This window comes from Nostoc sp. (assembly GCF_036917155.1).
Classification (GTDB): Bacteria; Cyanobacteriota; Cyanobacteriia; order Cyanobacteriales; family Nostocaceae; genus Nostoc.
In genome coordinates, this window is the sequence record NZ_JBALDZ010000147.1 from 1 (window position 1) to 57,671 (window position 57,671).

General features: G+C 41.7%; 49 protein-coding genes and 7 pseudogenes (1 of these 56 running past the window's edge). 31 read left to right on the forward strand and 25 right to left on the reverse strand.

Features of this window, described 5'->3' with window-relative positions; translation table 11 throughout:
* Positions 1-33: 33 nt before the first annotated feature.
* Positions 34-276 carry a hypothetical protein gene (locus tag V7K67_RS19810; protein ID WP_335168029.1) on the reverse strand — a complete coding sequence of 81 codons (243 nt, stop codon included), beginning with the start codon at positions 274-276 and terminating at the stop codon, positions 34-36.
* 304 nt (positions 277-580) lie between these two features.
* Here V7K67_RS19810 and V7K67_RS19815 point away from each other — a divergent pair, with 304 nt between their 5' ends.
* The gene (locus tag V7K67_RS19815) at positions 581-1,225 is read left to right on the forward strand and encodes a glycoside hydrolase family 24 protein (RefSeq protein ID WP_335168031.1); all 645 of its coding nucleotides are present in this window, start codon (positions 581-583) and stop codon (positions 1,223-1,225) included.
* A 160-nt stretch (positions 1,226-1,385) separates the two neighbouring features.
* Here V7K67_RS19815 and menH read toward each other — a convergent pair whose 3' ends face one another.
* Positions 1,386-2,204, reverse strand: coding sequence for a 2-succinyl-6-hydroxy-2,4-cyclohexadiene-1-carboxylate synthase (gene menH, locus V7K67_RS19820; RefSeq protein ID WP_334733209.1), 819 nt, complete (start codon positions 2,202-2,204; stop codon positions 1,386-1,388).
* 142 nt (positions 2,205-2,346) lie between these two features.
* Positions 2,347-2,748 (reverse strand): metal-sensing transcriptional repressor, encoded by a 402-nt coding sequence (locus V7K67_RS19825; protein WP_179067084.1) that lies wholly within the window; start codon positions 2,746-2,748, stop codon positions 2,347-2,349.
* A gap of 447 nt (positions 2,749-3,195) precedes the next feature.
* Here V7K67_RS19825 and V7K67_RS19830 point away from each other — a divergent pair, with 447 nt between their 5' ends.
* The 5 genes and pseudogenes from V7K67_RS19830 (at position 3,196) to V7K67_RS19850 (ending at position 6,568) form a co-directional block, all read left to right on the forward strand.
* Positions 3,196-3,642 carry a DUF3598 family protein gene (locus V7K67_RS19830; RefSeq protein ID WP_334708106.1) on the forward strand — a complete coding sequence of 149 codons (447 nt, stop codon included), beginning with the start codon at positions 3,196-3,198 and terminating at the stop codon, positions 3,640-3,642.
* Between the two features lie 123 nt (positions 3,643-3,765).
* Positions 3,766-5,154: a histidine--tRNA ligase gene (gene hisS, locus V7K67_RS19835; RefSeq protein WP_335168033.1), complete on the forward strand. Its 1,389-nt coding sequence runs from the start codon at positions 3,766-3,768 to the stop codon at positions 5,152-5,154.
* A 370-nt stretch (positions 5,155-5,524) separates the two neighbouring features.
* Positions 5,525-5,773, forward strand: coding sequence for a hypothetical protein (locus V7K67_RS19840; RefSeq protein ID WP_335168035.1), 249 nt, complete (start codon positions 5,525-5,527; stop codon positions 5,771-5,773).
* Positions 5,748-5,882, forward strand: a pseudogene (locus tag V7K67_RS19845) (element excision factor XisI family protein); the annotation flags it as partial. The gene V7K67_RS19840 and the pseudogene V7K67_RS19845, both read left to right, overlap by 26 nt.
* A gap of 110 nt (positions 5,883-5,992) precedes the next feature.
* Positions 5,993-6,568, forward strand: a complete 576-nt coding sequence (locus tag V7K67_RS19850; protein WP_335168037.1) for a TMEM175 family protein — start codon at positions 5,993-5,995, stop codon at positions 6,566-6,568.
* A gap of 17 nt (positions 6,569-6,585) precedes the next feature.
* Here V7K67_RS19850 and dusB read toward each other — a convergent pair whose 3' ends face one another.
* Both dusB and V7K67_RS19860 read right to left on the reverse strand, forming a co-directional pair.
* Positions 6,586-7,641 carry a tRNA dihydrouridine synthase DusB gene (gene dusB / locus V7K67_RS19855; RefSeq protein WP_334733213.1) on the reverse strand — a complete coding sequence of 352 codons (1,056 nt, stop codon included), beginning with the start codon at positions 7,639-7,641 and terminating at the stop codon, positions 6,586-6,588.
* Between the two features lie 65 nt (positions 7,642-7,706).
* Positions 7,707-7,988, reverse strand: a pseudogene (locus V7K67_RS19860) (DUF2887 domain-containing protein); the annotation flags it as partial.
* A 47-nt stretch (positions 7,989-8,035) separates the two neighbouring features.
* Between V7K67_RS19860 and V7K67_RS19865 the strand changes: the two are divergent.
* Entirely contained in the window at positions 8,036-8,173 is a 138-nt protein-coding gene (locus V7K67_RS19865; protein WP_334733214.1) for a hypothetical protein, read from the forward strand.
* 85 nt (positions 8,174-8,258) lie between these two features.
* Here V7K67_RS19865 and V7K67_RS19870 read toward each other — a convergent pair whose 3' ends face one another.
* From V7K67_RS19870 to V7K67_RS19880, 3 genes are all read right to left on the reverse strand, one after another.
* On the reverse strand, positions 8,259-10,250 hold the full coding sequence (locus V7K67_RS19870) for a Tn3 family transposase (protein ID WP_335168039.1): 1,992 nt from the start codon (positions 10,248-10,250) through the stop codon (positions 8,259-8,261).
* A complete protein-coding gene (locus tag V7K67_RS19875) occupies positions 10,219-10,455 on the reverse strand; it encodes a DUF4158 domain-containing protein (RefSeq protein WP_335168041.1) in 237 nt (78 codons plus the stop codon). The genes V7K67_RS19870 and V7K67_RS19875 overlap by 32 nt, the downstream gene beginning before the upstream one ends.
* Positions 10,456-10,638: 183 nt before the next feature.
* The gene (locus V7K67_RS19880) at positions 10,639-11,541 is read right to left on the reverse strand and encodes a tyrosine-type recombinase/integrase (RefSeq protein WP_335168043.1); all 903 of its coding nucleotides are present in this window, start codon (positions 11,539-11,541) and stop codon (positions 10,639-10,641) included.
* A 76-nt stretch (positions 11,542-11,617) separates the two neighbouring features.
* Here V7K67_RS19880 and V7K67_RS19885 point away from each other — a divergent pair, with 76 nt between their 5' ends.
* Positions 11,618-12,067, forward strand: coding sequence for a double zinc ribbon domain-containing protein (locus V7K67_RS19885; RefSeq protein ID WP_335168045.1), 450 nt, complete (start codon positions 11,618-11,620; stop codon positions 12,065-12,067).
* Between the two features lie 124 nt (positions 12,068-12,191).
* Here V7K67_RS19885 and V7K67_RS19890 read toward each other — a convergent pair whose 3' ends face one another.
* Positions 12,192-13,238 (reverse strand): glycosyltransferase, encoded by a 1,047-nt coding sequence (locus V7K67_RS19890; RefSeq protein WP_334733215.1) that lies wholly within the window; start codon positions 13,236-13,238, stop codon positions 12,192-12,194.
* A 1,281-nt stretch (positions 13,239-14,519) separates the two neighbouring features.
* Complete coding sequence (gene bioB / locus V7K67_RS19895) at positions 14,520-15,527, reverse strand: biotin synthase BioB (RefSeq protein WP_334733233.1); 1,008 nt, start codon at positions 15,525-15,527, stop codon at positions 14,520-14,522.
* A gap of 584 nt (positions 15,528-16,111) precedes the next feature.
* On the opposite strand from bioB, the gene V7K67_RS19900 reads away from it, so the two are divergent.
* The 4 genes from V7K67_RS19900 to V7K67_RS19915 all read left to right on the forward strand — a co-directional run bounded on the left by V7K67_RS19900 (position 16,112) and on the right by V7K67_RS19915 (position 19,352).
* Positions 16,112-16,687, forward strand: coding sequence for a GNAT family N-acetyltransferase (locus V7K67_RS19900; RefSeq protein ID WP_334706825.1), 576 nt, complete (start codon positions 16,112-16,114; stop codon positions 16,685-16,687).
* Positions 16,688-17,072: 385 nt separating this feature from the next.
* Positions 17,073-17,528 (forward strand): hypothetical protein, encoded by a 456-nt coding sequence (locus V7K67_RS19905; protein WP_334733216.1) that lies wholly within the window; start codon positions 17,073-17,075, stop codon positions 17,526-17,528.
* Positions 17,529-17,798: 270 nt separating this feature from the next.
* Positions 17,799-19,031, forward strand: coding sequence for a cysteine desulfurase-like protein (locus V7K67_RS19910; RefSeq protein WP_335168048.1), 1,233 nt, complete (start codon positions 17,799-17,801; stop codon positions 19,029-19,031).
* A gap of 21 nt (positions 19,032-19,052) precedes the next feature.
* Complete coding sequence (locus V7K67_RS19915) at positions 19,053-19,352, forward strand: plasmid mobilization protein (RefSeq protein ID WP_335168051.1); 300 nt, start codon at positions 19,053-19,055, stop codon at positions 19,350-19,352.
* Here V7K67_RS19915 and V7K67_RS19920 read toward each other — a convergent pair whose 3' ends face one another.
* Positions 19,353-20,651 (reverse strand): chloride channel protein, encoded by a 1,299-nt coding sequence (locus V7K67_RS19920; RefSeq protein WP_334733219.1) that lies wholly within the window; start codon positions 20,649-20,651, stop codon positions 19,353-19,355.
* A gap of 205 nt (positions 20,652-20,856) precedes the next feature.
* Here V7K67_RS19920 and V7K67_RS19925 point away from each other — a divergent pair, with 205 nt between their 5' ends.
* The 3 genes and pseudogenes from V7K67_RS19925 (at position 20,857) to V7K67_RS19935 (ending at position 25,571) form a co-directional block, all read left to right on the forward strand.
* Positions 20,857-21,612, forward strand: a complete 756-nt coding sequence (locus V7K67_RS19925; protein ID WP_335168054.1) for a ParA family protein — start codon at positions 20,857-20,859, stop codon at positions 21,610-21,612.
* Positions 21,609-22,262 (forward strand): annotated as a pseudogene (locus V7K67_RS19930) (ParB/RepB/Spo0J family partition protein). Before V7K67_RS19925 ends, V7K67_RS19930 begins: the two are co-directional and overlap by 4 nt.
* A gap of 948 nt (positions 22,263-23,210) precedes the next feature.
* On the forward strand, positions 23,211-25,571 hold the full coding sequence (locus V7K67_RS19935) for a CBM96 family carbohydrate-binding protein (RefSeq protein WP_335168056.1): 2,361 nt from the start codon (positions 23,211-23,213) through the stop codon (positions 25,569-25,571).
* Between the two features lie 131 nt (positions 25,572-25,702).
* Here V7K67_RS19935 and V7K67_RS19940 read toward each other — a convergent pair whose 3' ends face one another.
* Complete coding sequence (locus tag V7K67_RS19940; RefSeq protein ID WP_334733222.1) at positions 25,703-25,861, reverse strand: CHAP domain-containing protein; 159 nt, start codon at positions 25,859-25,861, stop codon at positions 25,703-25,705.
* 22 nt (positions 25,862-25,883) lie between these two features.
* Here V7K67_RS19940 and V7K67_RS19945 point away from each other — a divergent pair.
* Both V7K67_RS19945 and V7K67_RS19950 read left to right on the forward strand, forming a co-directional pair.
* A pseudogene (locus tag V7K67_RS19945) lies at positions 25,884-26,234 on the forward strand (alpha/beta hydrolase); the annotation flags it as partial.
* Positions 26,235-26,458: 224 nt separating this feature from the next.
* On the forward strand, positions 26,459-27,085 hold the full coding sequence (locus tag V7K67_RS19950; protein ID WP_334706621.1) for a PadR family transcriptional regulator: 627 nt from the start codon (positions 26,459-26,461) through the stop codon (positions 27,083-27,085).
* A gap of 161 nt (positions 27,086-27,246) precedes the next feature.
* Here the strand turns inward: V7K67_RS19950 and V7K67_RS19955 are convergent.
* Positions 27,247-28,398 (reverse strand): annotated as a pseudogene (locus V7K67_RS19955) (aldo/keto reductase).
* A gap of 162 nt (positions 28,399-28,560) precedes the next feature.
* Between V7K67_RS19955 and V7K67_RS19960 the strand changes: the two are divergent.
* Positions 28,561-28,878 carry a hypothetical protein gene (locus tag V7K67_RS19960; RefSeq protein WP_334733223.1) on the forward strand — a complete coding sequence of 106 codons (318 nt, stop codon included), beginning with the start codon at positions 28,561-28,563 and terminating at the stop codon, positions 28,876-28,878.
* Here the strand turns inward: V7K67_RS19960 and V7K67_RS19965 are convergent.
* A complete protein-coding gene (locus tag V7K67_RS19965) occupies positions 28,868-29,554 on the reverse strand; it encodes an HAD family hydrolase (RefSeq protein WP_335168057.1) in 687 nt (228 codons plus the stop codon). The genes V7K67_RS19960 and V7K67_RS19965 overlap by 11 nt on opposite strands.
* Positions 29,555-29,751: 197 nt before the next feature.
* On the opposite strand from V7K67_RS19965, the pseudogene V7K67_RS19970 reads away from it, so the two are divergent.
* A pseudogene (locus V7K67_RS19970) lies at positions 29,752-29,880 on the forward strand (glucosamine-6-phosphate deaminase); the annotation flags it as partial.
* A 199-nt stretch (positions 29,881-30,079) separates the two neighbouring features.
* Here V7K67_RS19970 and V7K67_RS19975 read toward each other — a convergent pair.
* Positions 30,080-30,976, reverse strand: a complete 897-nt coding sequence (locus tag V7K67_RS19975; RefSeq protein WP_334733225.1) for an ATP adenylyltransferase family protein — start codon at positions 30,974-30,976, stop codon at positions 30,080-30,082.
* A gap of 510 nt (positions 30,977-31,486) precedes the next feature.
* On the opposite strand from V7K67_RS19975, the gene V7K67_RS19980 reads away from it, so the two are divergent.
* The 6 genes and pseudogenes from V7K67_RS19980 (at position 31,487) to cbiD (ending at position 36,043) form a co-directional block, all read left to right on the forward strand.
* On the forward strand, positions 31,487-32,749 hold the full coding sequence (locus tag V7K67_RS19980; protein ID WP_334733226.1) for an HhoA/HhoB/HtrA family serine endopeptidase: 1,263 nt from the start codon (positions 31,487-31,489) through the stop codon (positions 32,747-32,749).
* A gap of 503 nt (positions 32,750-33,252) precedes the next feature.
* Positions 33,253-33,849: a DUF3177 family protein gene (locus tag V7K67_RS19985; protein ID WP_334733227.1), complete on the forward strand. Its 597-nt coding sequence runs from the start codon at positions 33,253-33,255 to the stop codon at positions 33,847-33,849.
* Positions 33,846-34,142 carry a DUF7734 family protein gene (locus V7K67_RS19990; RefSeq protein WP_334708320.1) on the forward strand — a complete coding sequence of 99 codons (297 nt, stop codon included), beginning with the start codon at positions 33,846-33,848 and terminating at the stop codon, positions 34,140-34,142. Before V7K67_RS19985 ends, V7K67_RS19990 begins: the two co-directional genes overlap by 4 nt.
* 139 nt (positions 34,143-34,281) lie before the next feature.
* Positions 34,282-34,389 (forward strand): annotated as a pseudogene (locus V7K67_RS34465) (DUF6887 family protein); the annotation flags it as partial.
* 43 nt (positions 34,390-34,432) lie between these two features.
* Complete coding sequence (locus V7K67_RS19995) at positions 34,433-34,615, forward strand: hypothetical protein (protein WP_334733228.1); 183 nt, start codon at positions 34,433-34,435, stop codon at positions 34,613-34,615.
* A 294-nt stretch (positions 34,616-34,909) separates the two neighbouring features.
* Positions 34,910-36,043: a cobalt-precorrin-5B (C(1))-methyltransferase CbiD gene (cbiD, locus tag V7K67_RS20000; RefSeq protein WP_334733229.1), complete on the forward strand. Its 1,134-nt coding sequence runs from the start codon at positions 34,910-34,912 to the stop codon at positions 36,041-36,043.
* 65 nt (positions 36,044-36,108) lie between these two features.
* Here cbiD and V7K67_RS20005 read toward each other — a convergent pair whose 3' ends face one another.
* Positions 36,109-36,273, reverse strand: a complete 165-nt coding sequence (locus tag V7K67_RS20005) for a hypothetical protein (RefSeq protein WP_335168061.1) — start codon at positions 36,271-36,273, stop codon at positions 36,109-36,111.
* Here V7K67_RS20005 and guaA point away from each other — a divergent pair.
* Both guaA and V7K67_RS20015 read left to right on the forward strand, forming a co-directional pair.
* Positions 36,272-37,894 carry a glutamine-hydrolyzing GMP synthase gene (gene guaA / locus V7K67_RS20010; protein ID WP_334733231.1) on the forward strand — a complete coding sequence of 541 codons (1,623 nt, stop codon included), beginning with the start codon at positions 36,272-36,274 and terminating at the stop codon, positions 37,892-37,894. The two genes, V7K67_RS20005 and guaA, sit on opposite strands and share 2 nt — an antisense overlap.
* Positions 37,895-38,711: 817 nt before the next feature.
* Positions 38,712-39,116, forward strand: coding sequence for a response regulator (locus tag V7K67_RS20015; protein ID WP_334733232.1), 405 nt, complete (start codon positions 38,712-38,714; stop codon positions 39,114-39,116).
* Between the two features lie 106 nt (positions 39,117-39,222).
* Here V7K67_RS20015 and V7K67_RS20020 read toward each other — a convergent pair whose 3' ends face one another.
* Together V7K67_RS20020 and V7K67_RS20025 are read right to left on the reverse strand one after the other, a co-directional pair.
* Positions 39,223-40,125 carry a cation diffusion facilitator family transporter gene (locus tag V7K67_RS20020; RefSeq protein ID WP_334732453.1) on the reverse strand — a complete coding sequence of 301 codons (903 nt, stop codon included), beginning with the start codon at positions 40,123-40,125 and terminating at the stop codon, positions 39,223-39,225.
* Positions 40,126-40,272: 147 nt separating this feature from the next.
* Complete coding sequence (locus V7K67_RS20025) at positions 40,273-40,467, reverse strand: hypothetical protein (protein ID WP_334732454.1); 195 nt, start codon at positions 40,465-40,467, stop codon at positions 40,273-40,275.
* Positions 40,468-40,924: 457 nt separating this feature from the next.
* Here V7K67_RS20025 and V7K67_RS20030 point away from each other — a divergent pair, with 457 nt between their 5' ends.
* On the forward strand, positions 40,925-43,420 hold the full coding sequence (locus tag V7K67_RS20030) for a hypothetical protein (RefSeq protein WP_334732455.1): 2,496 nt from the start codon (positions 40,925-40,927) through the stop codon (positions 43,418-43,420).
* Positions 43,421-44,163: 743 nt separating this feature from the next.
* Here the strand turns inward: V7K67_RS20030 and V7K67_RS20040 are convergent.
* From V7K67_RS20040 to V7K67_RS20065, 6 genes are all read right to left on the reverse strand, one after another.
* Positions 44,164-44,565 (reverse strand): hypothetical protein, encoded by a 402-nt coding sequence (locus V7K67_RS20040; protein ID WP_334732456.1) that lies wholly within the window; start codon positions 44,563-44,565, stop codon positions 44,164-44,166.
* 380 nt (positions 44,566-44,945) lie between these two features.
* Positions 44,946-45,365 carry a hypothetical protein gene (locus V7K67_RS20045; RefSeq protein WP_335168065.1) on the reverse strand — a complete coding sequence of 140 codons (420 nt, stop codon included), beginning with the start codon at positions 45,363-45,365 and terminating at the stop codon, positions 44,946-44,948.
* A 90-nt stretch (positions 45,366-45,455) separates the two neighbouring features.
* Positions 45,456-45,872 (reverse strand): hypothetical protein, encoded by a 417-nt coding sequence (locus tag V7K67_RS20050; RefSeq protein WP_334732458.1) that lies wholly within the window; start codon positions 45,870-45,872, stop codon positions 45,456-45,458.
* A gap of 855 nt (positions 45,873-46,727) precedes the next feature.
* Positions 46,728-48,380 carry an adenylate/guanylate cyclase domain-containing protein gene (locus V7K67_RS20055; protein WP_334732459.1) on the reverse strand — a complete coding sequence of 551 codons (1,653 nt, stop codon included), beginning with the start codon at positions 48,378-48,380 and terminating at the stop codon, positions 46,728-46,730.
* A gap of 300 nt (positions 48,381-48,680) precedes the next feature.
* Complete coding sequence (ylqF, locus tag V7K67_RS20060) at positions 48,681-49,562, reverse strand: ribosome biogenesis GTPase YlqF (RefSeq protein WP_334709671.1); 882 nt, start codon at positions 49,560-49,562, stop codon at positions 48,681-48,683.
* A 439-nt stretch (positions 49,563-50,001) separates the two neighbouring features.
* Positions 50,002-50,511, reverse strand: coding sequence for a VOC family protein (locus tag V7K67_RS20065; protein WP_334732462.1), 510 nt, complete (start codon positions 50,509-50,511; stop codon positions 50,002-50,004).
* Positions 50,512-51,305: 794 nt separating this feature from the next.
* Between V7K67_RS20065 and V7K67_RS20070 the strand changes: the two genes are divergently transcribed.
* The 3 genes from V7K67_RS20070 (at position 51,306) to V7K67_RS20080 (ending at position 55,773) form a co-directional block, all read left to right on the forward strand.
* The gene (locus V7K67_RS20070; protein ID WP_335168070.1) at positions 51,306-53,417 is read left to right on the forward strand and encodes an O-linked N-acetylglucosamine transferase, SPINDLY family protein; all 2,112 of its coding nucleotides are present in this window, start codon (positions 51,306-51,308) and stop codon (positions 53,415-53,417) included.
* A gap of 78 nt (positions 53,418-53,495) precedes the next feature.
* Positions 53,496-54,578 (forward strand): DUF4350 domain-containing protein, encoded by a 1,083-nt coding sequence (locus V7K67_RS20075; RefSeq protein ID WP_334732464.1) that lies wholly within the window; start codon positions 53,496-53,498, stop codon positions 54,576-54,578.
* A gap of 244 nt (positions 54,579-54,822) precedes the next feature.
* Positions 54,823-55,773, forward strand: a complete 951-nt coding sequence (locus V7K67_RS20080) for an AAA family ATPase (protein WP_334732465.1) — start codon at positions 54,823-54,825, stop codon at positions 55,771-55,773.
* A gap of 156 nt (positions 55,774-55,929) precedes the next feature.
* On the opposite strand, the gene V7K67_RS20085 is transcribed toward V7K67_RS20080, so the two are convergent.
* Positions 55,930-57,671: the 3' portion of a protein kinase domain-containing protein gene (locus tag V7K67_RS20085; protein WP_334732466.1), read on the reverse strand. The gene runs 154 nt beyond the window's last position; 1,742 of the gene's 1,896 nt are visible here — the last part of the coding sequence; its start codon lies off the right edge, out of view; the stop codon is at positions 55,930-55,932.

Consider the following 57,671-nt stretch of genomic DNA (forward strand, 5'->3'; position numbering starts at 1 on the left):
TATTTTCTGGTTACTTGATTGTTCAAATTATCATCAGCGCATTTTCTGTTTATGTAGTTTATCCATGCTACTTATTGAAGTGCGGAATGTGGGATCAAAGGCTGCTCCAAAGGCAATCTGAGCATTAGTCACAAAATTAGGATTGAAAATACTTGCAGCAGTGTAAACCAATGCTTGAGTTGGGTTAGTTTGGTTTTGCCATGCGTTGATTAGCGTCTCACCTGCTAAAGGTAAAAGTTTTGGGAGTGCGACTCGAAAATCGCACGATTTGAGCAAGTAAGCGATTTCTTACCGGAAGCAGGGTGCTACAAGAAGCGATTGAGCTTATACTTCGTCGGAATTTTTGAGAGTATCTCGCTTGCTATACTTACTTATGCTCTTTTTTCCTAATTCCTAAAAAGCAGGAGCAAATCGGGAATAATAACTAACAATCAGGTGTGAACTTTGTCAGAATGAGTTCGTCGATGATTTTTGTTAGCAAAGAGAGCGAATTTGAAGGAGTCAGACTCTGAAAGGCTTTGAATTCAAAGGTGTTGAAAAACTTATTGGCCCAATAGCCGCGCTTCTCGGCTTTGTATATTTGTTGCAATGGTATATTGGAGACTTGCGATCGCCTTCCGATCCCATCTTTGAAAATAAACAGCCGCCTTTGGTTATGAAACAGGGCGATCCCTATATCCGCGCCTTAATGCGAACCATCTCGGCGAGTGAGGCTAGTGGGAACCGTCCCTATTCGCTGTTATACGGTGGACAGCAAGTCAACGACCTCAGCCGACATCCTGAGATATGCGTCACAATTGTCACAGGCCCCAACACAGGTAATTGTTCCACTGCTGCTGGCAGATATCAAATTATCAACGTTACTTGGTATCGTTTAGCCCCCCATTATCACCCAAAACCAATGCAGATGATGTTTTGGACTGCTTATAGTTTTGAAGCGGAATATCAAGATGTAGTAGTTTACCGTTGGTTGAGCGATCCTAAGGCTTGGGGAACTGATATTTCTCAACAGTTGCGTCAGGGAAAGTTAAATGATGTTTTGCGGCGACTTTCTCCCACTTGGACAAGTCTAGGATATGGCATAGAAACTAATTCTGTTAGTAGCTCTTTACATAAAATTTATCAGAAAATGTTACAAGAGGAATTAACGGCAGCAAAGCAACCAACAGCCCCAAATTTGATCCCATCTCCAACTCCTTCTAGCAAAGCAATAAAGAAGCAGTAAACCCGGATTTCTCACCAATGCTCAAAGCCTGTGCTTGTGCAGGGGAGCAGGGGAGCAGGGGAGCAGGGGAGAGTTCAATGTGCCAAGTTCAATCCCCTCCGCCCCTCTGCCCCTCTGCATTTCAAACTTGTGAGAAATGCGGGTAAAATTATCCTATTTTTTAACTTACTGTGGACAAAAACCTTTTGATACTTTCCACAAAAGCTAAGGTATTTTCAAAGTGAATATTATGTCCAGCACTACTAATTATTTTTATCTGGGCTAATTTACATAGTTTAGCCATTTCTGTATTAATAGATATAAATTTTTCATCATATTCACCAGTTAGTAAAAGCATGGGAATTGTATTATCTGGTAGCTTTTCCCATAAAGAAGGTTGGCATCCAGTACCCAGAAAGCGTAGTGATTTATCTAATTCCTGTGGATTGTTCTGCAACCGACTTTCTAACATGCGATCGTATTCTGGATGGTTTTTTATGTCACCAAAAATCGGCTGATTATACCAATTTGATAGAAAAGCTGCAAAATCGATTTTTTCAAGGCTTCTTGTTAATTTTCTCGCTATTTGCTGATCAAGCTTAATGCGTTCTAATCGTTCTGCTTCTGTTTGCAAACCTGGGGAAGCTGACTCTAAGATAACTTTATGAAAACGTTCGGGAAAATTCACGGCAAGGTATAAAGCCAATCTCCCACCCATTGAATAACCAACTAAGAAGCATTTGGCAATTTTTAACTCATCCAATAGGTTGATTAAAGCATGAGTGGTATTTGCCATTGTATAGTATTCTTCCTCACCAAAAACTTGAGTTTTACCATGTCCAGGGAGGTCAAGGGTTAAATAAGAAAATTCATTAGATAATAATTTTATGGCTTCATCAAATTCATCTATGTTACCCATGAAGCCGTGCAGAAAAATAATGAGTGGTTTGTCTGGGTTGCTAATTAAAGAATAGTAAAATTGATAATTTTCTCTGACCATAGCTAGCGAAAAACCATCGTTGTTACATAGGATATTTTCTTATGAAAGGGGTAAATATCACGATGCACTTATTGAATTTTGATGTATCGCTGTTAGTACATCATGAATTTTGGGAATGTATTTCACATTAATTTTCTAGTTCTTAAGGTAAAAATCTATCTAAAGCAGCTTTTAACTGTTTAATTTCAACGTCAATATTGCCCTCTTGTGCGGCTCTACCAATACACTCAGTTAAATGTTCATCCAAAACAATCCGCGCTACCCGATCCAATGCGCCCCGCACTGCGGCAATTTGCAGTAAAACATCAGGACAAGGTGTACTTTGCTGCACCATTGCCTTAATACCACGAACATGTCCTTCTATGCGCGATAATCGATTGACAATTCGCCGTAAAGACTCTTCGCTATGGATGTGAGGATGAGCCGACTCTCCAGTTCCATGAGTATGATCTGTATGCTCGTCGTCTGTATCGTGATGGTGGGAATGTTCTACTTGCTGGGATGTTGGCAAGGATTCCTTACCTAATCGATTTGATCCATTCATAGGTTATCAAAGGACTTGTAGTAATAAGATCCTACCCTAGTACTCGATCAAAATTTATAAGTGGGGAGTTGGGAGGATGAGGGGGATGAGGCAATACTTTTCGGTTAAGACCAAAAACAGGTAGATTGTTTATCTCCAAGCAGACCAAGTGTCTTAACTGCACGGTATCTTATACTACCTGTCGTAGACATCGCTCTCTCACTTTTCGGCACGCATCCTTCGTTTGAGAATTGCGATCGTCCATCTTCCATAGACTGGATTGAGTAGACAGATCAACCGTGGTTGGGCGATCGCTTGAATTGGGTATTCTAGTTTAGAATATCGATAACAAATAATTAGGGCCGGAATGCGGAGAATGGCTATGGTTTACCCTAAACTTAGCGGCCCTGGTTGTACAGCGACAACTTTTCCCGATTACTTTACTAGAATAATAAAAGGTGAATTGCAATGTCAAATATTCGAGAAGGAATGCCAGTACTTGCCCGTCATGAAGGAGATTGGGTAGGAACTTATACATTAATTGATACAACAGGAAAAATCCTCGACAAGTATGAATCTCACTTAACTTGTCAATTTCCAGAAAATGGCCCTCATCCCTACTACCAGATTAATCGCTACAAATGGTCTGATGGTAAACGAGAAGAATATGAATTTCCAGGAATCTATAAAGATAATAAACTTTGGTTTGACACCGATCGCATAGACGGAAAAGCCTGGGAAGCCGATGATTCGATTGTCATTTTGTGGTTTAGTTATAAGACAAACCCAGAAATGAGCTTATATGAAATGATCTACATTAGTCCTGACAATAACAATCGTGCCCGTACTTGGCATTGGTTTAAGAACAATCAAATCTTTCAACGCACCCTAATTCAAGAAGAACGGGTAAAATAGTAATTTCTCCCCTCAAAGATAAATCTCATTATTCTCCAGTCCGCGCAGGCGGACTTTGTTTGTGTAGCCACGACTTCTAGTCTTAGGCTCTCATCTCCAATCTCAACTTAGTAAGGTACACGCATGGCCAAAGGTGACAAAATAAACTTTTCTACTCCTAGCGGATTTCCAGAATTTCTCCCTAGCGAAAAGCGTCTAGAATCACATTTGCTAGATATCATCCGCAGAGTTTTTGAAAGCTATGGATTTACACCCATTGAAACACCTGCTGTAGAACGTTTAGAAGTCCTGCAAGCTAAAGGTAATCAAGGTGACAATATCATCTATGGCATTGATCCCATCCTGCCACCAAATCGACAAGCCGAGAGAGATAAATCTGGCGAGACTGGTTCAGAATCCAGAGCTTTAAAATTTGACCAAACAGTTCCTTTAGCAGCATACATTGCCCGTCACCTGAATGAGCTAATTTTTCCCTTTGCTCGTTATCAAACAGATGTAGTTTTTCGTGGTGAACGGTCGAAAGATGGGCGCTTTCGTCAGTTCCGTCAATGCGATATTGATGTAGTTGCTCGTCGTGAACTCAGCTTGCTTTATGATGCTCAGATGCCTGCAATTATCACCGAGATATTTGAAGCAATTAATATTGGTGATTTTCTAATTCGCATCAATAACCGTAAAGTTCTTACTGGTTTTTTTAAATCAGTGGGAATTGCCGAAAATCAAATTAAATCGTGTATTGGTATTGTTGACACGCTCGAAAAGATTGGTGAAATTAAAGTAAAACAAGATTTAGAAAAAGAAGAAATTTTAGAAGAACAGGCGCAAAAAATTATTGAGTTTATTAAAATTGACGGTTCCGTTAATGACGTATTAGATAAGCTCAAATACCTTGCCCAAAATCTGCCAGAAACCGAGCAATTGAGCTTAGGAATCACCGAATTAGAAACGGTAATTGCAGGAGTGCGTAATCTCGGAGTTGCCGAAAACCGTTTCTGTATTGATTTATCCATTGCCCGTGGTCTTGATTACTATACTGGCACAGTTTACGAAACAACCTTATTAGGACATGAAGCTTTAGGCAGTATTTGTTCTGGTGGTAGATATGAAGAACTAGTCGGGGTATTTTTGGGCGAAAAAATGCCTGGTGTTGGCATTTCTATTGGCTTAACTCGCTTAATTAGTCGTTTGTTAAAAGCTGGTATTCTAAATACCTTAGCTGCGACACCAGCCCAAGTGATGGTAGTGAATATGCAGGAAGATTTAATGCCTACTTATTTAAAAGTTTCTCAACGTCTGCGTCAGGCGGGAATTAATGTGATCACTAACTTTGATAAGCGTCCCTTGGGTAAACAATTTCAATTAGCAGACAAGCAAGGAATTCAATTTTGCGTAATTATTGGTTCTGAAGAAGCAGCAGCGCAAAAGTCATCGCTCAAAGATTTGAAAACAGGGGAGCAAGTAGAAGTGCTATTAGAAAATTTGGCAGAGGAAATTAAAAAAAGGCTTACTTAAAATATAAAGTAGCAACTGTCTATGACGATGCGTTACCCGGATTTCTCACCAATGCTCAAAGCCTGTGCTTGTGCAGGGGAGCAGGGGAGCAGAGGAGAGTTCAATGTGCCAAGTTCAATCCCCTCCGCCCCTCTGCCCCTCTGCCCCTCCGCCCCTCTGCCCCTCTGCATTTCAAACTTGTGAGAAATGCGGGGTTACAGCTTCCGCCTTACACACTTTACTTATTTGGAAGTTCTTTATGAGTTTGTCGGATCTCCCTAATCTCTGGGTTCCTCTAGCACTTTTAGGTTTAATTGTGATAGCTGCTGTATTTTTCAGCCGCAGCAATTGATATTTAAACGATTACACTTGAGGTGGAGGTATCAGTTCTATGTTTGCTGTTGTCACACTCGATACAATCCATTTACCCCCAGGTGCGGTAGTACGCCTACTCGGAAGTTGGCAAGACTATCAAGCATTGAATGAACAACTAGGCGATCGCTCCTCGCCTCGTATCAAGTATCGAGATGGAGAAATTCTCTTGATGGCACCGCTGCCAGAACATGGGCGTAAAGTAAGTGTAATTGCAGATGTGGTCAAAGTTTTGCTCGATCATCTGGGACAAGCGCAATATGACTGATGTAGATGTTGCGCGGGAATTAGTAGAAATTGGTGTTCCGAAAGAGGATATTATTTTAGGTTTACATCCGCCTTACAAGCGTCCGTATACAGGGTATGGAGTAGCCTAAAAAAAGTGCGCCCATAATGCAGAAAATCTTCATCAACGGCAACTACTTGGTACGATAAAGTACAGAGTGTCACAACTTAACTCTCAAGTAGATAGAAAAGGAATGCGTACATGGGAAAAGGGAGATTAGAAGCATTCAGCGATGGGGTGATTGCTATCATCATCACCATTATGGTGCTGGAAATCAAAGTGCCGCATGGGTTCGATTTAGCTGCGCTGCGTCCGCTAATCCCGGTATTTCTCAGCTATGTGCTGAGTTTTATTTATATTGGCATCTACTGGAACAATCACCATCACCTATTACAAGCAGTCCGACAGGTTAATGGGCGTATACTTTGGGCTAATCTGCATCTGCTGTTTTGGTTGTCGCTAGTCCCCTTCGTCACTGGCTGGATGGGCGAGAATCATTTTGCCGCCGTGCCAGTTGCCCTTTATGGTACGGTATTGTTGTTCGCTGCGATCGCCTACTACATTCTTAGCTGTGCCCTCGTTTCTCACCACGGTAAGGATTCAACTCTAGCGATCGCAATCGGTGAAGACTTCAAAGGGAAAGTATCAGTAGTTTTCTATGCTGTGGCAATTCCACTTGCCTTTGTGAACTCATGGTTGGCCTGTGCATTTTACGTTTTAGTTGCAATCATCTGGCTTATCCCAGATCGTCGCATTGAGAAGACTCTCACCTCCTAAACTAATTACGAATTATTTTAAAGCATTACCAAACTACCTTGTGCTTCTTCTTCAAGTTCATAACCATTAGCCAATTTTTCAATTGTTTGGTCAATCATTGCCAAACCTTGCTCTACTTTTTCAACTAAACTTAGCTGTCCTCGGAGTTCGGCAGCACCAACGAAACCCTTAGCATACCAAGTCATGTGCTTACGGGCTTGACGCACACCGCGATCGCCTTTATATTCCCACAAGGCTTGTAAATGATCTCTTGCACATTCCAAACGCTGAATCGGGGTTGGTGGCGGTAATATCTCCCCAGTTTTCAGGAAGCGATCAATTTCTCCCACCAGAAACGGATAACCCAAAGTTCCACGGGAACACATAACGCCATCAGCGCCAGTTTGTTCTAAACATTTCACCGCCGCTTCAACAGAAAAAATATCTCCATTCCCAATCACTGGAATAGAAAGCACTTCTTTTACACGAGTAATCCATTCCCAACGGGCATTACCGTTGTATCCTTGGGCGCGAGTGCGTCCATGTACTGTAATCATTTTTGCCCCGGCATCTTCCATCCGCTTGGCAAAGTCGAGAATCGTAATTTCGTTGTCATTCCAGCCAATACGAGTTTTTACTGTCACAGGAACACCAACAGCTTTCACCACTTCCCGCACAATTGCTTCTGCTACTTCTGGTTGCCGCAATAACGAAGAACCGCCACCATTTTTAGTGATTTTATTAACCGGACAACCCATATTAATATCAACAGTATCAGCACCTTCGGCAACTGCCTTGATTGCTGCTTCTGCTAAGAAATCTGGACGACAATCAAATAGTTGAACGCTAATGGGGCGTTCGTTGGGGTCTACTTCCATGATTTTGGGTAACTGCTTGACATAATGCAACCCTGTAGCATTTACCATTTCGGTATACATCATTGAATCTGGTGCATAGCGACGCACGATACGGCGAAACACCATATCTGTCACTCCAGATAAAGGCGACTGAAGAACCCGACTTTTCACCTCGAAAGAGCCAATCTTTAAGGGTTGGGAGAGTCTAGCTTGCAGAGTGGGAGAAAGCGAAATCATACAAAAAATTAAAAATTATGGGAATGGAAAATAGCAGGAATATTTAGGATTGTCTGTAATCACTGCTAATTGTAGGTTACATATCCTGACTTGGAGGCTGTTTTTGCATTTCTTGCTGAATCTCTTCTAGACTCAAACCTAACTCTTTCGCTAATTGCTGTCTCCTCTTCATCGACCACTAATTTCATCGTAGCAATTCCGACTGGCAATGATGCAGTTTCACCTAACTCATTAAGATAAATGCGACTGATACGCTGGCTAGTGAAAAATTCACTGTAATTCCTGATATCTGCTGTATCTAGACTGCGATTAAGATAGATAACTACTCCTCGCCAAGAATTTTTAGGCTTATTTTGGCGTCACAGCTAAACCTGTTTAGGAGTTTAGTCTGCTCATGCTTCAGATTTTAGACGATAAAAAACAATCGCTGCAACCACCAAAAAAAACAATCCCAGCGATCGCTAAACCTTCACCATACAGCCGTGCCAAGGCATCCCACGCCCCAGGTATAATAAAGTGTTGTAGTGACTAGCAAAAAACTCTGATTAGGATCAATATGGTATTGAGCCGAGATACGTGTAAAAACCTGCAAGATGGTCTGAAAACCGTTGCTATATCTACGTTTCAAAGATTTCTGGTGGGAGATTAATAGCAGCTTCTAATGGTTGGGGAATATTATGTAAATTCACCACATAATCACCGTATCTTTTGATATGTCTTGTGATGTATGGACTCATTGCTGCAAGGTGTCGCATGGGAATCAATTCTCCCTGTGACATTAACGTTTGGATAGCCAACGACATATCAACCGTATTCTGCAAAATAACTGCGCTTGCTACCAAATCAAGATATTTCAGCCGCTTTTCCTGTTCAATAGGATCATTTTCAGTAATCGCTCCCAGTTTACCGAAGAACACCCAGTCAAGAAAAGCATTATACATCTCCACAATATTGGTTATTGCTGTAATCTCATGCCGAAGAGCCACATTAGAAACATAGTCAAGCAAAAACATAGTCCGTACTACCTTACCCAACTCAAGAAAAGCTTGATAAAGTCGATTTTTCTTACTATAACTACCCAACTTACGTAGAAGCGTCGAAGGCATCACCTTGCCTGCCTTAATTGACAGTACTACACGTATCATGTCATACCAATGAGTCTTGATTAAATTCCAATTGACCACGCCCTTAAACAACGGTTCGATATACTTGTAGGTAACATCTGCACTGGGGCGAACAAAAGTTAAATCCTTCCAGTTACGGATACGCGGCATCAATTTGATACCGAGAAGATAGGAAATAGCAAACACAGGCCCAGATTGACCTTGAGTATCTGCGTGCAAAGTATCCGGTTGAATATCTGAGAGATTTTTCAACAGCCCATCCAAAATATAGACGGCCTCCCACACACCACAGGTGATAAAGTGGGTAAACAAAGCAATATATTTATCAGAGACATGGTGATAGGCAATACCACCATAACCGCCGTAGCGGATGTGATACTCGCTATGTAAATTATTCTCGTATATCTCAAACTTGCTTCCGTCAGCAGCAGCCTTTTTCCCTGTACCCCAACAAGACGGTAAACTAAAACGGTTGTACGTATTGATAATATCCCGAATTGCAGCTTCAATTTTGGCAGCACTAATATGGCGACGGTTTGTATAAGAAATCATGTGACTTGTCACTGCACCTTGGGAATGACGAGCCATCTGATTAGGGCCAAGATTACAGCCGTAGCTAAAGGTAGTAAAAATATAACGTTCAGCAGGATCAGATATTTTTGGTTCGCTTCCTGAAAATAGACCAAAATGCCTTGTCCAATTCAACCAATGCTCAACATTGCAAAGGATTTCTAAGATACTGCGCTCCGGCATCAAAGCCCGAATTTTTGATTCTAATTCTTCCACTTCATCCGTTTGAGCTAGCGATGGAATTCTTTTAAGTACAGGTTCTCCGTCTTTATTGATGGTGAATTGTTTATCAACCGCACAAATATTATCTACAACGAAAGCTACCTGCGCTAATTTATCTTGTAGGTGTTTAACAAAGTCATCTGGGTTAGCAGGAAATTCAAGTAAGCGACAGTATTCTTCTATCAAAGGTTCGCATTCAGCATGACTCAATAATTGTTCGCGGAAATCGGCATAACTTTCTGAACCTACAACACAAGCATCTCCTGTTTTAAATTCAGTCGCTAGATTTGAAAAGATGCAAATTTCTAATTGCTGACGAACCAAAACCTCAGTTCCATCAATTTCTTCTACAACTAGCGCACGCCAGTTACTACTAATAAAATCTAAATCAATTTCAAAAGGTAAATACTTAGCACGTTTGTGTTGATTCTCTAACACGAACTTTAATGCTTCAATTACCGACTCATCAGCAGAAGTTGAGAGAATATCTAGAGAAGCCACCAAACTAAAAAGTGCTTTCCGATTGGCAGAATAAAATCGCCACATCAACGGTAAATGGTTGTTGGTGTTGTACGCCGCAATCTCATCCAACTTTTGCAGCAACAATTCTGTACCACCATGTTCATCCAAAATTGATTGCACCTGTTCTCCAAAAACAGCATTATCCTGAGTTTCTTTGGCTTTTGTCGGCAATCGGTACTAATTCGGGGTGGGGAAAATAACCAAGCCGTTGGAAGGATTTTAGCATGACCATAAAACTAAGAAATCCTTCGTGGCTCTTAGTTTTGGACTTTGCAAACTTGATTTCTGCACTTTGTGGTGTATAAAGCTCTGCAAGCTCTTTCGGGTTGGGAAATTGTTTGAATTTAGGATATGCAGTCCGGTCAATTAAGGTCATTCAAGTGATATTCGCAACATAAAAAAATCCCAAAAATAACTAGATAACGGTTGATCCCTCACTGTTAAACCCCATAGTATTTTATATTCTTTTGGATACAGATAACTAATTGAATTAATTTCCACACTTTTTTGGTGAATAATGCTGTTTTTGGAGATAACGAATAGGCAATAAATGTTGCTTCTAACTATCTGGATTTATCAGAATACTTAAAGCATGACGTGCGGCTGATTCTGCTTTTTGTGAGGTAACTTTTTGATAACGTAAAGTGGTTTGGATACTTTCATGTCCCATGAGTGAGCGTAACTCTTCTATACTGATTAATCCTACCCGTTCGGTAGCATAAGTGTGACGTAAATCATGGATGCGTACACCGTTTAATTCGGGATATGTGCTGGTGATTTTTCGCCAATAATCGTGCAATGTGTAGTAGCTAATTCTACTGACTTTGAGGGTGACTGGATGTTGTGCTGTAAAGAGTGCGTTGATATTTTTATGGCGTGAGTACTGGAAATATTGAGCTAGGGATTCGGCGGCATCATCACTATAAAAGCACCAACGCTGTTTGTTTCCTTTTCCCAATACCTGAAATTTTTGATTTTGGATATCTAGGTCTGATAAATTCAGGGCTAAAAGCTCTCCAATTCTGCATCCTGTGCGATGCAATAAATGAATTATTGCAGACATCCTCATGTCATGTTCGGTTACTTTATAGAGTATATTTAGCTGTTCGGGTGTTAGGTATTTTATTGTATCGTCACTTTTATGTTCGCCTTTTTCTCGTTGTGGGGGACGCTGTTTTAATCCCCGAATTGGGTTGGATTTTATATACCCTTGCTCAACTGCAAAGTTAAATAGGCTTTGCAGTATTGCTTGATGCTTGTGGTGAGTTGTGTATTTTAAATGTGAAAGTGTATCTAGATACTCAACTAATGTTTGCTTACTGATAATTTCGATTGACCAACTTCCGTACTCTGCTAGTAAGTTCAAGAGAGTTATTTCGTAGGTTTTGATGGTACTGGGTGCTAACCCAGTCCGTTCTAAAAATTTGACGGCAACGGTGGCCAATGTGACAGCTTGCTTCACTGAAAAAAGTGTGTTTTTAGCAAGGTAATTTATTCATAAATTATATATCTTTAGATAAGAGCATTGACAGCATTTTATGGATACTTTTAAGACACCAAAACATGGAGAATCCCTAGCTGACTATGTTTTGCGGATCAGGAAGGGACTCAATTTAACTCAGTTTGAGTTAGCCGATGCTGCTGGCATTCATTCTCGGTCTGTGGGGAAGATTGAACGGGGACTGACGATGAAACTCAGTCATAAAACTCTTAGCGGTCTTGCCTTGGCTTTATCTGTGCCGGTTGAGTATTTGCAGGCTGTTGTTAGGGGGGAAGAGGTTGTGGCAATGCCAGCGATTAAGTTTTGCCCCCAATGTTGGAATCCTGGGGGTGCTGCTGACCCGATGTGGGGAAATGTTAGAGCTAAGTTTTGTTATCTGTGCGGTACGCAGTTGCGGGCTAGTTGTCGGAATTGTGGTGAGATGGTGGTGTCATTGAGGTATAAATTTTGTCCACTATGTGGAAAGCCTTATAAAGATGGAAGTTAAAATCGCTAAAGCCTATATATAACAAGGCTTTCCAGACCATCTTGCAGGTTTTTACACGTATCTCGGCTCAATACCAATATGCTATTAGCCAAACCATAATCGCGAGGAATAAAATCATCAATATTTACCTTTTGCGAGGAGGTTTGACACTGATATTAGGTAGCTTATATTCCCAGTAGTTTTCTTTCAAAACCCAGTGTAAAAGTTCTGGATGTTTGCGAACTGCGTTTTGATGAAACTGATAACCCCTTTCATAGGCTAGTCTAAAACGGTCTGCTAGAATTGATATTTCTAACCCTTCATTTATAGAATGTAGAATTTGTTTTTTTAAGTTTTTTAGGAAAATTTTCCAGCGAAATGTGAGATTTAGAGTTGGTTTTACTTGATTTTTAACTAAATTCCCCCCATCTTTCCTAATCTGTGTATATGAATCAGCAACTCCTTGATAGAAAAATCTTTTATTAAAATATTCGGGAGTCATTCTTGAGCGAGAAACATCATGAAATACCAGGGCTTGAGGATGATAAATTGCTTTATAGCCTAATTGTTTAGATTTTTGGGTAAGACCTGTTTCTCCATCACCTTGAAAATGTTGTAGATTTGAAGGGATACAATCTGGATGAAAGCCACCAAGTTCAAACAGTATTTTTTTACGAATAGAAAAGTTTAGTCCCCAAACGTAGTTGGGATCAATTTCCTGCACTTGATCTCCAAAGTCTAATAAGCTTAAATATCCACATAGTTTGCGGTTGTGGTCTTCACTCCAGAAATATTTTAGCCATCTTGGTGGTTCGACTTCATATTTAGGTAAATTACGTCCTCCAACAATTTGCACAGTCGGATCAATAAAAGCTTCATGAATAGCTTGTAACCAATTGACATCAGCCTCAATGTCATCATCAATAAATGTTAAAATCTCTCCCTGAGCAGCTAAAGCTCCTCGATGCCTTCCTGATAAAAGTCCCGGTTCCGGTTCATATATATAATAAATTTGATGAGATGGATACTGCTCTATAATTGTTTCTGATACAGATTTGGTTGCATCCGTAGAACCATTATCTACAATTAAGATTTCAAACTGCTCAACTGGAAAATTTTGTTTAATTAGCGACTCTATTGCTAATTGGAGTGACTGAAAACGATTGACAGTTGGTATGATTATTGAAATCATAAATTTTCTCTACTAATTTATTTGTATATTCGTAAAATTCAACAGTCTGGACTACATCATCCACCCCAATGACCAAATAATTAGCAATTCATAATTCATAAATTTTAGAATGGGTACAGATCCGCATCATGTCAATAAGCAAAGTATATTCTCAATAGAGTAAAAATAATGTCATTAACTCTTGCTTATTGCGAAAAATTTAGGCGTAGCCCGCCGAGGGATAGATCCCTACTGAGTCTTGTTCAAAAATCAAACAAGAGTCCCATAACAGTCACAGAGACTGATAGGTTGTATTTTCCAATTTGCGCGGTTCATTAATCATAATAATGACGCAACTATTACTTCTAATTAACTTGAACAAGCAAATGACCTCTTCTTGTTATTAGAATTTCTATCTTGCTTTTCTCTCTTCTTGAATGCTAAGTGAATCCTCGGTAATATACAATAAAGAAGGGATAAATATTAGTATAAGTACGTAAAGTATCCATGATTTCAATGCGAGTTAAAAGGGAACAGGGAACGGGCAACAGGCAACAGGGAAATCCCCATAATTAAAATCAGGGGATTTGTACAAGGACACATTGAAACATCGTGGCTGACGCCATCTCGTTTCAAATATTTTTATCTCTTTTCATAAATAAATTTAGGGGCTTTAAACCCTGTATTCGGGGCTAATTTTTTTTCTGTTCCCTGTTAAGAGTTCCCTGTTCCCGCCCCGAAGGGGCTTGGTAAATCTCTTGAGTCTGAAGCATAAGCAGGGTTAGCGCGTCTCAAACCCTATAAACTAACTTGCACCTTGAGAATCCGACTTTTTTTCGGCTTTTGACTACTCATGGTTTCTTTCCTCCAATAGATAGCCCTGTAATGCCATCATCGGAGACTATATGAGTATTTATTGATGAAGAAAGCAAAACCTTTACCATAGCCTGGATGCAGTTGTTTTCGAGGAATAGTGACCGAGAACTCTATGGAAGTTTTTGTAAGATTGTAGGAGGGGTAATTACCCCACCCTGTGGCGTACCCTCAGATGTTGGGAACAACTGCTTACCATCCATCACTCCCGCTTTTAACCATGCTCTTACCGACTTAGGCTGTCAGTAATAACACCTTTTCACCCCGCTTCAGGCTTTGATGGCTAGTCTCAAACCTGGGGGTGATGCTTTCACCGTTGCACCTACGGGGTAGGATTTGAGGGTTCTAGGGTACTGACTCTCACCTACATAGACTCTATTTTTCTTAACTTGACACTAATGGCGAGACGCCCATCCCACAAAAAGATATTTATCCTGCAACAGCCGGACTTGCTACTTTCTCCTGTCTTTGGGAAGGCGGACGCATTCCCAAACCAAGTAAGTTCAGCATTTCTCGGTCAGTGTCGTAATCTGGACAGGGAGTTGTCACTGTTAACATCTTGTTGTCGTCGCTGGAAAAGATAGAATTAGCTCCTGCCATGAAGCAGAAAGCTTGCTCAACTTGAGAAAGTCTCGCCCTACCAGCACTAAGACGCACATCGGAAGCTGGCATTAAAATCCTGGCTGTGGCAATCATCCGTACAATATCCCAAATGGGGACATCAGGCTGATTTTCTAAGGGTGTGCCTGGTACTTGTGAAAGAATATTAATCGGCACGGACTCTGGATGCGGATGTAAGTTTGCTAAAGTTTGTAACATCCCAACACGGTCATCAACGGTTTCGCCCAAGCCAAGAATACCGCCGGAACATACAGTAACATTTGTCTGACGGACATTTTCAATTGTGTTCAAGCGATCGCTATATGTCCTTGTGGTAATAATTGTGCTGTAATATTCCTGCGAGGTATCTAAGTTATGGTTGTAGGCGTAAAGTCCCGCTTCTTCCAATTTCCTGGCCTGATTTGCCGTCAACATACCCAAAGTACAGCACACTTCTAAACCCATTGCGGTTACATCCTTGACCATTTCCAGGACTTCCTCAAATTGTGAGTTATCCCGCACTTCGCGCCAAGCAGCACCCATACAAATGCGACTAACACCAGTTTCTTTCGCTTTCTGGGCGATGTTAACTACCGTTTCCTTTTCTAGAAGTGCTTGCGCCTTTACCTCTGTTTTATAGCGAGAAGATTGGGCGCAGTAGCTACAATCTTCTGGACAACCCCCAGTTTTAATCGATATGAGCTTACAAACTTGTATTTTTGTTGGGTCATGATATTGGCGATGCACGCTAGCAGCTTGATAAATAAGCTCTAGCAATGGCGTGTTGTATATCGCCCGAATCTCTAATTCCTGCCAATTGTAGCGTATTCCCACCACATCACTATCCTTCTTGTAGACTGGGTTAATCAAGAGCTGTCTTTTGGTTGAATCTCCTGCGGTACAGCGTTTGGGCAAAGCGATTTTATCGAAATTATGCCCCGCACTGTGCTTTATCACCCATTGGCTCTTAATCCTTCCGCTCTAGATATTAGACATCAGCTTATCAAGATTTTGGTTGAATGGCAGATTAAGAGCAAAAATACTCATAGATTGGGGATTGGGCATTGGGCATAACAGTCCCGAGTTCCGTTAGCGGATAGCTAAGGTTTAGCCCGTTCCGAGTCCTGAGTAAAGAAGTAAAATTCCCAACTCAGCACTGGGCACTGGGCACTGGGCACTCATTACGGGCATTGGCAGGGCTGATGCAAGTGGCGCACATATCTTTATGTTGGTCAGAAGTTAGCTGAGTGGATTTAGCATAAAACAGGCACAAGAACCATTTTCCTTAGTCCGCAGAGGCGGACTTTGCCTTTGTAGGAGCGAATTCTGTTCACCCTGGCTGCTGCTAAACCGCAGGGTATGAGAGAATTTATAAAATTTAGTGAATGTTTTTGGAAGAGATCCCGCCGATTAAGTAATTTATGATATCAGAACTGCCAATAATTACAAGCGATCGCCTATTATTACGAGCAGCTATTCACGAAGATATACCCCAAATTCTCAAATACTTCATTGGCAATAAAACTTATCTCACTCCATTCTACCCTCTTTGGGCTGATGGTTTTTTCACTGAAGAATATTGGCAGTATCAGATAGAGAATAGTTTTCTGGAATTTATTAATGGGCAATCGTTAAAACTATTTATTTTTACCAAAAAAAATCCCACCGTAGTGATTGGAACGGTCAATTTTAGCAATTTTGTCCGAGGAGCCGCTCATTTTTGCTATGTGGGATATAGCCTGGCTGAAAATAAACAAGGTAAAGGATATATGACAGAAGGACTAAAATCTGCAACTCAATATCTATTTCAAGAGTTAAATTTTCATCGAGTTATGGCTAATTATATGCCTCACAATCGGCGCAGTGGGAATGTACTCAAAAGACTCGGTTTTGTCATTGAAGGATATGCTAGAGACTATTTGTTAATTAATGGTCAATGGGAAGATCATATTTTGACCAGTCTTACAAATCCTAATTGGAAAGTACCTATGTTTTAGAAATGTCTGAGTACAAGCCTCAAGAATATTAATTTTATTTCCCATCCTATATATGTTAGTAAATGTACTTATTTATAAATTTTATTTATGAACACAAATTAGCGAATATTTGTAATGTTAGCAATCTTTAACTTTCAATAAAATGTTTTTTAGTTCGGAAGTATTGCAAATATTACAGATATGAATAATTGTAAAATATTTAAACTATAATAGATTTGATATTTAAGTTATAAATATTTACAAATTCATAGCAAATTCATAATAAATACACAACAAGTCCACAAGCAAATGTAATAGTAATATTTGTTCACTACCTGGCTTATTTATCAAGGTTAGCTTTAGCCGATGTGTCCAATTTTATTAAATAACTGAGGAGTTTTTCAAAATGTCTATTAATTCTATAAAGCGCTTATCTGTCTTCTCTACTATCTTCGCTTTTGCTACCATCTTAAACGGAGTTGTATTAGCAGTACCAGCTACAAATTCAGCCACTACAACAGTCTTAAAAACTCAGACTAGTGCTGCATCACGCCAGCCAACCAAACTCACAAAGCAACAGCGACTACAAATCCAACTAGCTCGCCAGCAAAGAGATAAGGATATTCAGGCTCTATTAAACCCATCCCAAGCTACTAAATTTAAGGCAGCACTGCAATCCCGTCAGAGAATCAGAATAGTGTTAAAATCTTTGGATCTGAATCAAGAACAACAGAAACAGGTTCAATCAATTTTGCAAACTTATAACCTGCAAGTGAAAAAAATTCTCTCTTCACAGGCATCACCAAAAACATTAAACTCAGTAGGAATTGCCCCATCAACATCACAACCAATTAACAAATAAAAAACTCAGCTTCATTTAATTAATGTTAAGTTGTAGAAGACTGGTGGATTTGATGCAAACTTCTGTTAAGCCAGTCTTCATACTAATCATCAAAACTCAAAGATTGCTTTAGTCCCAGACGATAGGAATATCCGAGGACTAGGACATGAATTATAGTTAGTATTATTGCTCATATTGCTGGGAGCAATGACTGGGTATTGAGGCTACGCTCTCTGGGCGACTTGCCAAAAGTAAGCTAGGGTAAAGAACATTCTCTAGATAACTTATACCATGCTCCTGAATCTTGATAAAGTTCGTCCATATTTTCCCGCTCTAGCTGGTGAATGGACTTTTTTTGATAATGCTGGCGGGTCACAAACCCTGAAAAAGGTAGTAGATAGAATTAGCGAATTTCTCTTGAGTTCTGATGTCCAGTTGGGAGCTTCTTATGGAGTTTCTCAACTTGCAGGAGAACGATTGGCTGTAGCAACTAGGGGAATGGCTACTTTTATTAATGCCAATTCTTCTAAAGAAGTGGTCATGGGCCCATCTACTACAATGATGTTGAAAGTTCTCTCAATTTGTCTGGGTCAAACCTTTAGACCTGGTGATGAGGTTATTGTTACTAATTGTGACCACGAGGCTAATATTGGTGCTTGGGTCGCTCTTGAAAAACAAGGAATTAAGGTTAAAGTCTGGCAAGTTCGCCCAGATACTTTGGAACTTCATTTAGCAGATTTAGAACCATTGATGGATCATAGCACCAAATTAGTAGCATTGACTCATGCTTCTAATGTTCTGGGAACCATCAACCCGATCAAAGAAATTGCTAGATTTGTACACGATCGCAATGCCATGATTTGTGTCGATGGTGTAGCTTATGCACCCCACAGATTAGTTGATGTCCAAGATTTAGATGTTGATTTTTATACTTTGAGTTGTTATAAAGTCTATGGGCCACATCATGCCTTACTTTATGGTAAAGAAGAACATTTATTAAGATTGCCTGGTCTTAACCATTATTTTATTGAGCAGACAGATATACCTTATAAATTTCAGTTAGGGAATGTCAATTTTGAATTAAGTTATGGAATGTTAGGTTTATGTGATTATTTAAGTGAGTTAGCACAATTACACTATGGGAATGAAACAGCATCAGATTTGAGAAATCAAATGGTGCAAGCGTTTGATTTAATTAGCATACATGAAGAAAAGATTAGCGATCGCCTCCTAAATTATCTCAACAGCAAGCCTAATGTGCGAGTGATTGGTCAATCAAAGGCTGACCGTCAAACCCGTGTGCCAACTATATCTTTTGTGGTAGATGGAATCAATAGCTCAACCATTCCAGCAAAAATTGACCAACATTATATTGGGATTCGCTACGGTGACTTTTATGCTAAACGACTCATTGAATACCTGGGGTTAGCGTCCCAAGGTGGAATAGTCCGGGTGAGTATGGTGCATTACAACACCCTTGAGGAAGTTAACAGCCTAATTGAGGCTTTTGAGCAGATATTTTAACTTCTGTAGAGTCGCCATCACTTGAAAAACCCCCCTCGCAATGTCCCGATATCTTCTCGACTTATGGCGAATCGCAAGCAGTCAAAAGCTCTAATCCGAAATCATATTTTTCCAGTGAGGTTAAGCGACATCGAACTGGATATGATTCGGATTAAATCACAAGACGCGGGAATGTCAGCGAGTGAACTGATGAGACGCAATGCGTTGATGCGTCCATTACCCAAACGGTTGAGTAAAATTAGCCTACAAACATATTGGGAATTAGGACAAATTGGCAACAACTTAAACCAACTTGTCAAGGCAACTAACACAGCACCCTAGCTACAATTCACTAACTTCTCTCTGGGACTTCAGTTGAGATGCAATCAGGGGAATTTTGGGCGCAAGAAAAAATCCAATTAAACTGGCAAAAAGGATTGGTGTAAAAGGACTTAAATTAGTCAGCTTTGACAGTAGCAAAGTCGTACTTATAGGTGTACGTGTTACGGCTGCATTCAGAGCCGCCATTGTACAAATCATGGCAAGAGTGGAATTAAGCCCCGGAATTAAGATTACTACTGCTTTACCAATACAAGCACCAGTGAAAAACAGGGGGATGATGAATCCACCGCGCCACCCACCAGTTACCGTCAAGCTAATGGCAGCCATTTTACCAAGAGCAAGAGTTAAGAGAAAAATAGCACCAAAGTTAGTAGTAAGGACTGACTCTAATTCTTCATGTCCAAAATAACGGGTTAGGGGTAATAAAACTGCTAAAGTACCAAGCGCAAATCCTGCTAATGTTGTGCGTACATAAATGGGGCCGGGAATTCGAGCAAACAAGCGATCGCAGCCACGAAAAATGCCTATAAAAATCCATCCCACCACCGCCCCAATGATTCCGAATATGATAGCGATCGCAAAATCATCGATCTTTTCTAGGTGGTATTGGGGAAAATGCCAAGTGGGTGCAATTCCCAAATGTGTAATTGCTGCAAATACCAGATAACTAGCGCAACTTGAAACAATGGCTGGCATCAAGGCTTCATAATATTCCACAATCTGCTCATGGTGTAAAATCTCCAGGGCAAACATTGCACCGCCAAGAGGTGCGCCAAATAAAGCGGTGAAGCCCGCCGCCATCGCTGCTAAACTGATAGTTCTGAGGTCTTCACCCTGGAGTTTTAAGCGATCGGCAACCCAAGTACCAAAAGAACCTGTTACTTGTACTAGTGGTGCTTCTGGCCCAGCACTACCACCTGCCGATATGCTGATTAGAGAGGCAAGAATCATTGAGGGATTTTTGCGAGAATCTAAGCGTCCGCCGCGAAAATGGATATTATCAACAATCACGGCAATTTCACCGGGATTTCCCAGGAAATGAATCACCAGCCCGATAACTAAACCGGCTAGTGGCATCACGATCAGGAGGCTAAAACCTTCAAATCGTTGCAGCTGGTGAGTTAAAAGTTCTAAAACATTCCAGTACAACGCAGCAAATAGACCACCAGCAGTGCCCACAGCTACCCAGAGGATTAGCCACTGCGAAATCATCAAGGGATTACGTTTTACCAGTCCAAAAAGTTGGGCAAATGTCCAGCGTTGAGTTTGATTGGTAGCGGTGGGCTTTTTTGGGAACACAGCTTATTTCCTATTTGTGAAACGAAGAATATAGAATATTACGTTTTTGATCGTAAAGGCTATTTCGTTCACAATGGATAAAGATAATTGCTTCATAGATGCTAGTATTTCTGGATAATTCAGCATACCAAAACAAAATAAACATTGCCTTTTGGCTTCTTACCGTTATCTTATGTTGTAACGGTGCAGGTAAACCAACTCACTTATGAGCCGAATCATCGCAGTTTTTAATCAGGCGGGAGGTGTTGCCAAAACCACCCTTACCCAAAACCTGGGCTACCACCTAGCACAACTGGGTCATCGCGTCCTGCTCATCGACATAGACCCCCAAGCCAGCTTAACCATTTTTATGGGCAAGGTTCCCAGAGAATTAGAGCGAACTGTCAACAATGCCATTATAGATGAGCAACCCCTACCAATAATATCGGGCATTCATAGCATGGATTTAGCCCCGGCTAACATTTCTTTGAGTACGGCAGAAATGCAATTGGTTACTGTTGCTATGCGCGATTTCCGCTTAAGAGAAACTATTGAACCAGTTGAACAAGATTACGATTTCATCTTAATAGATTGCCCTCCCAGCTTAGGGCTACTTTCTTACCTCTCGCTTGTAGCCGCTACTCATATTCTTGTTCCCCTGGAAACCCATTTCAAAGCCTTTGAGGGAACAGGCGAACTCTTAAAAACAGTGGACACAGTTCGTAAGAAAGCTAACCGTAAACTACAAATAGCTGGGTTTGTACCCACCAAGTACGATGCCCGTAACTCCCAAGACACTCGCACCCTAGCAGCCATCACCGAACAACTAGCCAGCGCCGGAACTGTCTTTGCCCCGATTCCTCGCTCCACTGCTTTTGTTGATGCTTCAGAAGAACGAATGCCCCTTGCAGTTTACGAACCCAAGCACCCATCTGTCGCCATCTTAAAAAAAATAGCCGTTAGTTTAGAATCCTTAAAATGAGACGCACTACTAAAGCCAGCCAGCCCCTTAAAAGCAAAATTGATGTACCTTGGGACACTACAGGCATAAACAATGCCGATTCTCAAGTGTCCCTGCCATTAGACCAGATTGCTCTGCCGCCGAATCAACCGCGCCGTTATTTTGACTCCGAAGCGTTAAAGCAGTTAACTGAATCCATCAAACAGCATAGCATTCTGCAACCCATTTTAGTACGTCCCCTGGATGGAGAAAAACATGAATGAGTCGCAGGAGAACGCCGCTATCGTGCTGCCTCAAGTATTGGGCTAAAAGTTGTCCCCGTCGTCATTAGAGAGTTAGACGACAACGCAGCTTTTCAATTTGCACTTCTAGAAAACTTACTTCGGGAAGACCTCAACCCAGTTGAAGAAACTGAAGGTATACTGCAACTGCTGGCTCTCAAACTAGGTCGAAGTGTTGAGGAGATACCCCCATTACTGTATCGTCTACAACGCCAACATTATAAAGCATCTACAGTTAGCCATAACGTTATGGGCGAAACCGTTGTTGATAGTGTTGAGCCTACCCATAACGTTATGGGCGCCGTTACTTCACAATTACTGTGCAGGCAATTTTTACAAAAATATCTAAAACTTAACCTTATTTTAATCCATATTAGTGATACCATATAAACGTGAAAATGGGATAAATAAGTCAGTTACTATATTTAGAGTTCAGTTAAAGATAGCTAAAACCTCGGCTAGGTTGAAAGCATTTTCTTAATTATTAAAGTGTTTCAAACCGTGATGATATAGATTAAAAATCTGTAAGAAGTGGAATAAAGATGCCATTTTAGGCATACTTTTATTCTGCTAACTCTAGCCATGCAAAGTAAGCAGCAGTAAATGTTAATATATGCCTTGCATGACTCCATGTTCCATTCCTATTAAAGCAATTAACTGACTTCAGATTTCCACTTCTAGAAGAGCTAATCTTTATTAGGTCAGAAGTTGAATAGAAAGCTATCCATTTACAAATAATCTCTTTTCAAAACGCTATTGAAGTAGCAGTGCTAATTTGTACTGTTGTCTTTCAACGTCCTTATACAAGAAGAAAAAGGATAAAGCTTAAAGAGAAAGAGCTTTGAGTCGAATGGCACGCTTGATAATGTGAAATGCTTGCCATGTCTGGGTGTAGAGGTTTGGGTTACAGGTTTGGAAAAAACAAGAAAATTTAAAAGGGAACAGGGAACGGGCAACAGGCAACAGGGAAATCCCCATAATTAAAATCAGGGGATTTGTACAAGGACACATTGAAACATCGTGGCTGACGCCATCTCGTTTCAAATATTTTTATCTCTTTTCATAAATAAATTTAGGGGCTTTAAACCCTGTATTCGGGGCTAATTTTTTTTCTGTTCCCTGTTAAGAGTTCCCTGTTCCCGCCCCGAAGGGGCTTGGTAAAATAAATGTGGTCATGAATAAATTTCTTTTTTCTCTAACAATGCCAATAAGTCCAAGATTTTTTTCTACTCGATTTTTAGGTATGAAACGTCGGGAGTAAGAAGAGGCATTTATCACAGTAATGTTCATTTTGTAAGATTTTACCGCTTAATACTTCACATTTTCTTGGAGGCTATTATGCTTTCTTGGATTCGTCATTCTCTATTTACAACTCTTTTATCTGTCGGAGTTCTCCAAAGCCTTCCGGTACAGGCCCAAGACACTCTGATGTTTCATGGCAATCGTCAACGTCAAGGCTGGAATAATGCAGAGACAATTCTTACTCCCACCGTAGTTCGCAATGGTGGTTTTAGTCGTCTTTGGGACTCATCGCGTTTTAACAGTGTAACTATTGGTGGAACCAGCTATGCGCCTCATCTCTACGCGACACCACTCTATGCCGATAATGTTTTCATTTCCACTGGTTCTTTCACTGGAACCTTCAACGTCGTATTTGCTGCAACTAATAACGGCGATATCTATGCAGTCAATGCATTTGCAAATGGTAGTGTTGCGGCTGGTACAATCCTCTGGCACACCAATCTAGGGAAACCCGTCGTTGTACCAACCTCCTCGCTTCTTGAAGGTCCAATCCCAATGGGTGTCCTGAGTACCCCAGTGATCGACCGTACTAACTACTCTCCAGGGCGGCTTTACGTCGCTAGCGTCGTTGACAATGGTGCAGGCGGAGAGTGGCGCGTCTTTGCTCTCAATCTGAGTAACGGTGCGACTATTCCAGGTTGGCCGACTACAGGTATTCCAATCAACAATAGTGCGTTAAACACAAACAACATCAACAAAAACGGTGGCAACGGGAAGGCAACCTTTGAGGCAGCAACTTTAATGTCACAGCGCGGAGCGCTCAATATTAGTTCTCTTGGTAGCAAACTTTACATTCCATTTGGCGGCTATAACGACACTGCTGCTGGTTGGTTAGTTGTGATCGACACTGCTAAGGCAACGATTCTCAGCGCCTTTTCTGGTGGACAGTCGTCCAGAACGGTTAACGCCGGAATGTGGGGTGCAGGCGGTGTCAGCATCGATAGCGATAAGAATATTTATGTAACAACGGGAAACAGTAGCCACCCGACTTATGATACTACCGCCAATAATTGGGGTGAATCACTGCTAAAGTTTGACTCGCCGCTGAGTATGCTGACAGGCACTTATACACCTAGCAACTATATCAGCTTAGAGATTGGTGATATTGATGTTGGTGGTAGTTCTCCCGTCGTGATTGACCTCAATCCAGCCACGACAGATGCACCAAAACTGGTTGCCTTTGGTGGCAAGCAAGGGACAATTTACCTACTTAATCGGGTGTTGCTTCCAGGTAGCTTGACTAACCGTTCTGCAACCAGTTCTCCAGAGAAGTCATTACTTGCCTCGCCTACTGCTCATCCATTGAATGTATTCAGTCCCGATTCCAGTTTGCGTGGGAATTCGGAATATGCAAAGATGCGTAGTACGCCAGCTTATTTTAATAACGGTACTACTGACTATTTGTATGTCTCAGGTGTTAGCAAGACAACTGGTAGCGATGGTGGTGCAACAACAAATAGTGTGCCCCCATCTATCGTGCGATTGCGTGTTTCCCCATCTGGTGGTTATAACAATGGAGCTTCAGGGCGTTGGCCTTATCTAATCAACGATTTGAGTAACAATAATCTGCTGTTTCTTTCACCTGGCGCACCAGTAGTCACAAGCAACGGAAGCAACAACCCGCTTGTTTGGGTATTGGCGGCGAATGTGCGACGCTCAGACTCATTAGTGAGTCCCACGACGCCGCATCCAATTCTTTATGCGATTGATGGTAACGATCTCTCCCTGCTCTGGAATAGCGCCAATTCCTGGAATGTCTGGAGTAATCCAACGACTTGGAATCGGGACGAAGCACAACTTCAGGTTGGTGGGAAGTATAGCACGCCAACTATTGCACATGGAACAGTTTTCGTTGGTACTGACCGCATTCAAGCTTTCGGACTGCCTGCTACCGATCCCACAGTGCTAACTCCAACTGCCGACACCTATGTTCGTGATGGAACTTATGCTAACACCAACTTTGGCACTGTCAGTACGCTTCAAGTGAAGACTACTTCTAATACTGGTTTGAATCGCAACGCTTACTTTGCATTCAGCCTTAACGGAGTCAGTAGCGTCAATCGGGCAACACTACGCATCTGCGTCGATACGAACGATGGCACGAGCGTGCCATTAGATGTTTTTACATCGACCCCACTCTGGTCAGAGAACACGATGACCTGGAACAATCAGCCTGGATTTGGCACATCGCCGCTCAATCCAACTTCCATTTTAGTTAATGGAACTCAGTATATCTGGTATGAATTTGACGTTACCAATTATGTGCAAACGCAGAGGTCTGGCGGCGCGACTGCAATTAGCTTTGCCTTGCACAGTCAGAACAATGCTGGTACTAATATCAACCTTAAGTCTCGTGAGGCTAGTGTCAATCAACCACAGCTTGTAATCAATCCTTAAATCTGTCCGAAAACTAATTCTAGTTAGCTGGAGTGTTCAAACTTGAAGTTGTAAATAGTAAATAACTGATAAGCATTTAGACACGAATGGCACGCTTGTAAAGCTGGGGAGGCTGGGGGAGTAAAGAGTGATTATTGGTATCGGGTATTAGAGCAACCAGCTTCATTAAATAGAGAAGTACCAACACTTTGATTTGCGCCACGGACATTGATCCGCCCATCAGGAAAAATACTCTCAACAATGCCGACATGACCATAGGTTATATTAGCACCAGAAAAAGAGCGTTCCATGACCACAATCGCGCCCGGTTGAGGTTTAATCGTGGAAAGCTCTTTTACATCCATCCGCGATTTAATCACTTATCGAAATATGTTTTGGATGTTTCCGGTGGATTTAATCTTGACACAGCGGTTTGAATCCATTAAAAAATTGCCAAATTTAAAAATGCCAGTTTTATTCATTCATGGCGCTGCTGATTCGACTGTACCCTCTTTCATGAGTGAAAAACTTTATGCTGCTGCACCCGAACCAAAGCAACTATTGTTGGTTCCAGGAGCAGATCACAACAATACCGCAGTAGTTGCTGGTTCACAATATTTGCAGTTGGTAGAGTCTTTTGTCCAACAGATGCAGACTCCTCGCTATTTGAACAACTTCGACTAGCTTGGCTATCCCTTACGGTGTTGGCAGGGTTGCTTGTACCATTTTGGATTTTAGATTTTGGATTGGGAATTGCCTTGGTGCGTCTGGCTTGGCGTGAATTCATCTGTTGCAATCATTTTTCAAATTGGTATTACTTCACAAATCTTCATCAAAATTCTATTCCGATATATCGCGATATATTCCGATATATCGTATATTAGAGAAAGTTGATTTGAGATTTACTTATGTTTAGACACTTTCGGTCACGTTTTGGCGCACCTGCATGGGCAGGAGTTAGCGAAGAGGATTCATTGCTTGTCAGGTCTTGGTTTGGCCATGACAAGCATCATGGCAGACATCATGAGAAACACTTTGGCCATGAAATGTTTGGTCGTGGTTGGGGAGATGAACACCGGACTCGTCGGGGTGACATCAAGTTCATCCTGCTGGAATTGTTATCCGAGCATCCTAGTCATGGTTACGATCTGATTAAAGAGATGGAAACTCGCTATGGTGGTTTCCGTCGCCTCAGTCCTGGCTCGGTGTATCCAACACTCCAATTACTGGAGGAAGGCGGTTATCTCAAGAGCGCACAGGAAGGTGGTAAGCGGATTTACACGATTACGGATGAGGGTAGACAATTATTAGCAGAACGTACCCAACAAGAACCTTCAGACTCACCTTGGGATACCTTTAAAAGTTTCGTTACAGGTAAGCCCCAAGAGTTTATTGAGTTGCGGAATGCCGCCACAGAATTAGCTGCTGCGGTGGTGCAGGTTGCTCGTAGTGGCAATATGGAGCGGATAAATCGGGTGCGTGAGCTTTTAGAGCAAGTTAAACGGGAAATTTACGCGATTCTGGCTGAGAAATAAGACGGTTAGAGTTAGAGAGACGCGATAAATCGCCGTCTCTACAAGGAATTTATCCATCAATTATTTATTGACAGGCTCGTAGTAAGGACTTTAGTCCTATTTTATCAGTACTAAACTGCTTACTACAAACCCTCTAGTCTTTGTTTGCGCTGTTAATAGCATTAGCGTTCGCTGTCTAGCATCTTCATTTGATGTTCATCATAACGAGTGCCTGCGATCGCTGATGCGGGAATTGCTGCTTCGATGCGGGTTAAGTCTTCTGGGGATAGGTTCACATCTAGAGCCGCCAACGATTCGGCAAGTTGGGTGCGCTTGCGTGCGCCGATAACCGGCACAATATTTTTGCCTTTTGCAAGTACCCAGGCAATAGCCAACTGTGAAGGGAGAATTCCTTTCTCAGCGGCAATTTTCTTTAGTTCTTCAATTAGGCGTTGGTTCTGGGCAAGGTTTTCTTTGCTGAAGCGTGGCAAGTAGGCACGGATGTCTCCTTGTGTGGCTGGAGTGGAACCACTCAGCAGTCCTCGCGAAAGCACGCCATAGGCAGTTACGCCAATGCCAAGTTCTTCCAGTACAGGAAAAATCTCGCTCTCAGGATTACGGGTAATCAAGGAGTATTCGATTTGCAAGTCAGTGATGGGGTGGATGGCATGGGCACGGCGAATAGTGTCCGCTCCCACCTCCGATAAACCAATGTATCGGATATAACCAGCTTTAACTAGCTCGGCGATCGCACCGATGGTGTCTTCAATGGGAACTTGTGGGTCTAATCAAGCCGGGCGGTAGATGTCAATGTGGTCTACTCCCAATCGGTTAAGACTATAAGCTACAAAGTTTTTCACCGAAGCGGGACGGGTATCTATACCAATCCATCCGCCATCAGGAGTGCGTAAAGCGCCGAATTTCACAGAAACCAGTGCTTGATCTCGACGATCCTTGATTGCTCGACCAATTAACATTTCATTGTGCCCACTGGCATAGAAATCGCCAGTATCCAACAATGTAATCCCGTCGTCGAGTGCGGCTTGGATAGTTGCAATGCTTTCGTTCTCGTCTGCTACACCATATATACCGGACATGCCCATACATCCAAGAGCTATGGGGAAAACAGTTAGTCCAGTGGAACCAAGTTGGCGAGGTTGAATTTGATTTTGTGTAGTCATATTTAAATTTTCAGTTGTTTTGCTTCTAGTGGCGTGGCAAGCAAAAAAATTGTGCATGAGACGTAGGTTGGGTGGAGCGGAGCGCAACCCAACATATATAAGGATGTTGGCTTTGGCAAAGCCTCCACCCAACCGACAATTTTTTTGCAACATTTTAACCTTGACACACCACTACCCGGATTTCTCACCAATGCTCAAAGCCTGTGCTTGTGCAGGGGAGCAGGGGAGCAGAGGAGAGTTATTGTACAAGTTCTTTCCCCTCTGCCCCTCCGCCCCTCTGCCCCTCTGCCCCTCTGCATTTCAAACTTGTGAGAAATGCGGGCACTAGTATTTGCTGGGTTTGAAATTCTCTGCGTCAGTCATAATCGATTTAATATGGGCTGGCAGTGGGGCGGACAATTATCTCGTTCACACCAACGTCATCCGGTTGATCGATTGCAAAGGCGATCGCTCGTGAAGCGCGTATCCTGGATTTCTCACAAGCGAGAAATTGAGGGGTGTGGGGAGAATGAGGAGGAATTGAGACACTGCGCTTCATATCGAGCGCTTTGTGCAACGCAGCACCTCCACACCTCCCCACCCAAAAGCGTGAGAAATTCGGGTTTCCCAATGCCCAATACCCTCAAAAATTAGAAGCGATCACACTTGGATCTTGCTGAATGAGTAAGTTCAGGAATGTCCACAACTGTAAATCAGTAAAATCTGGAATTGCCATAAATGCGCCGACTGACTGCAAAACTTGCGGATCGTGAGTGGAAGCGATGCCAATGGTGCGGATATCTGCGCTCACTGCTGAACGAATACCAGAGGGAGAGTCTTCTAAAGCGATCGCATCTCCTGCTTGAATACCCAACTTATTCAAAGCAACTTGGTAGGGTGCAGGATCAGGTTTACCTGCAATACAATCATCCGCCAAAACAACTGTATGAAACGCTTCTTTGATTCCCAAAACCTCTAGCATAAATTCTGCATTTAATCTCGGGGCATTAGTTACTAATGCTCGTTTTAATTGATGTGTATCTGTCCATTCTAGTAATTCCGAAAATCCACTCAGCGGTTTAAGATGCGAGGCAAGTTTGCGGAAAAGTGCCTCTTTTTCATCTGCAAATTTTTGCCCTTCTACTGCTGATAATTGTGGCAGAATGTCCTTAACAATTTCTGGATTTAGCCCACCACTAATTCGGGATTTATAAAATGTTTCGTCAATTTCTATGCTGTAATTTAACAGCATTTCCTGCCAAGCTCGGTAGTGTATGGGGTCAGTGTTGACAATAGTGCCGTCTAGGTCAAAGAGAATTGCAGCCAGCATAATTTTTTGGTAAAATGTAAATAATTGTTAACTTAATTTAAATATTTTACATGGTTTTTTGTATTTTTTCCTTACAGGAAAAAGTCGCGAATTAATCTGCTAAATCCGAAAATCTATACTTAATAGGGCATGTAAGGACAGACAGGTAGAACATCTCAACAAACTGCCGTACAATTGATCACCTTATGTGTAAGCAAATGCTAGCCGCGACAAACTTTTTTCGTGTTGATGATTTACTGGTGCAGATTTACAACACTGAAGTCGAAATGGCCCAGGATGTTGCCGAAATCACCCAAAAGCATTTACAGCAAGTTCTTAAGCAACAAGCAAGAGATAGCCGCTGTATTGAAACTGCAACCCAAAGACATTGGATGCCAAATTGCCAAAATTGTTCAGGGGCTATCTTCCCTCGTATTTCGACTCCAAAACGCTTAACATTTTCTCTTCCACGACAGTCAGATAAGGGCTATCCCGCTTCCCCAACGACTGCAACAGATTTTTGACTGTCTCCTCCAATGTATGTAATTAGGATACAGCAACATTTTTGAGGATGGTCATCGGCCCTTGGGCTTTGAGAATTTCCATTTCTGCTGCATTCCGCACTAGCAAAGCACCAGCGAATCCTAATGAATTCACAGAGATCGATTGGAAATGCTCCTGCGATCGCGGTACAATCAACATCCATTCTCGTGTCACTAACAGATTGTAAGCACCAGATTGCTTTGCATCTAAACCCACAGCCTGACGCAAAGCGCGATAAACTTCCAGCGTTTCTTGTGCCCCTGTAAATGGCAACTGTACCCAATTGGAATTTAGTGGTGCGAAAGCGTGTGCAAAAGGAAGTTTTGGTGAAGTTGTATTCAAGTTCTGAAATTGTGCAGACTTCAGCAGAGGTTCAATAGGCATCTGTGGCCCTTCAGGTGCAAGTGGTAGAGGAACTAATTGCAAGTGTTTGTGTCGCTGACTAGCACCTGCGGTTTTGCCACTGTTGTAAAATACTAGACCATCGAAATCAGCCAAACACACCCACATTGCTGCAAAATCTTCCAGAGTGAGTAAGCTTTCCTGTTCCTCAAAGCTACGGGTGATGATTAGCTGGTGATAATCAACAACATTGAATTTATTTAAAATACATAAATGAGTATCAGAAATATCTGCCACAAATAAATCTTCTTCGTAGGGCAAAAAAGGATTAAACTCTTGACCAGACTTCACAGATTGTTTTTTCTGTTTTTCGTCGGCTGCTTTTTTGCGATTCAGGTTAGACAAAATCCGGACTAAAAAGCGCACGTTATCCTGTTCGACAAATTCAAACTCCGTCGGTATTGATAGCAACGCCCCGCATTGCAAAGCATGTTCTGTCTGTTTTTTGACACTTGTCCATAAAGTACCAGGTTGAAGTAAGATTTTACCCTGTGCCATTTTATTCCTTCAGATATGGATATAACACGCAATCGGAGTGTACATCTGTGCGCCCCTAAAAATGACTTAGCCCGGATTTCTCACCAATGCTCAAAGCCTGTGCTTGTGCAGGGGAGCAGGGGAGCAGAGGAGAGTTCAATGTGCCAAGTTCAATCCCCTCCGCCCCTCTGCCCCTCTGCCCCTCTGCATTTCAAACTTGTGAGAAATGCGGGTTAGGAGTTACGCACACTCTACGAATTCTCGGCGCTCTTGGCGTCTTCTCTACGAGACGCTGCGCGTTGGCGTCAGCCTCTCGAAGAGAAGGCGGTTCGATAAATTAAGCTTTTTAGCAATTTTTGCGTAAGTCCTATGACTATTAATAGTTTTTCCCCTATCCCCTGCCTTTCTGTATCAGGTGGGATGCGGTAAGCAAAGTACCAAACCTTTCACAATAACGCAATACCCCTGCAACAAAACTGTCATAAATAATATCTACATTAGTAATACATCTAAATATCCTTCCAGACAGCAATGCAAAACCAATCTCACGATGGAGAAAACCCATCAGATAGCATTTTATCCAACACCGCTGACACCAAATACCATAATCGAGCGCCCTGGAAAAAGGCGGCAGCCTCTCTATCGCTGGTGTTATTGGGATCAGGTATGACATTGGCAGGTGGCTATATGGCTGGACATTCTCAGCAGGTGTCTGAGACTGCATCTAATTTGGCGGTGAGTCGAGTCAGTGCTGCTCCTCCATTAGCAGCAGGTGCAGATCCTAACTTTGTTACACAAGTGGTGCAAAAGGTTGGGCCAGCTGTGGTGCGAATTGACTCTTCACGAACCATAAAAACCCAGTTACCAGATGAATTTAACGATCCAATTTTCCAACGCTTCTTTGGCTCTCAAATGCCAGAGCAACAGAATCGGGTAGAACGGGGTACTGGTTCAGGTTTTATTATTAGTGCTGATGGTCGTATTCTTACCAATGCCCACGTAGTCGATGGTGCTGATACGGTGACAGTTACACTCAAGGATGGGCGTAGCTTTAAAGGAAAGGTGTTAGGAAAAGACGAGTTGACTGATGTTGCTGTTGTCAAGATTCAGGCAGATAATCTACCGTTAGTAGCTTTGGGTAACTCAGATCAGCTGCAACCCGGAGAATGGGCGATCGCGATCGGCAACCCTCTTGGACTGGATAATACAGTAACTACCGGAATTATCAGCGCTACCGGACGCAGTAGCAATCTAATCGGCGCTCCCGATAAGCGAGTCGAGTATATTCAAACCGACGCAGCGATTAATCCTGGTAACTCTGGTGGGCCTCTACTAAACGCCCGTGGCGAGGTAATTGCCATGAATACAGCCATTATTCAAGGGGCACAAGGATTAGGGTTTGCTATTCCCATCAACACAGCACAACACATTTCTAGTCAATTAATAGCTACAGGCAAAGTACAACATCCTTATTTGGGAATTCAGATGGTGGGGTTAACGCCTCAACTCAAACAAAATATCAACTCAGATCCCAATAGCGGTTTGAGTGTGAGTGAAGATAAAGGTGTATTAGTTGTGAAAGTTGTCCCAAATTCACCAGCTGCTAAAGCAGGGATACGTGCTGGTGATGTGATCCAAAAGCTTGGCAATCAAGCAGTTACAGATGCCAGCAGTGTCCAAAAGGCAGTAGAAAATAGCCAAGTTGGAGGCGATTTACGTATGGAATTAAGTCGCAATGGGCAGAATATTAACATAGCTGTGCAACCTGGCGCTTTCCCCACGCAAGTACAATAATCGCTTTGGTGAGTCGTTGTACAGAATGAATTTTGACCGAAAAGGCTGGTCAACAAGAAAGTCGCGGGTTTGAATCCCCGATTGATAGCGCCGGCGGCAAGCGAGTCAGACGCTCAACATCGGTGAGAGGTTAAGATAATATTACTTTTGTCAATTAGAAATTATGCTTAAAATTTGGAAAGAGCCGAGGTATGAAGTTAACTGTTGTACTGAAATTATGGGTTAAGAATAAATGATGCGTATCAAGATGACGCGTAGGCAAAGCCCAACCTAGGCATCGCCCAATCAAAAATTCTGTTTCTAACCCCGATTTCAGCAATATTTTAAGTACTATTGCTTATTGACAAATTGTATCTGACCTTAACCTCTCACAAATGGACGCTCAAGGATTCGCTTTGCGCGTCGCTATCGAGCGTCAAGATTGCTGACTCCTGAATTCTGTCTTCTGAATTCTTCTTCAATCTGGCTTCTGACTTCTTTTTATCTATTGTTTGAGAAAAACTATGGACTATAATATTTGGTTTCGCCCTTTCGTCTGGATTGATTACCGACTATCAGTATTATTCCTGGTAATTATTCCGCTAATTCTTCTGATTTGGGCATTTGTACAAAAAACGGAAGCCATACAACGCTTATTGACTATATACTGGCGAGTAGCAAGCTTGGTGGCAATCACGATTTACTTAATGATTGCCCAGTATCCAGTTAGCTTTATCTCTGGGTTGATGGCTCGGATTTTGATCGCGATTTCGCTGTGGTTCTGGGTGGATATCAACGATGAAATTGAGTATCAAACCAGTGGTTCTTTGAAATTTATTTTTTCTTCTTGGCGCTGGGCGACAACTGTTTATTGTTTTTTGGGCACACTTGCCTTTATCCCTTTTTTGGGTTGTGCTTTTGCTGGCAATGTACTGAAGACTTCTTATTGTCAAGTCTGGTTCGAGGCTCCGTTGCTATTCAAAGAATATTTTCATGCTAATAGCAAGGCTGAGTTCTTAGGTTTTCTTGGCATAACTAGTTTAGTAATTTATGTGCTTTACTTAAGCTATTTTGTTCTAATTAAGCTGGGCAAACAGGGACGTTCAGCCACACCACAATGAATTCCATTAGCAAGCGACTGGAACAATACACCGCTAAACGCCCCCAAGAAGTCCTAATTGTAACGGTGGAAATTGCTGATGAGCAAGATACAATTGCTATTTTCAAAGGCTTTTCCAGTTCTTTGATGCGTCCAACGGCATTTGATGCAGATGTACCAGTTCTACCAGATGGGGCAAACATCCTCAACATTGACCGAGTAGCCAGTCCTTACAATCCTGAAGCACCCCGTTATATTCAACAAGGACTCTCTTGGGAAGCTATGGAAGCTCTATTATTAGAAGTAGGTGTTTGACTAATTACTAATTCGTAATTCGGAATTTTGCTGTAATTAACTAAAATGCCTACTGCTGCTCAAGTAGCAAGTTTGTATCGTATTAGCTATCAACTGACGTATGAGAAAACTTTAAACAAAATATTGTAAAGATCAAGCTGCTTTTCAAGCATACTTGGACAGGATTAATCAGCGTCCGCGTAGGATTGTTGCAAGCCCCAACGATCCCGATTTTGATGAGAAGGTTCAAGCAGCAAAAAGCCCATAGCCTAAAATAGAAAAATTAGAGGCGTGAGCATGAGGCTATTTCTATGACAGTTCGCCAACCCCGCTATAGCAAAGAAGAATTCGCTCGACGTGGCGATGAGATTTATGAATCTCAGGTGCGCTCACAGGTTGAAGCAGATAATCATGGTAAGATTGTGGCGATCGACATCGAAACCGGAGCTTTTGACCCTGATGGAGGGTTATCAGCTAATGGTGCAAGTATTTGAAGGCGGTCGCGTCGAACTCAGCAAAGTAAACACGGTCTAAATTGCCCGTTGCACGCCGACCGTATTGAGGGAGGTAGAGAGGGAACGTTATTCTAAAGGAAGTAAGCTACAGTTGATGTCTAAATTGCCGTTTAACAAAGTACCGTGGGTTTAAGTCCCCCGGTTCAATAACCGGTAAGTTTTGGGTCGGGGTCTAAATCCCCGTCACAAAACTTACTTGCGACTTGCGACTTGCGACTTGTTTTAAAATTGTCTTTATTTTTGAAGAATTATTTTAACTTTTAAATTTAAAAAATGTCCCGTTCTGGATACACTCTCCCGGTATTTGCGTGCGCTGCTGCTGTTGCAGCTTTACACAGGTTACGCGATCGCCAACCCCTAACTTTAGCATCTATAGATTTAATTGAACCAGATCAAATCGCCGAAATCCCCATTGAACAGGTAGCAGGACTATCTGAGAATACAGTTTTGGCAATTACCCGTAGCGATCCCGGTGATAATCTTGACCTGACTAAAGATACACCGATTTGGGCATTGGTGGAATGGAGAAGAGGGGATGAGGGGGATGAGGAGGATGGGGAAGCAGTAATTATTAAAGGTGGCGAAGGGATTGGTAGGCAATTAAATGCTGATGACAAGCCGGCTATTTATGCTTACGCTCAAAGGCTGTTGCAAGAGAATTTGCAACGAATGCTAGCACCAGGGGAAAAAATCACGGTGACGATTATTCTACCCGAAGGGCGATCGCTTGCTGTTAGAACTTCAAACTCTGCTTTTGGTGTGGTTGAAGGACTTTCTCTCTTAGGCACAACCGGTATTTCTCAACCCTTAAGTACACCAGATCAGCTTGCCGTTTTTCGGGCGGAATTACAAAATAAAGCCAGTCGTTTTGAAACTTTAGTATTTTGTATTGGGGAGAATGGCCTAGATTTGGCGCGTAAACTAGGGATTAATCCTGAACAATTGGTCAAAACTGCTAACTGGCTTGGCCCAATGTTAGTAGAAGCTGATGTGCTGGCTGTGAAAGAAATCTTATTATTTGGCTATCACGGTAAGCTGATGAAACTAGCCGGCGGGATTTTTCACACCCATCACTACTTAGCTGATGGACGGCGAGAAATTTTAGCAGCGCACTGTGCGATCGCAGGTTTAAAATCACCAGATATCCAAGCTGTGTTTAATAGTGCTACCGCTGAAGCAGCACTAACATATCTAAAATCCCTAGATGCTGCAACTGGCAGTGATTGGGTAAATCAAGTTTACAGTGCGATCGCAGAAACTATCGATGTTCGTTCCCAAGAATACATTCAAAGTCATAGCGAAAGCGCCACAAAAGTAACTATCTGCGGCTCTATTCTCTTTGATCGCGATCGCAAAATTATCGTGAAGAGTAAAACTGCTGGTCTGTTGATGGGAAAATTATGTTAATTTATTATGAATAATCGTAAACAATCCAAATAAATAATCTCTTAAGTAACCACTCTAGGGTAGATTTATCGTTTTAATACCATCTCCGACTCCGGTACTTGATAAGCGCACATAAACTCGCGTTTGTCAAGGCTTTCTATACCATTATCAGCCTGTCCAGGTTGAATAATAGCATCTCCATAGACCACAAAGCATCTACTTATCCTTAACAGATATAACTCTTCCGTCATGAATACAGCGGTGACTCTACCAACTGAACAAGCGCCCCAAACATTGGAAAATTTTGGGCGGCTTGATCGTCAATTGATTGTAATTCTGGATTTTGGCTCTCAATATTCTGAGCTAATTGCCCGTCGCATCCGCGAGACTCAAGTATACTCCGAAGTTTTGTCTTATCGCACTACTTCTGAACATTTGCGCCAACTCAATCCTAAGGGAATCATCCTCTCTGGTGGTCCAAGTTCGGTTTATGGTGAGAAGGCTCCCCATTGCGATCCAGAAATCTGGAATTTGGGAATACCCGTCTTGGGTGTTTGCTATGGGATGCAGCTGATGGTAAACCAACTCGGTGGGGAAGTGGCAAAGGCCGAACGAGGTGAATACGGTAAAGCCTCATTATATATTGATGATCCCACAGATTTGCTCACTAATGTCGAAGATGGTACTACCATGTGGATGAGTCATGGAGACTCAGTTACCCAAATGCCATCAGGGTTTGAATTGCTGGCACATACCGAAAATACTCCCTGTGCTGCGATCGCCGACCACGAAAAGAAACTTTACGGGGTTCAGTTCCATCCAGAGGTAGTGCATTCTATTGGCGGAATAGCATTAATCCGTAATTTTGTCTACCATATCTGCGATTGCGAACCCACTTGGACAACAGCAGCTTTTGTCGAAGATGCAGTTCGGGAAATTCGCGCCAGGGTTGGCGAAAAGCGGGTGTTGCTGGCCCTGTCTGGTGGAGTGGATTCTTCTACTTTGGCCTTTTTGCTGTCTAAAGCCATTGGTGAGCAACTGACTTGCGTGTTTATCGATCAAGGCTTTATGCGAAAGTATGAACCAGAGCGATTGGTAAAGCTATTTCAAGAGCAGTTTCACATTCCTGTAGAGTATGTTAATGCTCGCGATCGCTTTTTAGCTGCGATCGCTGATATCACAGATCCAGAAGAAAAACGCCGCCGCATCGGACACGAATTTATCAGTGTATTTGAAGAAACATCCAAGCGCCTCGGTCAGTTTGACTATCTGGCTCAAGGGACTCTTTATCCAGATGTGATCGAATCTGCTGACACCAATGTTGATCCCCAAAGTGGTGAGCGGGTAGCGGTGAAAATTAAGAGTCATCATAATGTTGGTGGTTTACCCAAAGACCTAAGATTTAAATTGGTGGAACCACTGCGGAAACTATTTAAAGATGAAGTCCGCAAAGTTGGGCGTTCCATTGGTTTACCAGAAGAAATTGTCCAACGGCAACCTTTTCCTGGGCCTGGTTTGGCAATTCGCATCTTGGGGGAAGTTACATCTGAGCGATTAAACATTTTGCGCGATGCAGATTTGATTGTCCGCCAAGAAATTAACCAACGCGGTATGTATCATGATTTCTGGCAAGCATTTGCTGTATTGCTGCCAATTCGTAGTGTTGGGGTTATGGGAGATCAACGTACTTACGCTTACCCCATTGTTTTGCGGATTGTTACCAGTGAAGATGGTATGACTGCTGATTGGGCGAGAGTGCCTTATGATGTCCTGGAAGTGATTTCCACGCGGATTGTGAATGAAGTGAAAGGGGTGAATCGGGTGGTTTATGACATCACATCTAAGCCGCCTGGAACCATTGAATGGGAGTAATCAAGTTTTGATATGAATCTTTCATCTAATTCAGATTAGTTGTATTAGTTGAGATTCATATACAGCAGTTTGCAAGTTAACAGTCAAGGATAAAACCTAGTTTACTTCTGACTCCTAATTCCAGACTTGCGGCAGAGCGTCTTCGGGTTTGCTTCAGTTGTATTTCAAAATGACAATGCCGAACTGACTTGTTTTAAGCTTCGGTATTGTCTATTTTTTTGACTTTGGTATTACTACTTTTAATTTTTAAAGTATCGATTAATATCTAAACCTGTTAGTAATAAAGCGGTCATTAATCAGCAAGATTATTCTATAGCAATCCAGTTTGATTTTTGAAAAAATTAAGTATTTGTAGTGCGTTAGTGTTTCGCGTAGCGCACCCTACTAGTGTGGCAAGCAAAAAAATTGTGCATGAGACGTAGGTTGGGTGGAGCGGAGCGCAACCCAACATATATCAGGATGTTGGCTTTGGCAAAGCCTCCACCCAACCGACAATTTTTTTGTAACATTTTAGCCTTGATATGCGACTACGTATATTTTCAAAAATCAAATAGTAGTCGTATAGAACTTCAGCTATTCGTGAAAGGTAATTTTTTAAATATAAAGAAATTTAAACACTAACATAATTTTATCTAGTCAATAATCATAAATACCAGTGAATAACTAATCATCAGTTGGATGGTAGCTAGACAAATTGAGTTATTGTCTAGGAAAATAGGCGCGATCGCAGTAAAATTACCAAAGGTATGGTGACATAAAAAATAACAAGCAGATTATTAGAAATAAGTTTCATTTAATCAACGTTTATGGAGATGTTATGGAACCTGCTCTTCCCCTTGCTGGCTTAAACATCCTCGTAGTTGATGATGATGATGATAGCCGTTTTTACATTACTACCGTGTTGGAAGCTGATGGAGCCGCAATTACGGCAGTTGCATCAGCAGCGGTAGCATTGAAAGTACTACCTGAGTTGCAACCAGATGTCTTGATTTGTGATATTGCAATGCCTGGCGAAGATGGCTACACCCTTATCCGCAAGATTCGGGCGCTGAAGCCTGATATTTATGGAAAACTACCCGCTATCGCCTTAACTGCTTATGGCGATAGCGAGTATCGTAGCCGTGCTTTGGAAGCAGGCTTTCAAACTCATGTGCCTAAACCGGTTGATCCAGGAGAACTAGTTGCGATCGTCGCTAATTTGGTTGCTTCTTATAAAACTTGACACAAAGATACAGGAATTGGGCATTGGGCATTGGGCATAGCTATTCTTCTTGTCCCCCTCATCCCCCTCATCCCCCTCATCTCCCCACTCCCCAGTCCCCACTCCCTCATCCCTTCGTTTCAAAACTAATTTGCTCAGACTTATATGCTGGTGGCTCAACGTGAATTAAAATCCTTACTGGACGGAACCGTTCTTCTAATCGGCTTTCTACTTCTTCGGTGATGTGGTGGGCGGTTTCTACATCTGCTGCATCCACTATTAAATGCATTTCAATGAACACTTGACGACCAAGAACACCGCGAGAAGCGATCGCATGACAGTTAATTACACCTGGAACAGAAGTTGCGATCGCATGTATTGCCTCTGGTGCGATCGCCATTTGATCTACAAGCCCAGGCAAATTCTCTTTTAAAACTGACCAGCCACTCCAAAATACTAACAAGGCCACAGGAAAAGCTAACACCAAATCCATCCATTGATAACCTAGCCAAACTCCTATCAAGCCAGCAATTACAGAGATTGTCACCCAAATATCGCTCATGGTATGTGTAGCATCAGCCATGAGAATTGAGCTACCTACCCGTTTACCTACAGCACGTTCATAAAACGCCACAAAAATATTCACACCCAGCACAATTAGTAATAACCACAACTCAGGTGGCGAGATTCTCACAGGTTCACCACCGCCTTTGAGAATTCGCTCAATTGCTCCTTGCAGAATTTCAAAACAGGCTATTCCTAAAAATGAGGCAATTCCTAGAGCGCCTACTGCTTCAAATTTGTGGTGTCCGTAGGGATGCTCGCGATCGGGTTGTGGAGAAGAAAATTTACTGGCAACTAATCCTAAAACATTGTTGGCGCTATCTGTCACACTATGCAAAGCATCAGCTAGCAAACTCAAAGAACCTGTCCAGTAGCCCACAAGTGCTTTTAATCCCAGTACAAACAGGTTGAGCAGTAGGGTAATAATTAAAACTTTTCGTACTTCGGCGCGGTTATCGTAAGTCATAGATAATTTATCACATCAAGTTCTATGACTTCTAATGTAGACCTCAAAATACAAATAAACACAAATAAAGTGTATCAAAGTCTTACACAGTAAGAATTAAATATCTCTATAGTCTCTATATTTTAGAGCAATTTATTGAGATTCTTTTTAATTAACAGCAGCTAAAAGCTGGATAGCTGTTACTAATTGCTTTACATATAAACGCATATTTTTAGCATTAATTTCAAGAATATTTTCATTAATTTCCAGTGCCAGAATCACTTGTAACTTCACAGTGTCCCATAAGTGGTTGGTTGTGCTATCGAACCAAAGAGCAAGACGGCGACGAGTAGCTTGAAACATAGTTATGAATTATAAATCTTCGTGCTTTTCAACTAAATATGCAATAACGGTATTTTGCAAGTTTGCATAGTAATCACCAGTAATAGTACTCAAAAATATCAATCAACTTTTATTAAATAGGGGAATTTTACCGATGTCCATTATATGTTAAAGCGTTTACAGTTTTGTTGCAGTATATTTACTAAATTTATTGCCAAAATAAAGTAGATATTAAGCGTCAACCCTAATTTGAGTAAGCTAATCGTCATTCATTTTCCGGAATTATTCGCTTGTAGTAAGCGGCTCCAGCCATGCTTTTAATGCAACTTAAATGCTCATGAGCTTCTAAGCAGGTTTTATTAATAAAAACTCAGAATTAATTGGAGATTAAATTAGTTGCAATACTGCTCGATTAAGAAGATCAATATGCTCTAAAGCCTATGAAAAAAAATCCAATTAAATCCAAAGGTGTTTATTAATGATAAACAAGATTAATTATACATTTTTACTCAAATGTCTAATATCACCATTGCTTGTATTCAAAATTGTATTTTTAATATATACATCTGCTTTTGCTTCAGACTTAGATATTATAAATAAGTCTCAACTATCAGAATTAACCTCAAGAGATGTAGTAGAATTACAGCAAGATTTTAGCGATTTTGAAGCTTTGACAAAAGTAACAGACTTAGCACCAATAGCTAGTAATTCTAAACCTTTTCCTCCTGATAAATTAGTGGAAATTGAGGTGACACCAAACTTATCTGGAGTTATTTCAAACTCGCCTCAAGAGATTAGTGTTTGGGAGCTAGTCAATAAGCAGACACCCCCAGTATCTCAAAATCCAAAAGACTTACCCCTCGTTGCAGAATTAGACCAGAAACCATCAACAGAAAAACCTCAAATAACTCTACCAACTGATCCAAATTACAAGATCCCGCCGAGAATTGCTCCTAAAGAGAGAATTAACCCATTTACAACCACTCTCCCACTGAATGGTATACCCATTAGCCACTTAACAAATTGGGAGATTTTTGGAGGTAGCAGTTTTGGAGATGATCGCAACGTCACATTTGATGTGAATGGAATTTTTAAACTCAATAGCCAAATTCAGGAGAGTTTAACTAGAAATAACATTTATACGGTAGACCAAAAAGGCACTTATTTACAACTACAAACGGTTAGACAATCTAGAGAAGTGACAGTTATGAGAAAAGAACCACAAACTCTATTCGGTACACAAATCCAAATGAGTTTGACAGCTTCTTGTCTTTTTCCAGGAACTTCTGCTAATCAGCAATGTACATACACTCCTGGTTTGGTAACTGACAGAAATAGTATTGATCCTAACTTTTTTGTGCCAACCCACATTTTCCAAACGGCTAATGTGGGTGATGTTGTGACTCCAGCATCCTTGGCAGCTATGAGTCAACCTGGCTTTCAAATGGGAGCAAATGGTCAAAGAGTTGGTGTAGATTTCTACTTTCCTAATGCTGGCGCTTTGCCTGGGAATAGCCAAGGAAACACACCTTTTTATACTAGAGAAGAAAGTACTGAAAATACGCCAACAACTTTTTATTCGACAGTTAGACAAGTTGTCAGAGCGAATGATACAAAAGCTGTTATTGGTCGGACAATTCGCGGTTATGGATTAATCTTAAATGACGACAATACACTACTTAACTCAGCTTTGCAGCTAGGTAATTTTCTTTTGCCTGATGCTAATCCACAACTTCAAGGTGGGGCCAATTCAGTTAATCCAAATATCAACAAAAATTTATTTTTAGCTGCGAATAATACTAGGCTTCCTGTAAATAGCTTTACCTTTTATCAGGCAGGTATTGGAGAAGCGAGAAGCCCAGCAGCAAATATCACAAGTTTGAATCAAATTCCTAGTGCAAGTTTTAATAGTATCTGGTTTGGGATTTCACCAGTAGTACTCCATAGTATTGAACCAGTTGTTCGTTATGAACCTACTGGACCTATTAATATTTTGGCACAAGCGGGTGCTGAAGGAGGAGTTAACTCAAATGTTGCTGTAGCGTCTATTGTAAATGGGGCAGTTTATTCTCCTGCGACCCTGCAAAATTTTTACGCGCAAATTTATCTAGAAGATTTTCAACAAAATGTCAATTTTGCTAACGGTAGCAAACTTACAGAAAAAACCGTTTATTACCCACATATTAGCTTTAGTGGAAATATCACAAGAACAGCAGATGTTTTGAGATACTATGCAGGTGTAATTAGTGGAGATACAATTAAAGCTTATCTTGGTACAGACTTTACTCACAGTACATCAAATGGTTGGACTTATTCGGTGGGAGGTATCGGTTATGTTAACCCAGATTATGATTACTATAGTCAATTAACAGGTAGTATTATCAAAAAAATACCCTTAAGTCGGACTAGCAATCTTGTTTTCTCAACTGGGTTAAATTATGCTCTTGACCAGCAAACGACAATTGGTCAAACCTTGAGTATTGTTCCTGGCAGTTCGCTCACACTAGGAGCGAGGACAAATATTGGCCCTATTTCTTTTGGGTTAGTTAACTATTTTGGTGATGTTTTACCGAATTCCATTGGAAATACGTTTTTAGTTGACTTTGATATTAACTTTAGTAATAATCTTCGATTTTCGGCGTATTACACCCCCATTAATGAAAATACCAGTCGCTCTCGGTATGGATCTACAGTGCAATGGAAATTGGGTAGAGACTACAATAGTCCAACGCTAAATCTGTCTTGGACTAACAATGAATATAATTATGGAACAGACTCGGCTGGAAATAACTTTAATGTCACTGATAACGTCTTCACAGTACTATTTAAAGTTGGATCTCCCCGTAATCCATTTGACCAACAAACTGCTGAACGGTTAAGGAGAGGAATCGATCAGGGGGCTGAACAATTACAAAATATAGAACGCAACAGACAAGACTTGGAAGAACAAAAACCCCAACCAGCAGTACTCTAGTACCGCAGAGCGGAAGTGAACTACTCAGACTTGCCTGCGGCTGAAGTCTGAGCTTCTGTAATCACAGGGGAATGCCGAAACTTAGACTTTCGCCCAAGATTAGGACTTACATCCCCTCCTACAGCAGAGACGGCTGATAGCGCAGCGTTAGCGAGTCTTCTCCCTTGGCGTTAGCCTCTCCCTTTGGGAGAAGGGGAGACGCCAAGGGCGAACGAGCGTCACCTTCCGCCTTTATCATTCTGATACCTTCGGCTCTAATATGAGACTGTTGGTCAATTAACGGTGGGTTTGACCCCTCACCCCTAAAACATTGGTTTGGCGTTGCTTTCCCGCCCTGAAATAAATTTCGGGCTAAGAGCTACTGTCCGTTGAAACGAACCCAAATCAGAGTAATGAGGAATGATGGGTTAGACCCCCTATTAATTCGCCAACAGAGTCATTATATTCGCCGAAAACTTTTCAAACAACCTCTTAGAGGTTGTTTGAAAAGTGGTTGGCTGTGATTTTAGGTACTTATTGATCCCCCCTAACCCCCTTTAAAAAGGCTACGGTGTATACACAAGTTATCGAATAACAACCAGTCTGTCGAATTACCCTACCCTAACCTTCTTTCAAGGGTAAGGTTTGGGGAGGGAAAGAGATTTCTGATTTCCCCCCAATATATCGGGGGGATTAAGGGGGGTAGTTCTGGGATACAGGGGGAAACAGACTTGTGTAGATGCGGTTTCTAAGCGCCCTTTTAACTAAAGTTTGATAAGCTCGTCGCCACTAGTAGTCCCGATTTGGATTGTGGTGTTGGAACTGAACTGATTAATCTGTGCAGTACCTAGTGCTGTATCTGGTGTACCGACGATTTGAGCAGTTGCGGGATTTCCTAAGTTAGTTATGGTAATTGCACCGCCAGAACCTAAAGCATAGGCTGAATTGGCAATACCACTAGCGGTATTAGGAGCATTAAAAGCGGCGGCGGCGGCATCATTTTTGCCAGTTGCAGCAGATTGAGCAACTCCAGTAACTACACCAGATTCCAGTGTAAATGCCACTGCTCCAGCAGCACCACCTTCTCCGGCTATAGCTATAGAAGTTAGACTAAATATGCTAGTAAGAACAGTGAACAATAGTGCTAGTTGATGTGTACAATTCATGCTTATTATTCATTGTTGGTTAATTAAGCAAAATACTTAGATTAACCATCGTAATTTACCTATAAATTGCGAACTGTTCATTTATAGGAATACTATATGGTTATCTGGTTTTTGCTAATCCAATGAATATAGCTGATAACAATCTGGTGATTTTCACCTAGTTTGTCAAGAAACCTATAAGTTTTTACTAGTAATTATGAAGATGTATAAACAAAGGCTGCAAAAGCAGCCTTTATGTCTTTTGCAGCCTTTATTTATTCCAGGCTTAGAACTACTGGAGTATATTTGAAAACTTGGGATACACCCTTAAGATAGCTTTTTGATTCACCTTGACTATCTAACTAAATATGTCTTAGCTCAGATGATGATTAGTTTTTAGCCTATGGAAGGCTTGTGACTACGGCGCTAGAAGAAGTACCAAGTTGAACACTCGCAATATCACTTAAAACGTTAGCTTGTGGAGTACTAAGCGTTGTTGAAGACTCTGACGTGACTATAAGACCTGCCAATAGAGGATTTCCAAGAGCCGTAAAAGCTACAGTACCACCAGTTCCCACAGCATAGGCTGAGTTAGCGACTCCAGTAGTGGTAGTAGGATCATTAAACGCAGCAGCAGTGGCCGTCTCTTTACCGACAGCAGCAGCTACAGCTACACCTGTTACACCACCACTACTATTAATTGTAAATGCAGCAGCACCAGCAGCGCCACCTGCACCAGCAGCCATAGCGCCAGAAGCTAGACCAAAAACACTAGTAGCTGTAGCAACAAAAGCGATCGCAATTTTTATGTTGAATTTCATAACTAAAAAGCTCCTTTCTCAACTTAGGAAAATAATCGAAATTTATACAGCAAAAAGTGCCGAACAAATCTATGAAATGTAGTTTGTAGCCTATGGAAGGGTTGTGACTGCGTTGCCAGTAGAAGTACCAAGTAGAACACTTGCAGCATCACCTAAAACGTTACCTTGTGCAGTGCCAAGGGTTCCCGTCTCTGCCGTGACTGTAAGACCCGCAGTTGCTGGAGTTCCAAGAGTTGTAAAAGCTACAGTACCACCAGTTCCCACAGCATAGGCTGAGTTCAGGACTCCGGTGGCACTAGTATTAGGATTGTTAAACGCAGCAGCAGTGGCCGTCTCTTTACCGACAGCAGCAGCTACAGCTACACCTGTTACAGCAGTACTATTGATGGTAAATGCAGCACCACCAGCAGCACCACCAGCACCAATCGCCATAGCATTAGAAGCTAGACCAAAAACACTAGTAGCTGTAGCAACCAATGCGATCGCAAGTTTTGTGTTGAATTTCATAACTAAAAAGCTCGTTTCTCAATTTAGGAAAATAATCGAAATTTATACAGCCGAAAGTGACGAACAAATCTATGAAATGTCCTTGAAACCGAAGTTGTTAGATGGTCAACTTTTTGCTGATGTAACCAATTTATTCCTAATTACTAGATATTGAGAGCAGAGAATCTACGGAAACGCAGCATTAATTATTACCATATAAGATATAAGCAGAAGAGTATAAATACTGTTACCTATGCTATTCAATCCATGTGTAAACTTAGGGGTTTTCGTCCATTTTGTTTTACCTATTCAATAGACATCTCCAGAAATTAAATATGCGTTATCCAGAGTCCTTGTAGAGACGTAGCAGTGCTACGTCTCTACATTCATTTTCACCAGATGTCTAATGTCTGTATGACAGTTGTAAGTAGCAATGCTTACCAACTTTCGTATTCTGGAAAATTAAATCTCAAAAGCACCACAGGTATGAGTTTAGACTAAGCACCCGCTAGTAGTCTGTCAATAAATAATTGATGGATAAATTCCTTGTAGAGACGGCGATTTATCGCGTCTCTCTAACCGTCAAAATGAATTTGACAGACGACTAGATGGGTTACCAAGCCCCTTCGGGGCGGGAACAGGGAACTCTTAACAGGGAACAGAAAAAAAATTAGCCCCGAATACAGGGTTTAAAGCCCCTAAATTTATTTATGAAAAGAGATAAAAATATTTGAAACGAGATGGCGTCAGCCACGATGTTTCAATGTGTCCTTGTACAAATCCCCTGATTTTAATTATGGGGATTTCCCTGTTGCCTGTTGCCCGTTCCCTGTTCCCTTTTAAAGAATCTATACCTCAAAGTCCAATGCCTAATCCCTAAAGATTAATGATTGGAGCAATGATAGTTGGCACTTGCTGCAAATTTGTTTGATAAACCTTAACTAGTCGCTCAATCCCTTTGAAACGATAATCTCCCATTTCTTGGAAGTCTGAGGGTTGTGAAAGCATTTTATGGGTGGCTTCACTAATCACACATTCACTAGGAGGACAAACTGCTTCCATACGAGCGGCAAGATTAATTGTCGCGCCTAATGCCGTATAATCTACCCTTTGGGAACTACCGACATCTCCCACCACAGCTTTACCGCTATTAATTGCAATGCGTAATTGCAGGGGTTCGTGCCAAAAACCATTGGCATTAAGATGTTCGAGGCGAGTAAGCATTCCCTTGGCAGCGGTAACAGCGCGATCGGCGTGATCTAGTTGCGGTTCTGGAGCGCCAAAAAATGCCATAATACAATCGCCAATATATTTATCTAAAGTGCCGCCGCAAGTAAACACTTCTTTTAGCATTTCTTCAAATAAATTATTTAATAGTTGAGCGATCGCAGTTGGTGTTAACTGTTCAGAAATTGCTGTAAAGCCAACCAAATCCGCAAACAAAATACTGATTTCGCTCTCGGCGGGAGCTAAACGGCCACCCGGTAATCCGCCTACAGAGATTAACTGCTGTACAACTGCTGGAGAATGATAACGTTCTAGTCGGTGACGAATCATCTCTTCAGTTTTGAGTTTCTCTACTAATAGCCAACGCTGCACACTTGAAGCCACAAGGTTTGCTAAAGCTGAGAAAAAGCTCAATTCTTCCTCGCCTTCGTTAGCCCAATGGTAAGAAGAAAAGTTGGCATCGGCATATAGTACACCTACAACTTTATTTTCATCCCATAAAGGCACAGCCATCGCGCTGCGAATGCCTTTGACTAAAATACTCTGTTCACTCGCAAACCGTTCATCCTGATGAGTATCACCAGTTTGAATGACGACTTTTTCTTCAAATACCTTTTGGCAGATACTACGACTAATCCAACTACCATCAGCGGGGAGATTTTTCTGTTGAGAAATATTTCTAGTAGCAGCATTCACTAATTCCAATTGGCCGCAACCGTTGACATCAATTAATAATGCCAAGCGATCGATACTATCAAGGTAACGAAAAACTACCTGCTGTACTTGAGAAAAAATCTCTTCTATAGACGCTGCTGCACAGAGATTTTTCGCTATGTCTACTAAATCTTTGAGACGGGCAATGGTTTTGTCCTTGTTGCTGATGTTGCCATCCTTGCTATCAGCTGCAATCCATTGCTGTTGTAGTTGTTCGACATTGTGAAGAATTGTTCTTTGCTCATTAATGTCTGAGATTCCAGTATACCCAGGTGTCGGTTGAGAAACAGGACTTGTGAGCAGTACTACCAGGCTAACATTGCCCAGCCAAATGATATCGCCGTGATGTAACTCTTGGGGATAATTAACAAGATATTTATTAACTTGCGTTCCATTTTTGCTGCCCATATCCTCAATAGTCCACACACCGTCAGCTGTTTTCACCAGGCGAGCATGGTTGCGGGATACTCCAGCAAAAGGTAAGTACAAGTTACATTCCGGCAAACGACCAATTGTAAATACATTTTGGTCAACTGCGATCGTTGTCTCGTTATCTCCCTCTTGTAGGCGTAGTGTGAGTTCAGTCATGGGTGTGATAGATCCATCGAAGCTAGAGGTCAAACAACTCTAAGGTTAAGTTATACCCTACAGGTTAACCTTAGCTTTGCTTTATGACACTGTTAAATGCATTCCGACAACTGCATGTGACAGATATTACATTAAATAATGCTCTTGTGATGGAGCGATCGCATCTGTGACATCACCTGAAAAAGTAGCATATCAAATAGTTTTGATCTACTACCACCCAGATGTCACTGAAGCCGAGTGTCCAGATTTTTGGAACGCTACTCACCTACTACCCAAAAATGGGCTGAAAATGCTTGTAATCTAATTAGGTGGTAATTCTAAACTAATTTCACCCAACAACCCTTTGCGAAAATCTGTTAAAAGTTGTCTTGCAGCTCGCTCTATATCACCTTTGTAACGATGCTCCGCTAAGGCGTGTAAATAGGTATCTCCGGTGTCTGATGTCGAATCAAGTTGGTAACGAGACTCTAATGGTTTTTTTGGTAATAAATCTGCGGCTACAGCGTCCAAATAGTTAAGTAAATCCACTAGGGCTGCTGCTACTAGCTGGTTATCGTAAGATGCTTCACCGATATCATCACAAATAGCTAATTTTAATGCTGCGTCTTGGTCTTCTAATCTTAGAGGGATGACACCAGGAGCATCTAGCAATTCCAAATGTTCGGAAATTCGCACCCAGCGTAGTTGACGAGTTACCCCAGGACGGGCGGCACTTTCTACTACTCGCCGTCCCAACAGGCGGTTAATTAAAGCTGATTTACCGACATTGGGAAAACCAATCACCACAGCCCGCACTGGACGGGGTAACATCCCGCGATCGCTTCTTCTTTGATTGAGTTCTACCCCAGCGGCTTGTGCTGCCCGTGCTACTTCTGCTATACCTTTACCATGTTGAGCGTTGGTAAAATAGGGGACTTCTCCTTGACGTTTAAACCAATCGATCCATAGCGATCGCATTTGTGGCGTAATCATATCTACTCGGTTAAGTATCAAGACCCGTGTTTTACCTTCCACCCACTCCCCTATTTGGGGATGGTGAGTCGCTAAGGGAATTCGGGCATCTCGTACCTCAAATACTACATCTACGCGCTTCAGCTGTTCTTTGAGCTTCCTTTCGGCTTTCGCAATGTGACCTGGATACCATTGAATCAGGTTTAATCTATAGTTTTGAGTTATGGCCATATTTGATTTCTACAAGCCGCACATTCGTGATTTTTAGTCATGAGTTAGGCGCTCCATATTCTGTTAAGATTATCATACTAGCGAAAACCAATTCTTACCCACGATAACTAAAGATATGGAGTTCTACTAGGAAATAGATATTTTTTATCAATACTCTAGTGGGTAAAATCTTTAAGGTACAGAGGTTAAACATACTTAAACTTTTTAGGTACTTGTTTAAAAGTCGCCGTCGGTGCTAGGGACGCTCTAAACGCCTGTGCAGAACTTGTAAGACAAGCGAGCAATTCAGGCACAGATCGTTGAAGCAGGAATCACACGACTTCAAGTCGTGTGAGGTTCAATATTAACTATTAATTACTCATTATCGCCAATAAGAGAATTTGGGACTGGGAATTGGCGGAGAATAATAACTCCTAACTCTTTCTTGTACAGACGCGATTCATCGCGTCTCTGCTTCTAACTCAGCACTCTCTTGGGCTTGATGTAAAATGAGGCGATTACCATCAGGGTCATAGGCATAAATTTCTTTGCCGTGGGAAGCAATGGAAATTTCTCCTGGTGGAGGATAGCCCAAATATCTTAGGTGAGCGATCGCATCTTCTAAGTTGCCCACCTCTAAACACAAACTTATCTTACTTTTGGTGTAGAAATAAAGTGGTGCAGGGGTCGTAGTTTTGGCGGTTCCCGTCGTTAGCGCAGCGTTAGCGAGTCCTAGAGTGTCACTCTCAAACCCGGAAGGGTTGTCGTTAGACATCGCTTCAAATTCAGATTCGTTTGTGTTCTTTGGTTGAAAAATACCTAATCGCATACCAACCAAATTAAACTCAGCATAGACATTCGGTGTCAAAAAAACTGGCTTTTGCTCCAATAGTTTAGTATAAAAATTTACTAAATTCTCCCAATTAACCGATGCTATGGTGACAAATGCATTGGTGTACTGTAAAACCATATTTACCTATCGCCCTTTGGACTTTTTTAATTATATTTTTGACTTTGCTTGAAAAATAAGTAAGTATTAACACTAGTGATATTGAAACGAAGTGATTATAAGTAATCGGACAGAAATATTTACGAAAAAGATAAGGTTCAAAGCCGTACTTCGTCCCGCTACGCGCTTTCGCCCGCAAGTGGCGCGATAGCTCCCTTGCTCCCTAGCTTCCTTGGTTGAAGCCCCACCCGCAAGTGGCGTGGTTTTTCTCCTCTGCTCCCCTGCTCCCCTGCTCCCCTGCTCCTCTGCTTTTTCACACATTAGATTTTAGAGGCTGTTTGAAAAGTCTAATTTAATACCAGCCCTGGCGAATATAATTCGCGGCTACACAGACGAAACCCACCTCCGTGGGTTGAAGACATTGATTTTGTGTTAGTCCGCAGAGGCGGACAATGCCAGTGTAGTAGCGAATTATATTCGCCCAAAATTTTTCAAACATCCTCTTAGGCTACATCAGGGTTTCAGGTCGAAATTTATGTGATTAATTTTGTCTTACTACTTAATGAATCAAAAATGAAACGTTCAAATCGCCTTGCTTGGATAGGAGCGATCGCTTGTGCAATTTGAGTGATATTATGTGCAATTAAATAGCTTTGGTAATTCTATTTGATTTGCAAATACCTAGAGCCTCAGATCCCTAACTTATTAAAGAAGTCAGGGATATTTTTGTTCTGGTATTACTGATGACATTGCTGGAAAAACATATATAGTAGTGCCTATACGCAAAGCAGGTTGTCATTAGTAATTGCAACGCTATGTTAATTAATGAATTAAGAGATATTAATTTTATTATTTTTCCTGATTGGTCTAATTTAGAAACTGCGATCGCAGAAGACTTGATGAATGTTCTCAGAACTCTTTCCACACATCCAGCTAGACAAGATATAACACTGCTAATTGATAGTCAAAGTTTATCTGATGAATTACAAGATAATGCTAACTCATTACTTTTTGAAACAGTTCTGAAACTTAGTTTAGAAGAGGCTATCTCTGAAGACTTGAATGTAGGGTTTACAGGTCAGTTAACCACCCAAGAATGGTCTATTATTAAATCATTAATTAACTTTTGTATCCCAATTAATAACGAAGATCGCTACATTATCCAGCAGCAAGAAATTGCACAAGTTCCTAGATGTGACTTGTCAGAAATTAAACAGCAAACTATTTATGAAGCGGCTCGGCTAGAATCTTGGCACAGATGGGGTGACTATTTCGCGGACAGTGAATCTCCTGAAAACGCTATCCCATATTACAGCAAGTATTTATCCAGTTGTCCACACCAGATTAGCTATTATCTGAAGCTGAGTAATATTTTGTATAAAACTGACCAGATGCAAGCGGCTATCAAAACATTGCGAAATGGTATTAGCAATTGCCCTCAAGCAGAAGAACTCTATTACTGGCTGATTATTCGTCTAAAGCAAAGCCACAACTATCTGGAAGCTCGTAACTTCGCTCAACAGGTTACAGATAAGTTTCCTGAAAACTACGTATTTAAGGTATTGAGCTATCTTATGCTCCCAGAAGTTTATCATACTCCTCAAGAAATTGATATCTATCGGGCATGGTTTCAGGATGGGCTAGAAAAGCTGACTCAAGAAATAACAATGAATAACCCCGACGAACAGAAAAAAGCTTTAATAGGAATCAGCCATCATACCAATTTTTTTCTTGCATATCAGGCAAAAAATGATCTGGTGTTACAGCAGCAGTATGGACGGCTAGTTCACCAAATTATGGCGGCAAATTATCCGCAATGGAGTCAGAGGCGTCCGACTTCTTCTATTAGCAACAATCAAAGAATTAAAATTGGCTATCTTTCCTATTTTTTATGTAGCTGGAGTGGAACAGTTTTATTCTTAAACTGGCTAAAATATGCAGATAATCAAAAATTTGAAATTTATTCGTATCACATAGGGCATCAAATTGATACTGCTACTCAATTATTTCAGTCTTATAGTAAAAAGTTTTATCATTTGCCGAATAATTTAGAACAGGTTTGTCAACAAGTTATTGACGATCGCCTTGATGTGTTAATTTTTCCAGAATTAGGCATGGATGCCACAACACTATGTATTGCTGGACTCCGTTTAGCACCGATTCAATGTATGGCTTGGGGGCAACCTGTCACTTCTGGACTACCCACCATTGACTATTTTTTATCTAGCCAACTGATGGAGCCTCTGAATGGCCAATATCACTACACCGAAAGCCTTGTACGTTTGCCTGGTGTTGGGATTTCCTATCCTACTATCAAAGTTGACTCAGTTCGCCGCAACCGATTATTTTTTGGATTACGAGAAGATGCGATCGTCTACATCTCTAGTCAAGCTGCCTATAAATATCTACCGCAGTACGATTACATTTATGCAGAAATTGCCTGTCAAGTTCCCAATACTCAGTTTATGTTCCTGCGCTCTGGGATTTCTCAAGAACGTCTGAAACGGGCATTCGCGGCTGTAGGGTTAGATAGTCTTGACTATTGTGTATTCTCTCCTGTTCTACCGCGTGATGATTACTTTGACTTGCTTTGTTTGGCAGATATTTACTTAGATACCTTCGACTGGGCGGGTGGTAACACAACACTGGATGCGATCGCCTGTCATTTACCGATTGTCACTTGTCCTGGTGAGTTTATGCGCGGACGTCATTCTTATGGTTTCTTGCAAGCTATCGGTGTAACACAGACAATTGCAGATGATACTTCGCAATATATTCAGATTGCAGTGCGATTAGCTGTAGATATTGATTGGCGATACTCAGTTCGTGAAGCCCTAAAACTCTCAAGCAACGTTCTATTTGACAATCCCACTGCTACCCAAAATTTAGAAGCATTCATCAAGCAGGCGATCGCTTTGAAAAACTAAAGCAAGTATATTTTGACTTTATCTAAAAAATAAGTAAGTATTAACACTAGTAATATTCAAAGGCAATGAAAGTCGAAAATGAAACGTCCAAATCGCCTTGCTTGGATAGGAGCGATCGCACTCGCTGCGATCGTTTTACTTAGTTTGTTTACGGCTCCTAATAATACTAAACTTAATGCTGGTTCTACTTATAACCACGCCCCTAATGGCTATGGTGCTTGGTATGCTTTTATGCAACAGCAGGGAGTTTCTATTAAACGCTGGCAAAAGCCTTTTAGTGATATTCAGCCAGAGAATAGCCCAGTTACCCTCCTCCAGGTAGGCGGGGGTACTATACTGGGTAGTCAAGAGCGTGAATGGGTAGAAAAAGGAAATACTTTGGTAATTTTGGGTGCGGGGGCGCGGGTTACTGAAGCGGAGTTTAGCACTATGCAAAAATCTCCCCAAGGTAATATCAAAATTGATACACGTAGACGATATAAAAAAGCTAAACAAGAGCAAGTTGATTTAGGCGATCGCTTTGGTGCTGTTGTCTGGAAAGAAAATTACAAAGAGGGAAAAGTAATTTTTTCTACCACTCCTTATTTAGCCGCCAACGCCTACCAAGATAATTTAAGTAATTTCAAGTATCTAGCTAGTCTAGTGACTGAAAAAAATAACACAATCCTTGTCGATGAATACATCCACGGTTACAAAGATGCCGATGTCAGGAAGAAAGAAAACGAAGGAGATTTATCTAGCTTTTTTGCTAAAACTCCTTTATTGCCAATATTGGTGCAGGTAGGTATCCTGCTATTGGTGCTAACTTGGGCGCAGAATCGCCGCTTTGGGAAGCCAGTAGCTTTAGATACACCAGTTACAGATAACAGCGAGGCATACATCCAAGCTTTAGCTGGAGTCTTACAGAAAGCTGATACCACCGACTTTGTTGTAGAGATGGTGGGTAAACAAGAACAACTACAACTCCAAAAAGCCTTGGGATTAGGACAAATACTTTTAGAACGTGAAGCCTTGATCAATTTTTGGATAGAAAAAACAGGTGTAAGTGCAGCAGAACTAGATGCAGTTTTAAAGCTACAATTTCGCAAACAACCCATCAGTGAACAAGACCTGTTAAGCTGGTTGGGGAAATGGCGAACCATTAGATTAATTCGTAATTAATTTTTGGAATTATGCATAATATCTTTGCGTGAGTTATTTATCAACATGTCGCGCCAGGATTAAGAGACTTGCTGCGCCGAAGTTTCTTAATCCTGGCGCTCCGGGACTGGGGACTGGGGGGACTAGGAAGAGTTTTCTTCTCTACGAGACGATGCGCGAACAAAACTTGGGTAGTGGTCTGAATCCCCGAACAATTTTCCCAGTCCCCAGTCCCTAATCCCCAGTCCCTTTTTCAATAAAAAATATGAGCGAAACCCATCCGATCTTAATTCGCCTTGGTCAAAGTCTTAATCAAGTAATTGTCGGACAATCTAGCCTAATACAACAACTTTTAGTAGCACTGCTAGCAGGTGGACACGTAATTTTAGAAGGAGTACCGGGAACTGGTAAAACTCTCCTAGTAAAAGTGTTGGCGCAGTTAATTCAAGGTGAGTTTCGCCGGATTCAATTAACACCAGATGTTTTACCTTCAGATATTACTGGTACAAATATTTTTGATTTGAATAGCCGCAATTTCACTTTGAAAAAAGGGCCAATATTTACTGAAGTGCTGCTAGCAGACGAAATCAACCGTACTCCTCCCAAGACACAAGCGGCGCTACTAGAAGCAATGGAAGAGATGCAGGTAACGCTGGATGGTGAAAGTTTGCCCTTACCAGATTTATTTTGGGTGATTGCAACCCAAAATCCCCTGGAATTTGAGGGTACTTATCCCTTACCAGAAGCGCAGTTGGACAGATTTTTATTTAAGCTGGTGGTAGATTACCCCGACCAAGCTGCTGAGAAACAAATGTTACTCAATCGTCAGGCGGGTTTTGCAGCAAGGCGTTTGGATATTAGCCGTTTAAAACCAATTGCAACAATCGCTGACATTTTACAAGCACGACAAGCAGTCAAAGAAGTTAAAGTATCAGAAGCGATCGTTGATTATTTGTTGGCGTTGGTGAGAACATCGCGTCAATATCCTGATTTAACTTTAGGCGCATCACCTCGCGCCGCCTGTGCTTGGTTGCAGACGTCTCAAGCCCTAGCATGGTTAGCTGGAAGGGATTTTGTCACCCCAGATGATATTAAAGCAGTTGCATCACCACTACTACGTCATCGCCTCATTTTGAAACCAGAAGCAATGCTGGATGGTTTACAAATTGATGCCGTAATTGCCTCGGTAATTAATCAAGTACCAGTTCCAAGGTAAATAGAACTTACACAAAAACTCTCTGAAACTCTCATTCCTCCGTGTCGCGCCAGTTGCTTCTCCTGTCGGAGACGCTACGCGTAGCAAGATCCCCGCAGGGAAGTCGGGGAACCGCAAGGGCGCAATGGCTTCTCTGCGTCCTCTGCGGTTTGATTTCTAAATCCGACCATTATTAGGTAAACCTTGCTGGTTGCTTGGCTCTTTACGAGATTGCGATTGAGTATACATATAGGTTACTAATGCTAAAGTCAGTCCAATGGCCAAGATCACTCCCAGAATTCGCCAGAAATTGGGAGTAATCCTCGCAGCTAGCTGCTCATTTAGCCTTGGTTGGTAAATAGTGTCATCCGTTCGCACTTGTGGTTTGCCTTGATGAGATGCAGGTCGCGGTTGATACAACGTCACATCTGGCGGTACTTGTGGTCTGCCTTGATTAGATGATGGTCGTGGTTGAAACAACGTCTTATCTGGTGGTATTTGTGGTCTGCCTTGATTAGATGATGGTCGTGGTTGAAACAACGTCTTATCTGGTGGCACTTGCGGTCTGTCTTGATTAGATGTTGTTCGTGGTTGATACAACGTTTTATCTGGTGGTACTTGCGGTCTGTCTTGATTAGATGCTTGTCGTGGTTGATATAACGTTTTATCTGGTGGCACTTGCGGTCTGTCTTGATTAGATGCTTGTCGTGGTTGATATAACGTTACGTCTGGTTTACTGGTGTTTGGATTATTCACAGGACTCTGTTGATTTTGCTCAACTGGGTTAAACGGTCTGGGAACAGTTTCGTGATTTGAACCTTGGTTGTATCCAGCCTGAAGAGGAGGAACAGTTTCTTCAGATTGGTTTTGCTCAATCGGGTTAAACTGTCTGGGAACAGTTTCGTGATTTGAACCCTGATTGTACGCAGGTAGAGGACGCAGAATGGTGTCGTCGTTCGATTGTCTGGGAATAGTTTCGTGATTTGAACCTTGATTGTACGCAGATGGAGGACGCAGAATGGTGTCGTCGTTCGATTGTCTGGGAATAGTTTCGTGATTTGAACCTTGATTGTTGGAAGATTGCGATCGCCCAGTAATCTGTCCGGGTACACTAGTATTGTCTGTAACAAATTTGGCGGCAGATTGCAAAGCTTGACTGAGTTCTTCTACAGTTGCAAATCGGTTAGCTGGGTTTTTGTGGAGGCATTTCATCACCACGGCTTCCAATTGTACGGGTAAATGCTCACATCCTGGTTGCGATCGCAGTGGTTTTGGTGGCTCATAAGCATGAGCTAATACCCAAGAAGCCTCACTGATATGACTACCCTTAATGCTGATTCCAAATGGGTCAGCTGCACTCAGCATTTCATAGAGGATAATCCCTAAGCTGTAAATATCGCCCCTGGCATCCAGGTTTTGATCGCTTTGGATTTGTTCAGGAGGTGCGTAACGAAACGTACCGATAAATGTACTAGTTATATTTGTAATATTGGAATTTTCTGAAGATTCACTACGAATTTTGGCAACACCAAAATCTAAAACCTTGACCCACTCTCCCAAATCTGTAGGCGTCAGAAATATATTATCTGGCTTTAAGTCGCGGTGAACTACCTGAATATGCTCAGTAGTTTTGCCGCCTTCCCGTTGCAGAGTTACTCCTTGATGGGCAAGCTGTAGACCCTTACAAACTTGCGCCATAATCTTCACCGTCCGCTCAACAGATAGCCGCTTTTCGCGTAGCAGTAATTGTCTGAGCGTTTGCCCCCGCAAATATTCCATCACATAAAATGGAAAACCTTCTGGAGTTACACCACAGTCACTAATTTTGACGATGTGATCGCTTTGCAAAGCAGCACAAACTGCCACTTCACGCTCAAAACGCTTTCTCATTTCTTGTGATGCCACCAGCGTATCTTTGA

Bases quoted from the DNA above. Each gene is read 5' to 3' on its own strand.
- menH (WP_334733209.1), bottom strand. From the start codon at position 2,204: ATGGTCAGAGAAAATTATCAATTTTACTATTCTTTAATTAGCAACCCA.
- V7K67_RS19825 (WP_179067084.1), bottom strand. From the start codon at position 2,748: ATGAATGGATCAAATCGATTAGGTAAGGAATCCTTGCCAACATCCCAG.
- V7K67_RS19830 (WP_334708106.1), top strand. From the start codon at position 3,196: ATGTCAAATATTCGAGAAGGAATGCCAGTACTTGCCCGTCATGAAGGA.
- hisS (WP_335168033.1), top strand. From the start codon at position 3,766: ATGGCCAAAGGTGACAAAATAAACTTTTCTACTCCTAGCGGATTTCCA.
- V7K67_RS19840 (WP_335168035.1), top strand. From the start codon at position 5,525: ATGTTTGCTGTTGTCACACTCGATACAATCCATTTACCCCCAGGTGCG.
- V7K67_RS19850 (WP_335168037.1), top strand. From the start codon at position 5,993: ATGGGAAAAGGGAGATTAGAAGCATTCAGCGATGGGGTGATTGCTATC.
- dusB (WP_334733213.1), bottom strand. From the start codon at position 7,641: ATGATTTCGCTTTCTCCCACTCTGCAAGCTAGACTCTCCCAACCCTTA.
- V7K67_RS19865 (WP_334733214.1), top strand. From the start codon at position 8,036: ATGCTTCAGATTTTAGACGATAAAAAACAATCGCTGCAACCACCAAAA.
- V7K67_RS19875 (WP_335168041.1), bottom strand. From the start codon at position 10,455: ATGACCTTAATTGACCGGACTGCATATCCTAAATTCAAACAATTTCCC.
- V7K67_RS19885 (WP_335168045.1), top strand. From the start codon at position 11,618: ATGGATACTTTTAAGACACCAAAACATGGAGAATCCCTAGCTGACTAT.
- V7K67_RS19890 (WP_334733215.1), bottom strand. From the start codon at position 13,238: ATGATTTCAATAATCATACCAACTGTCAATCGTTTTCAGTCACTCCAA.
- V7K67_RS19900 (WP_334706825.1), top strand. From the start codon at position 16,112: ATGATATCAGAACTGCCAATAATTACAAGCGATCGCCTATTATTACGA.
- V7K67_RS19905 (WP_334733216.1), top strand. From the start codon at position 17,073: ATGTCTATTAATTCTATAAAGCGCTTATCTGTCTTCTCTACTATCTTC.
- V7K67_RS19910 (WP_335168048.1), top strand. From the start codon at position 17,799: ATGCTCCTGAATCTTGATAAAGTTCGTCCATATTTTCCCGCTCTAGCT.
- V7K67_RS19925 (WP_335168054.1), top strand. From the start codon at position 20,857: ATGAGCCGAATCATCGCAGTTTTTAATCAGGCGGGAGGTGTTGCCAAA.
- V7K67_RS19935 (WP_335168056.1), top strand. From the start codon at position 23,211: ATGCTTTCTTGGATTCGTCATTCTCTATTTACAACTCTTTTATCTGTC.
- V7K67_RS19940 (WP_334733222.1), bottom strand. From the start codon at position 25,861: ATGGAACGCTCTTTTTCTGGTGCTAATATAACCTATGGTCATGTCGGC.
- V7K67_RS19950 (WP_334706621.1), top strand. From the start codon at position 26,459: ATGTTTAGACACTTTCGGTCACGTTTTGGCGCACCTGCATGGGCAGGA.
- V7K67_RS19960 (WP_334733223.1), top strand. From the start codon at position 28,561: ATGCGGGCACTAGTATTTGCTGGGTTTGAAATTCTCTGCGTCAGTCAT.
- V7K67_RS19965 (WP_335168057.1), bottom strand. From the start codon at position 29,554: ATGCTGGCTGCAATTCTCTTTGACCTAGACGGCACTATTGTCAACACT.
- V7K67_RS19975 (WP_334733225.1), bottom strand. From the start codon at position 30,976: ATGGCACAGGGTAAAATCTTACTTCAACCTGGTACTTTATGGACAAGT.
- V7K67_RS19980 (WP_334733226.1), top strand. From the start codon at position 31,487: ATGCAAAACCAATCTCACGATGGAGAAAACCCATCAGATAGCATTTTA.
- V7K67_RS19985 (WP_334733227.1), top strand. From the start codon at position 33,253: ATGGACTATAATATTTGGTTTCGCCCTTTCGTCTGGATTGATTACCGA.
- V7K67_RS19990 (WP_334708320.1), top strand. From the start codon at position 33,846: ATGAATTCCATTAGCAAGCGACTGGAACAATACACCGCTAAACGCCCC.
- V7K67_RS19995 (WP_334733228.1), top strand. From the start codon at position 34,433: ATGACAGTTCGCCAACCCCGCTATAGCAAAGAAGAATTCGCTCGACGT.
- cbiD (WP_334733229.1), top strand. From the start codon at position 34,910: ATGTCCCGTTCTGGATACACTCTCCCGGTATTTGCGTGCGCTGCTGCT.
- guaA (WP_334733231.1), top strand. From the start codon at position 36,272: ATGAATACAGCGGTGACTCTACCAACTGAACAAGCGCCCCAAACATTG.
- V7K67_RS20005 (WP_335168061.1), bottom strand. From the start codon at position 36,273: ATGACGGAAGAGTTATATCTGTTAAGGATAAGTAGATGCTTTGTGGTC.
- V7K67_RS20015 (WP_334733232.1), top strand. From the start codon at position 38,712: ATGGAACCTGCTCTTCCCCTTGCTGGCTTAAACATCCTCGTAGTTGAT.
- V7K67_RS20020 (WP_334732453.1), bottom strand. From the start codon at position 40,125: ATGACTTACGATAACCGCGCCGAAGTACGAAAAGTTTTAATTATTACC.
- V7K67_RS20025 (WP_334732454.1), bottom strand. From the start codon at position 40,467: ATGTTTCAAGCTACTCGTCGCCGTCTTGCTCTTTGGTTCGATAGCACA.
- V7K67_RS20030 (WP_334732455.1), top strand. From the start codon at position 40,925: ATGATAAACAAGATTAATTATACATTTTTACTCAAATGTCTAATATCA.
- V7K67_RS20040 (WP_334732456.1), bottom strand. From the start codon at position 44,565: ATGAATTGTACACATCAACTAGCACTATTGTTCACTGTTCTTACTAGC.
- V7K67_RS20045 (WP_335168065.1), bottom strand. From the start codon at position 45,365: ATGAAATTCAACATAAAAATTGCGATCGCTTTTGTTGCTACAGCTACT.
- V7K67_RS20050 (WP_334732458.1), bottom strand. From the start codon at position 45,872: ATGAAATTCAACACAAAACTTGCGATCGCATTGGTTGCTACAGCTACT.
- V7K67_RS20055 (WP_334732459.1), bottom strand. From the start codon at position 48,380: ATGACTGAACTCACACTACGCCTACAAGAGGGAGATAACGAGACAACG.
- ylqF (WP_334709671.1), bottom strand. From the start codon at position 49,562: ATGGCCATAACTCAAAACTATAGATTAAACCTGATTCAATGGTATCCA.
- V7K67_RS20065 (WP_334732462.1), bottom strand. From the start codon at position 50,511: ATGGTTTTACAGTACACCAATGCATTTGTCACCATAGCATCGGTTAAT.
- V7K67_RS20070 (WP_335168070.1), top strand. From the start codon at position 51,306: ATGTTAATTAATGAATTAAGAGATATTAATTTTATTATTTTTCCTGAT.
- V7K67_RS20075 (WP_334732464.1), top strand. From the start codon at position 53,496: ATGAAACGTCCAAATCGCCTTGCTTGGATAGGAGCGATCGCACTCGCT.
- V7K67_RS20080 (WP_334732465.1), top strand. From the start codon at position 54,823: ATGAGCGAAACCCATCCGATCTTAATTCGCCTTGGTCAAAGTCTTAAT.